General features: G+C 71.9%; 52 protein-coding genes and 1 pseudogene (1 of these 53 cut by a window edge). 30 read left to right on the top strand and 23 right to left on the bottom strand.

Annotation, left to right across the window (positions count from 1 at the left end; genetic code table 11):
- Positions 1-68 precede the first annotated feature (68 nt).
- The 6 genes and pseudogenes from AB0I71_RS20330 to AB0I71_RS20355 form a co-directional block, all read right to left on the bottom strand.
- Positions 69-305, bottom strand: a complete 237-nt coding sequence (locus AB0I71_RS20330; protein WP_357586798.1) for a hypothetical protein — start codon at positions 303-305, stop codon at positions 69-71.
- Positions 302-469, bottom strand: coding sequence for a hypothetical protein (locus tag AB0I71_RS20335; protein ID WP_357586800.1), 168 nt, complete (start codon positions 467-469; stop codon positions 302-304). Before AB0I71_RS20335 ends, AB0I71_RS20330 begins: the two co-directional genes overlap by 4 nt.
- Positions 466-642, bottom strand: a complete 177-nt coding sequence (locus AB0I71_RS20340) for a hypothetical protein (RefSeq protein ID WP_357586802.1) — start codon at positions 640-642, stop codon at positions 466-468. Before AB0I71_RS20340 ends, AB0I71_RS20335 begins: the two co-directional genes overlap by 4 nt.
- A 191-nt stretch (positions 643-833) precedes the next feature.
- The gene (locus AB0I71_RS20345) at positions 834-2,267 is read right to left on the bottom strand and encodes a recombinase family protein (RefSeq protein WP_357586804.1); all 1,434 of its coding nucleotides are present in this window, start codon (positions 2,265-2,267) and stop codon (positions 834-836) included.
- 26 nt (positions 2,268-2,293) lie between these two features.
- Positions 2,294-3,724: pseudogene (locus tag AB0I71_RS20350) on the bottom strand (YifB family Mg chelatase-like AAA ATPase); the annotation flags it as partial.
- A gap of 64 nt (positions 3,725-3,788) precedes the next feature.
- Complete coding sequence (locus AB0I71_RS20355; RefSeq protein ID WP_357586806.1) at positions 3,789-4,151, bottom strand: YraN family protein; 363 nt, start codon at positions 4,149-4,151, stop codon at positions 3,789-3,791.
- Between the two features lie 182 nt (positions 4,152-4,333).
- Between AB0I71_RS20355 and AB0I71_RS20360 the strand changes: the two genes are divergently transcribed.
- From AB0I71_RS20360 to AB0I71_RS20395, 8 genes are all read left to right on the top strand, one after another.
- On the top strand, positions 4,334-5,299 hold the full coding sequence (locus tag AB0I71_RS20360) for a hypothetical protein (RefSeq protein ID WP_357586808.1): 966 nt from the start codon (positions 4,334-4,336) through the stop codon (positions 5,297-5,299).
- A 384-nt stretch (positions 5,300-5,683) separates the two neighbouring features.
- On the top strand, positions 5,684-6,568 hold the full coding sequence (gene rpsB / locus AB0I71_RS20365) for a 30S ribosomal protein S2 (protein ID WP_357586810.1): 885 nt from the start codon (positions 5,684-5,686) through the stop codon (positions 6,566-6,568).
- Between the two features lie 133 nt (positions 6,569-6,701).
- Positions 6,702-7,529: a translation elongation factor Ts gene (gene tsf / locus AB0I71_RS20370; RefSeq protein WP_164445699.1), complete on the top strand. Its 828-nt coding sequence runs from the start codon at positions 6,702-6,704 to the stop codon at positions 7,527-7,529.
- A gap of 153 nt (positions 7,530-7,682) precedes the next feature.
- Complete coding sequence (gene pyrH, locus AB0I71_RS20375) at positions 7,683-8,450, top strand: UMP kinase (RefSeq protein ID WP_093401681.1); 768 nt, start codon at positions 7,683-7,685, stop codon at positions 8,448-8,450.
- Positions 8,451-8,530: 80 nt separating this feature from the next.
- Positions 8,531-9,088, top strand: a complete 558-nt coding sequence (gene frr, locus AB0I71_RS20380) for a ribosome recycling factor (protein ID WP_204021596.1) — start codon at positions 8,531-8,533, stop codon at positions 9,086-9,088.
- A gap of 280 nt (positions 9,089-9,368) precedes the next feature.
- Positions 9,369-10,793: a phosphatidate cytidylyltransferase gene (locus AB0I71_RS20385; protein WP_357586813.1), complete on the top strand. Its 1,425-nt coding sequence runs from the start codon at positions 9,369-9,371 to the stop codon at positions 10,791-10,793.
- Between the two features lie 104 nt (positions 10,794-10,897).
- On the top strand, positions 10,898-12,049 hold the full coding sequence (rlmN, locus tag AB0I71_RS20390; protein ID WP_357586815.1) for a 23S rRNA (adenine(2503)-C(2))-methyltransferase RlmN: 1,152 nt from the start codon (positions 10,898-10,900) through the stop codon (positions 12,047-12,049).
- Positions 12,050-12,080: 31 nt separating this feature from the next.
- A complete protein-coding gene (locus AB0I71_RS20395; protein WP_357586817.1) occupies positions 12,081-13,244 on the top strand; it encodes a DivIVA domain-containing protein in 1,164 nt (387 codons plus the stop codon).
- A 199-nt stretch (positions 13,245-13,443) separates the two neighbouring features.
- Here AB0I71_RS20395 and AB0I71_RS20400 read toward each other — a convergent pair whose 3' ends face one another.
- Entirely contained in the window at positions 13,444-13,665 is a 222-nt protein-coding gene (locus tag AB0I71_RS20400; RefSeq protein ID WP_357586819.1) for a DUF2631 domain-containing protein, read from the bottom strand.
- A 190-nt stretch (positions 13,666-13,855) separates the two neighbouring features.
- On the opposite strand from AB0I71_RS20400, the gene AB0I71_RS20405 reads away from it, so the two are divergent.
- Positions 13,856-15,439 (top strand): Rieske 2Fe-2S domain-containing protein, encoded by a 1,584-nt coding sequence (locus AB0I71_RS20405; protein ID WP_357586821.1) that lies wholly within the window; start codon positions 13,856-13,858, stop codon positions 15,437-15,439.
- A 73-nt stretch (positions 15,440-15,512) separates the two neighbouring features.
- On the opposite strand, the gene AB0I71_RS20410 is transcribed toward AB0I71_RS20405, so the two are convergent.
- Positions 15,513-17,111 carry an NAD(P)/FAD-dependent oxidoreductase gene (locus tag AB0I71_RS20410; protein WP_357586823.1) on the bottom strand — a complete coding sequence of 533 codons (1,599 nt, stop codon included), beginning with the start codon at positions 17,109-17,111 and terminating at the stop codon, positions 15,513-15,515.
- 214 nt (positions 17,112-17,325) lie between these two features.
- On the opposite strand from AB0I71_RS20410, the gene AB0I71_RS20415 reads away from it, so the two are divergent.
- Entirely contained in the window at positions 17,326-18,492 is a 1,167-nt protein-coding gene (locus AB0I71_RS20415) for an alkaline phosphatase PhoX (protein ID WP_357586825.1), read from the top strand.
- A 2-nt stretch (positions 18,493-18,494) separates the two neighbouring features.
- Here AB0I71_RS20415 and AB0I71_RS20420 read toward each other — a convergent pair whose 3' ends face one another.
- Positions 18,495-19,328, bottom strand: a complete 834-nt coding sequence (locus AB0I71_RS20420) for a YhjD/YihY/BrkB family envelope integrity protein (protein WP_357586827.1) — start codon at positions 19,326-19,328, stop codon at positions 18,495-18,497.
- A gap of 113 nt (positions 19,329-19,441) precedes the next feature.
- Between AB0I71_RS20420 and AB0I71_RS20425 the strand changes: the two genes are divergently transcribed.
- Entirely contained in the window at positions 19,442-19,993 is a 552-nt protein-coding gene (locus tag AB0I71_RS20425; RefSeq protein WP_357586829.1) for a GNAT family N-acetyltransferase, read from the top strand.
- Here the strand turns inward: AB0I71_RS20425 and AB0I71_RS20430 are convergent.
- On the bottom strand, positions 19,915-20,607 hold the full coding sequence (locus AB0I71_RS20430) for a tyrosine-protein phosphatase (protein WP_357586831.1): 693 nt from the start codon (positions 20,605-20,607) through the stop codon (positions 19,915-19,917). The genes AB0I71_RS20425 and AB0I71_RS20430 overlap by 79 nt on opposite strands.
- Positions 20,608-20,780: 173 nt before the next feature.
- Here AB0I71_RS20430 and AB0I71_RS20435 point away from each other — a divergent pair, with 173 nt between their 5' ends.
- Together AB0I71_RS20435 and AB0I71_RS20440 are read left to right on the top strand one after the other, a co-directional pair.
- Positions 20,781-21,155, top strand: a complete 375-nt coding sequence (locus AB0I71_RS20435; RefSeq protein WP_357586833.1) for a hypothetical protein — start codon at positions 20,781-20,783, stop codon at positions 21,153-21,155.
- Positions 21,156-21,181: 26 nt separating this feature from the next.
- Positions 21,182-21,835 (top strand): endonuclease V, encoded by a 654-nt coding sequence (locus AB0I71_RS20440; RefSeq protein ID WP_357587046.1) that lies wholly within the window; start codon positions 21,182-21,184, stop codon positions 21,833-21,835.
- A gap of 13 nt (positions 21,836-21,848) precedes the next feature.
- On the opposite strand, the gene AB0I71_RS20445 is transcribed toward AB0I71_RS20440, so the two are convergent.
- Positions 21,849-22,109 carry a hypothetical protein gene (locus tag AB0I71_RS20445; RefSeq protein ID WP_357586835.1) on the bottom strand — a complete coding sequence of 87 codons (261 nt, stop codon included), beginning with the start codon at positions 22,107-22,109 and terminating at the stop codon, positions 21,849-21,851.
- A gap of 216 nt (positions 22,110-22,325) precedes the next feature.
- Here AB0I71_RS20445 and dxr point away from each other — a divergent pair, with 216 nt between their 5' ends.
- Genes dxr through ispG form a run of 3 tightly spaced genes read left to right on the top strand, consistent with a single transcriptional unit; the run spans position 22,326 to position 25,969 of the window.
- Positions 22,326-23,537: a 1-deoxy-D-xylulose-5-phosphate reductoisomerase gene (gene dxr, locus AB0I71_RS20450; RefSeq protein WP_357586837.1), complete on the top strand. Its 1,212-nt coding sequence runs from the start codon at positions 22,326-22,328 to the stop codon at positions 23,535-23,537.
- Positions 23,537-24,787, top strand: a complete 1,251-nt coding sequence (locus AB0I71_RS20455) for a site-2 protease family protein (protein WP_357586839.1) — start codon at positions 23,537-23,539, stop codon at positions 24,785-24,787. Before dxr ends, AB0I71_RS20455 begins: the two co-directional genes overlap by 1 nt.
- A 9-nt stretch (positions 24,788-24,796) precedes the next feature.
- Positions 24,797-25,969, top strand: a complete 1,173-nt coding sequence (gene ispG / locus AB0I71_RS20460) for a flavodoxin-dependent (E)-4-hydroxy-3-methylbut-2-enyl-diphosphate synthase (protein WP_357586841.1) — start codon at positions 24,797-24,799, stop codon at positions 25,967-25,969.
- Positions 25,970-26,070: 101 nt separating this feature from the next.
- On the opposite strand, the gene AB0I71_RS20465 is transcribed toward ispG, so the two are convergent.
- Positions 26,071-26,655 (bottom strand): PadR family transcriptional regulator, encoded by a 585-nt coding sequence (locus tag AB0I71_RS20465; RefSeq protein ID WP_357586843.1) that lies wholly within the window; start codon positions 26,653-26,655, stop codon positions 26,071-26,073.
- Positions 26,656-26,932: 277 nt separating this feature from the next.
- On the opposite strand from AB0I71_RS20465, the gene AB0I71_RS20470 reads away from it, so the two are divergent.
- Together AB0I71_RS20470 and AB0I71_RS20475 are read left to right on the top strand one after the other, a co-directional pair.
- Positions 26,933-27,772 carry a GNAT family N-acetyltransferase gene (locus AB0I71_RS20470; RefSeq protein WP_357586845.1) on the top strand — a complete coding sequence of 280 codons (840 nt, stop codon included), beginning with the start codon at positions 26,933-26,935 and terminating at the stop codon, positions 27,770-27,772.
- A gap of 177 nt (positions 27,773-27,949) precedes the next feature.
- Complete coding sequence (locus AB0I71_RS20475) at positions 27,950-31,666, top strand: ATP-binding cassette domain-containing protein (RefSeq protein WP_357586847.1); 3,717 nt, start codon at positions 27,950-27,952, stop codon at positions 31,664-31,666.
- A 66-nt stretch (positions 31,667-31,732) separates the two neighbouring features.
- Here the strand turns inward: AB0I71_RS20475 and AB0I71_RS20480 are convergent, their stop codons facing one another.
- From AB0I71_RS20480 to AB0I71_RS20490, 3 genes are read right to left on the bottom strand one after another with little or no spacing between them, the layout of a single operon-like run.
- On the bottom strand, positions 31,733-32,800 hold the full coding sequence (locus AB0I71_RS20480) for an NADH:flavin oxidoreductase/NADH oxidase (RefSeq protein WP_357586849.1): 1,068 nt from the start codon (positions 32,798-32,800) through the stop codon (positions 31,733-31,735).
- 28 nt (positions 32,801-32,828) lie between these two features.
- Positions 32,829-33,551 (bottom strand): DUF998 domain-containing protein, encoded by a 723-nt coding sequence (locus AB0I71_RS20485; RefSeq protein ID WP_357586851.1) that lies wholly within the window; start codon positions 33,549-33,551, stop codon positions 32,829-32,831.
- Positions 33,544-34,509 (bottom strand): glutathione S-transferase C-terminal domain-containing protein, encoded by a 966-nt coding sequence (locus AB0I71_RS20490; RefSeq protein ID WP_357586853.1) that lies wholly within the window; start codon positions 34,507-34,509, stop codon positions 33,544-33,546. The genes AB0I71_RS20485 and AB0I71_RS20490 overlap by 8 nt, the downstream gene beginning before the upstream one ends.
- Before the next feature lie 102 nt (positions 34,510-34,611).
- On the opposite strand from AB0I71_RS20490, the gene pcaF reads away from it, so the two are divergent.
- The 8 genes from pcaF to AB0I71_RS20530 all read left to right on the top strand — a co-directional run bounded on the left by pcaF (position 34,612) and on the right by AB0I71_RS20530 (position 47,420).
- Entirely contained in the window at positions 34,612-35,814 is a 1,203-nt protein-coding gene (pcaF, locus tag AB0I71_RS20495; RefSeq protein WP_357586855.1) for a 3-oxoadipyl-CoA thiolase, read from the top strand.
- 117 nt (positions 35,815-35,931) lie between these two features.
- On the top strand, positions 35,932-36,750 hold the full coding sequence (locus AB0I71_RS20500; protein WP_357586857.1) for an SAM-dependent methyltransferase: 819 nt from the start codon (positions 35,932-35,934) through the stop codon (positions 36,748-36,750).
- A gap of 4 nt (positions 36,751-36,754) precedes the next feature.
- The gene (locus AB0I71_RS20505; RefSeq protein ID WP_357586859.1) at positions 36,755-38,917 is read left to right on the top strand and encodes an EAL domain-containing protein; all 2,163 of its coding nucleotides are present in this window, start codon (positions 36,755-36,757) and stop codon (positions 38,915-38,917) included.
- 72 nt (positions 38,918-38,989) lie between these two features.
- Entirely contained in the window at positions 38,990-39,490 is a 501-nt protein-coding gene (locus tag AB0I71_RS20510) for a DUF456 domain-containing protein (protein WP_357586861.1), read from the top strand.
- A gap of 405 nt (positions 39,491-39,895) precedes the next feature.
- A complete protein-coding gene (locus tag AB0I71_RS20515) occupies positions 39,896-41,260 on the top strand; it encodes a glutamine synthetase family protein (RefSeq protein ID WP_357586863.1) in 1,365 nt (454 codons plus the stop codon).
- Between the two features lie 149 nt (positions 41,261-41,409).
- A complete protein-coding gene (locus AB0I71_RS20520; RefSeq protein WP_357586865.1) occupies positions 41,410-42,765 on the top strand; it encodes an aldehyde dehydrogenase family protein in 1,356 nt (451 codons plus the stop codon).
- Positions 42,766-42,767: 2 nt separating this feature from the next.
- Positions 42,768-43,535, top strand: coding sequence for a 3-oxoacyl-ACP reductase (locus AB0I71_RS20525; RefSeq protein ID WP_357586867.1), 768 nt, complete (start codon positions 42,768-42,770; stop codon positions 43,533-43,535).
- A gap of 174 nt (positions 43,536-43,709) precedes the next feature.
- Positions 43,710-47,420, top strand: a complete 3,711-nt coding sequence (locus tag AB0I71_RS20530) for a SpoIIE family protein phosphatase (protein ID WP_357586869.1) — start codon at positions 43,710-43,712, stop codon at positions 47,418-47,420.
- Between the two features lie 52 nt (positions 47,421-47,472).
- Here AB0I71_RS20530 and AB0I71_RS20535 read toward each other — a convergent pair whose 3' ends face one another.
- On the bottom strand, positions 47,473-47,787 hold the full coding sequence (locus AB0I71_RS20535; protein WP_357586871.1) for an STAS domain-containing protein: 315 nt from the start codon (positions 47,785-47,787) through the stop codon (positions 47,473-47,475).
- Positions 47,788-47,881: 94 nt separating this feature from the next.
- On the opposite strand from AB0I71_RS20535, the gene map reads away from it, so the two are divergent.
- Positions 47,882-48,739 carry a type I methionyl aminopeptidase gene (gene map, locus AB0I71_RS20540; protein WP_357586873.1) on the top strand — a complete coding sequence of 286 codons (858 nt, stop codon included), beginning with the start codon at positions 47,882-47,884 and terminating at the stop codon, positions 48,737-48,739.
- On the top strand, positions 48,736-49,452 hold the full coding sequence (locus tag AB0I71_RS20545) for a VIT1/CCC1 transporter family protein (RefSeq protein WP_357586875.1): 717 nt from the start codon (positions 48,736-48,738) through the stop codon (positions 49,450-49,452). Before map ends, AB0I71_RS20545 begins: the two co-directional genes overlap by 4 nt.
- Positions 49,453-49,494: 42 nt before the next feature.
- Here AB0I71_RS20545 and AB0I71_RS20550 read toward each other — a convergent pair whose 3' ends face one another.
- From AB0I71_RS20550 to AB0I71_RS20580, 7 genes are all read right to left on the bottom strand, one after another.
- Positions 49,495-50,214 (bottom strand): nucleotidyltransferase domain-containing protein, encoded by a 720-nt coding sequence (locus tag AB0I71_RS20550; RefSeq protein ID WP_357586876.1) that lies wholly within the window; start codon positions 50,212-50,214, stop codon positions 49,495-49,497.
- Between the two features lie 105 nt (positions 50,215-50,319).
- Positions 50,320-50,796, bottom strand: coding sequence for a nitroreductase family deazaflavin-dependent oxidoreductase (locus tag AB0I71_RS20555; protein WP_357586877.1), 477 nt, complete (start codon positions 50,794-50,796; stop codon positions 50,320-50,322).
- 28 nt (positions 50,797-50,824) lie between these two features.
- Positions 50,825-53,551, bottom strand: a complete 2,727-nt coding sequence (locus AB0I71_RS20560; protein WP_357586880.1) for an ABC transporter permease — start codon at positions 53,549-53,551, stop codon at positions 50,825-50,827.
- On the bottom strand, positions 53,548-54,366 hold the full coding sequence (locus tag AB0I71_RS20565; RefSeq protein WP_357586882.1) for an ABC transporter ATP-binding protein: 819 nt from the start codon (positions 54,364-54,366) through the stop codon (positions 53,548-53,550). The genes AB0I71_RS20560 and AB0I71_RS20565 overlap by 4 nt, the downstream gene beginning before the upstream one ends.
- Positions 54,363-54,944 carry a PadR family transcriptional regulator gene (locus AB0I71_RS20570; protein ID WP_357586884.1) on the bottom strand — a complete coding sequence of 194 codons (582 nt, stop codon included), beginning with the start codon at positions 54,942-54,944 and terminating at the stop codon, positions 54,363-54,365. Before AB0I71_RS20570 ends, AB0I71_RS20565 begins: the two co-directional genes overlap by 4 nt.
- Positions 54,945-55,029: 85 nt before the next feature.
- Positions 55,030-55,461 (bottom strand): ferritin-like domain-containing protein, encoded by a 432-nt coding sequence (locus tag AB0I71_RS20575; protein WP_357586886.1) that lies wholly within the window; start codon positions 55,459-55,461, stop codon positions 55,030-55,032.
- A 156-nt stretch (positions 55,462-55,617) separates the two neighbouring features.
- Positions 55,618-56,121, bottom strand: coding sequence for a hypothetical protein (locus AB0I71_RS20580; protein ID WP_357587048.1), 504 nt, complete (start codon positions 56,119-56,121; stop codon positions 55,618-55,620).
- Between the two features lie 168 nt (positions 56,122-56,289).
- Between AB0I71_RS20580 and rimP the strand changes: the two genes are divergently transcribed.
- Complete coding sequence (rimP, locus tag AB0I71_RS20585) at positions 56,290-56,931, top strand: ribosome maturation factor RimP (protein WP_357586888.1); 642 nt, start codon at positions 56,290-56,292, stop codon at positions 56,929-56,931.
- Positions 56,928-57,049: the 5' portion of a transcription termination factor NusA gene (nusA, locus tag AB0I71_RS20590; RefSeq protein ID WP_357586890.1), read on the top strand. It continues 922 nt past the right edge of the window; only the first 122 of its 1,044 coding nucleotides appear in the window; it begins with the start codon at positions 56,928-56,930; its stop codon lies beyond the right edge, outside the window. The genes rimP and nusA overlap by 4 nt, the downstream gene beginning before the upstream one ends.

Genomic DNA, 57,049 nt, shown 5'->3' on the forward strand with positions numbered 1-57,049 from the left:
TGTGTGCAGTAGGTGGCTAATCCGCCGCCCGCCCTCCCGGCCTTGATCACCGGGAGGGCGGCGGTGTCTCATCCGCCGTCGTCAGACTCGGCGTCGGGTGCGGGTGCGTGCGCGGCGATCAACGCAACCAGCCGGTCGGCGGCCTCGCGGAGGTCGGCCCACGCCGCCCTGTCGGAGTCGTAGGTCAGCCCGGGGCGGCGGGCCGCGATCAGGGCCTCACAGGAACGGGCACCTGCGGCGACCTGGTAGGCGCAGGACCGGAACTCCCGGGAGTCGGCGGTGCCGGTGGACTGCTTCCCGCTCACGCTGCTGCCTGCCGGGTGTCTGGTGCCTGCCCCGCATCAGGGGCGGGCCGCCGCCGGGCGGGGCGCAGCAGGGCAGCAAGGTCGGCCTTCTGCTTCTGTGTCAGCGGCGGCGCTTCGGCGACCAGCCGCCGGATGTGCTCCCGGTACTGCTCGTCGCTGCTCATGCGTCACCGTCGCCAGCGGGCAGCAGCAGGGCAGCCAGCCGCGCCCGCTGTTCGGGCGTCGGTGCCGGAAAGGTGTTGATCAGATCGTGGATGTACCGCTCGGCGGCGGCGGTGCGCAGTTCCCGGCGGGCGTTGGCCCATAGGTCGGGCTTGTCGGGGTGCCGGTACGTCATCGACGCTGCGTATGCCCGCAGCCGCCGCTGTTCAGGTGACAAGGCCACCTAGATCACGCTCCAACTGGTGGTGTTGGCTGCTGCTGCCCCCGCCGCTGTGCCGGGGGCGTCTAGGTGGTCACCTACGAAAGTAGGTGCGACTGCGGGTGTTCTCCAAAGGTTGGGCGGGTGTAAAAAGGTGCCCCCGGCGGTCACCGCCAGGCGATCACCACCGACTCGGGGCGGAACGTGCGGGTACCGCGACCAGGCGGCAGCAGGCGAACCTTCATCAGCGCATCCACGACCGCCCGCTGCCGCTCGGTGTCCAGGGCATCCCATGCGGCGGCAGGATCAGCCGCGCCGACCAGCGGCCCGAGGACGTTGACCCGCCCGGCGTCGGAGAGGGCGGCCTCGACCTCGGCGGCGCGGCGGGTGAGGACGGTGATCTGCGCCCGCGCCTCGTCCTCGGTGAAGGTGCCGTCGGCGACCAGGGACACGATCGATTTGCGGCGGGTGCGCAGGGTGCTCAGCTCGACCCGCAGGGCGTCTACATCGGGCCGGTTGGGATCAACCAGCAGGTCCTCAGCGTCATCGCGGGACAGCCGCGCAATGATCAGGTCGCGGATGTAAACCTCCACCGGCAGGGCTGCGCGGCCTACGTGCCCGTAGGAGGCGCTGCACCTGTACGTCCGCCGTTCCTGCCGCCCGCCGCGCGCAGGTGCCGCCCCGGCATGGACGGGGGCGTCGCAGACGCCGCACAGCGCCAAGCCCGTCAGCAGTGCCCGCCCGCCCCGGGGCGGGTTGGTCCGCCCGACATCGGTCAGCAGATCCTTCGCTGCCCGCCATGTCGACTCGGGAACAAGGGCAGGCCATGCCGCAGCGCCGACAACGCTGGCGAGCCGCGCCTTGCGGGGGTTGCCGCCCGCCGCCTCTAGCGCCTTCTCGGTGACGTGGGCGCGGAGACCCGCGTAGCGGGGGTTCAGCAGTACCGGCCGTACCGTCTGCGCCGTCCACAGTGACGGGCTGCCGTCGCGCCGTGCCTGCGGCGTGCACAGGCCACGCTCGTTCCAATCCCGGGCGATCGAGCCGAGGGATGCGCCGGACAGGAGGGCGGCGTAGGCGTCGCGGATGGCGTCGGCTTCTGCCTCGTTGATCGTCACCCCGTCCTGCGCGTAGCCGAAGGGCCGGCGTCCGCCGATGCGCCGTCCCTGCTCCGCTGCCTGCGCTGCCGCGCGTCGCTGCCGGTCGGCCTTCTGGTCGATCTCGTGCTGCGCGACGCTGCCGAGGATGTCGGCGGTGAGCCTGCCTGCGGGTGTGCCGAGGTCTAGGTCGCTGCCGCGCACGAAGGAGACGACGACCTCCCGCCGCCGCCCGATCTCCAGCAGGCGCAGCCGGTCCCGGGCGTTGCGGGTCAGCCGCGTCATGTCCCATGCGATGACGGCCTGCGCCTGCCCGCCTTCTAGGGCGGCTAGGACGGCCTCGAAGCCGGGGCGGGCTCGCTTCCCGGCGGCGGAGATGTCGTTGTCGGTGTACTCGGCTTCGATGGACCAGCCGCGCTGGCGTGCCAGCCTGCGCGCGTCCTTCCGCTGCCGCTGTACCGCCAGCTCGTCTCCGGTGCGGTCGATGCTCTGTCTGAGGTAGATCACTGCCTTCACATCAGCGAGTATGGCATCCAGCGCAGTCGGATGACCCGATCGAAGCCGCGGGCGGAGAGCGACCCGGAGTCGAGCCGGGACCGCAGTTCGGCGGTGGCCCGGCCGGGCAGCCGCCACGGCGTGCGGCGTAGGACCGGACCGGGTACCTCGGCGTTGAGCCGCCGACCCAGCGGTGCCCAGCGCTCGGCTGCCGCCGCCCGTGCCGCCGCCACCCGCCGGGCGACCACGGCGGAGGACTCGTGACTGGCCGTCTCCATCAGCTCGGCCGCCCGCATCGGCGACAGCCGCACCTGTAGATCGATCCGGTCGAGCAGCGGACCGGAGAGCCGGCCGAGGTAACGACGGCGGGCCAGCGGGGCACACTCACAGCGGTCGTCGCCGGCCGGGTTCGCACACGGGCACGGATTGGCCGCGAGGACCAGTTGGGCACGGGCGGGGTACTCCGCGCTGCCCCGGCTACGCGTCAGCAGCACCCGGCCGTGCTCCAACGGCTGACGCAACGCCTCCAGCGCCGCCTTGCTGAATTCTGGTGCCTCGTCCATGAGCAGCACCCCTCGGTGGGCGAGTGAGATCGCACCGGGGCGGGCGAGCCCTGACCCGCCTCCGACGATTGACGGAACGGTCGCGGTGTGGTGCGGTGCCTGGAACGGTGGCCGCCGGATGAGCCGGCCACCCGGTGGCAGCAGCCCGGCGATCGAGTGCAGCGCGGTGACCTCCAGCGCGGCCTCGTCGTCCAGTTCCGGCAGGATCGACGGCAGGCGTTCGGCGAGCATCGTCTTGCCCGCTCCCGGCGGCCCGATCAGTGCCAGGTGGTGCCCACCGGCAGCGGCGACCTCCAGGGCACGCCGGCCCAGGCCCTGCCCGGCGACCTCGACCAGATCGGGGCCGGGGGTGGCCGGGGGCGGAGCGTCGGCCGGCGGGTCGATCAGCGGGGTGCCGTCGCGGACGAAGGCGACCAGCCGGTGCAGGGTGTCCACCCCGCGTACCAGCAGCCCGGGGACGACCGCTGCCTCGGCGGTGTTACCGGCTGGGACGATCACCCGTCGGACACCGGCCTTCGCCGCTGCGGCGACCATCGGCAGTACGCCCCGGACCGGCCGCACGGTGCCGTCGAGCCCCAACTCCCCGAGGACCGCCACGCCGTCCAGCGGCAGCAGTGGAAGCTCGCCGGAACCACCGAGCAGTGCCACCGCGATCGCCAGGTCGAACGCCGAACCGAACTTGGGTAGGGTGGCCGGCAGCAGGTTGAGGGTGATCCGGCGGTTCGGCCACCGTTGGCCGGAGTTGACCACCGCGGCCCGGACCCGGTCGCGCGCCTCGTGCAGGGCGGTGTCGGGCAAGCCGGAGATCACCACCCCGGGCAGGCCGGCGGCGAGATCCACCTCCACCTCCACCAGATGGCCGGTCACCCCGACCAGACCGACACAGAGCACCCGGGCGTAGCTCATCGCGTCACCTCGCCGCGATGGGGGACCAGCGCACCGAGCCGAGTGACCCGTTCGCCGCGCGTGCTCACCGGAACGCGTCCTTGACGTGCTCGACGTGTGCCCGGCCGGTGCGGGGCAGCAGCACCGAGATGACGTCGAAACGGACCTCGTCGGCAGTGGTGCCGGTGGCGGCCAACCAGGCGGCGGCGAGTCCCCGCAGTCGACGGGTCTTGCGGGGCACCACCGCCTCGGCGGGGGTGCCGAACGTCGTGGTGCGCCGGGTCTTCACCTCGCAGAACGCGAGCACTGGCCCGTCCCAGGCGATGATGTCGATCTCTCCGGTGGGGCAGCGCCAGTTGCGGGCCACCGGGCGTAGTCCCGCCTCGATCAGGTGTCGTACGGCGCAGCGTTCCCCGTACCCGCCGACCGCCTGGTTCCGCTTGGTCATGACCGGCACCCTGCTGCCGTACGGGGACGCGAGGCGACCCCACCGTGGCGACCTGTGGACAGCCGGAAGTGTTGTGGACGACCGGACGATCATGCCCCGGATGTGCTATTAGCGGCGGTTCGTGCGCTGGTCAGGCAGCGGGCCGGATGGCGCACGAACCGCTGGTCGCATACGGTGCCGGCGTGGACGGACGACGCAGTTTCGCCGACGACCAGGAGCCGCGCTGGTCCCCGGGTGATCACGAACGTAGCTACGGCGACCCGCAGTGGCGCCCGGCGGGAGACGGGCGTTACCCCGGCGACGAGGCGCGGGCGGTACCCGAGCAGCGTGGTGACGACGACGACCGGTACGGCTCGCCGCGACGCGCCGCCCTGACGGATCCGCTCGGGGACGTCGCGGCAGAGACCGAGCGCTACCGGGCGTCGCGCTCCCGGCGGGCGGAACCGGCTGAACCGGACGTCTCAGGTGAGTTGCCGGTCGATCGCCCGGGCCGACGTGCCGCCCGCGAGGTGGGCCCGACCAGCGGTGGGGCGCCGTTGTCGACCGATCCGACCCGCGCCGCGCTGGCCGGATACCCGATCGTCGAGGCGAAGCGCGGGCCCGACGGGACCAACCCGCTGGAGCAGCCGACCGGGCCGGTGCCGTCGGTGGCACTCCGGGGGGAACCCCCGGTGGGCGAGTTCCCGCCCGGGCCAGCCGACGCGGTGACCGGTCACCCGGCTGCCGGTCACCCGACTGCGAGTCATCTCGCGCCCGGCTATCCGGCGGGCGGCGTCCAGCCGAGCGGCGTCCCGGTGGGCGGTGTTCAAGCGGGCGGCGTCCAGCCGGGTGTGCCGACCGGGGACGGTGTCTACCGGACGCGACGACCGGTGCTCGCGGTGCTCTTCGCCGCGCTGGTCCTGATCTTCGAACTGCCTGCGGTGCGGGTGCTCCTGCACGGCGCGACCGCAGACCCGGTCTCCGCCGGGGACGTGCTGGCCGGCACGTTCCTGGTCTTCGGGTTGCCGATCTTCGCGGCCGGCCTCTACGGGCTGCGGACGGCCGGGTTCTCGCTGACCGACGGCGCACGGGGGTGGCTACGACCGCCGACCGCGTACCTGACGGTCGGCCTGGCGCTCTTCCTGGTGGCCGCGATCGCCGCCGGCTGACCAGGCCCGCCCCGCGGCGCTGACCAGGTCCCGCCGCCGTCTTGACCGGGCCCGGCGCCGCGGCGCCGACCGGGGTCCCGCCACCGCGTTGAGCGGTCCCGTGCCGCGGCGCTGACCGGGGCATCGCCCTGCGCTCAGCGAGCGCGGCGGCCGGCTGAGCCGGCCTCGCCGCACCCGGGCGTGGATCGGCAGGCAAGGCGCGTACACTTGTCAACCGGCGACCGCCTCGTGCGGTCGACCTCGCGTGCCCTCCTCACGAGTCGTCGTGTGGCGGCGGCCTCCCTGGTCCCGATCCGGTCGGGCCCACCATGGCCGACGACCGGGCACCAGGACGCCCGGCCGCCGGCCGGGCGGGACAACCAGGGACCGCAAGGAGTACGAATCATGGCCGTCGTGACCATGCGTCAGCTGCTGGAAAGTGGTGTTCACTTCGGGCACCAGACCCGGCGCTGGAACCCGAAGATGAAGCGCTTCATCTTCACCGAGCGTAACGGCATCTACATCATCGACCTGCGTCAGACCCTCGACTACATCGAGAAGGCGTACGACTTCGTGCGCAACACGGTGGCCGAGGGCGGCAGCATCCTCTTCGTCGGCACGAAGAAGCAGGCGCAGGAGGCGATCGCCGAGCAGGCGACCCGCGTCGGTCAGCCGTACGTCAACCACCGCTGGCTCGGCGGCATGCTCACCAACTTCCAGACGGTGTACAAGCGGCTGCAGCGGATGAAGGAGCTGGAGGCCCTCGGTGACCTCAGCGGCACCGCCGCCGGCTACACCAAGAAGGAGACCCTGCAGCTCTCCCGCGAGAAGATCAAGCTGACCCGCACCCTGGGTGGCCTGCGGGACATGCAGAAGCTCCCGGCCGCAGTCTGGGTGGTCGACACCAAGAAGGAGCACATCGCCGTCGACGAGGCCCGCAAGCTGGGCATCCCGGTGATCGCCGTGCTCGACACCAACTGCGACCCGGACGAGGTCGACTTCCCGATCCCGGGCAACGACGACGCGATCCGCTCGGCTGAGCTGCTGACCAGGGTCGTCGCCGCAGCCGTGGCCGACGGTCTGATCGCCCGCTCCGGTCGTCGCCGGGGCGGCGACGAGAAGCCGGAGGCGGGTGTCGCCACCGACGAGCCGCTGGCCGAGTGGGAGCGCGAGCTGCTTGAAGAGCCGAAGAAGGCCGACGAGCAGCAGCCGGCCGAGCAGCCCGCAGCCGAGCAGCCGGCCGCCGAGCAGCCCGTCGCCGAGCAGCCGGCCGCCGTCTCCGGTCAGTGACCGTTCCGCCGTCCGGTCACCGTCCGTTCCGCTGACGGTGACCGGCGGCGGGTAGACCGGGCACGAACCTCTCGGAACCGGGTAATCGTCACCGCAGACCATTCCACGCAGTCTCAACACCGAAGAGAGAGCCATGTCCCAGATCACCGCCGCGGACGTCAAGAAGCTCCGCGACCTGACCGGCGCCGGCATGATGGACAGCAAGAAGGCGCTGACCGAGGCCGAGGGCGACTTCGACAAGGCCGTCGAGATCCTGCGCGTCAAGGGCGCCAAGGACGTCGGCAAGCGGGCCGGCCGGACCGCCGCGAACGGTCTGATCGCGCACTCCGGCAAGGCGCTGCTCGAACTCAACTGCGAGACCGACTTCGTCGCCAAGAACGACGCCTTCATCGCGCTGGCGCAGCAGCTCGTCGAGCACGGCGAGCGCGCCGGCGTCAGCAACGCCGCGGAGCTGCTGGCCAGCGAGATCGACGGTCGTCCCGTCGCCGACCTGGTCCAGGAGCAGTCCGCCAAGATCGGCGAGAAGCTGGTGCTCAACCGGTTCGCCAAGCTCGACGGCACCGTGGCGGTCTACCTGCACCGCAAGGCGCAGGACCTGCCCCCGGCGGTCGGCGTCCTGGTGCAGTACGCCGGCAAGACCGACGAGGCGGGCGACGCCGACGCGCGCGGTGCGGCGATGCAGATCGCCGCGATGCGGCCGCAGTACCTCACCCGCGACGAGGTGCCGGCCGAGGTCGTCGAGTCCGAGCGGCGCATCGCCGAGCAGACCGCCCGCGAGGAGAACAAGCCCGAGGCCGCGCTGCCGAAGATCGTCGAGGGCCGGGTCAACTCCTTCTTCAAGGACTTCGTCCTGCTGGAGCAGTCCTCGGTCACCGACAACAAGAAGACGGTGAAGCAGGTGCTGGCCGAGGCCGGCATCGAGGTCACCGGCTTCGTGCGGTTCGAGGTCGGCCAGGCCTGAGCCGGCTCGGGCGCACGCGCCCGTGGGCTGGGAGCAACGACGAGACGAGGGGGCCGCCGGTGTACGCGTTACACACCGCGGCCTCCTCGTCCCATAAGGTCGGCAGCGGCAGGTACGCGCACCTGAGCGCGCCAGTGGGGGAAGGACGGGCGGATGACGCAGGTTGTGAGTGACCGGACGTTGGCGGCGGACGATCCGACGGCACCACCGCCCGGCCGGGCCCGGCGGGTGGTGTTGAAGCTGTCCGGCGAGGTGTTCGGCGGGGGCGCCATCGGCGTCGACCCGGACGTCGTACAGGCAATCGCCCGACAGATCGCCACGGTGGTACGCCGGGGTGTACAGGTCTCCGTGGTGGTCGGCGGCGGCAACTTCTTCCGCGGCGCGGAGTTGCAGAAGCGGGGCATGGACCGGGCCCGGGCGGACTACATGGGCATGCTCGGCACGGTGATGAACTGCCTGGCCCTCCAGGATTTCCTGGAGAAGGAGGGCATCGAGACCCGCGTCCAGAGCGCCATCACGATGGCCCAGGTGGCTGAGCCGTACATCCCGCTGCGTGCGATCCGGCACCTGGAGAAGGGGCGGGTCGTCATCTTCGGTGCCGGCGCGGGCATGCCGTACTTCTCCACCGACACGGTGGCCGCCCAGCGCGCGCTGGAGATCCACGCGGACGTCGTGCTGATGAGCAAGAACGGGGTGGACGGCGTGTACACGGCCGACCCCCGGATCGATCCGACCGCCAGCAAGTTCGACTCGATCACCTTCTCCGAGGTGCTGCGCCGCAACCTCCGGGTCGCCGACGCGGCCGCCTTCAGCCTCTGCATGGAGAACGGCCTGCCGATGCTGGTCTTCGGCGCGCAGGGCGACGACACAATCGTCCGGGCCGTGGGTGGCGACAAGATCGGCACGCTGATCACCACCTGAGCCGACCGCCGACGGTGATCCCGGCGGTCCCGGTGACCCGACAAGCCCACGACGAGCACAAGAAGGAGGCGAGGAGACAGGTGATCGACGACACCCTCCTCGAGGCCGAGGAGAAGATGGAGCGTGCGGTCGAGCACGCCAAGGAGGAGTTCGGCGCCATCCGCACCGGTCGCGCGACTCCGGCCATGTTCTCCAAGATCATCATCGACTACTACGGCAGCCCGACCCCGCTGACGCAGATGGCGTCGGTGGCTGTTCCCGAGCCGCGGATGGCCATCATCAAGCCGTACGACAACTCGCAGATCAATGCCATGGAGAAGGCGATCCGCGACTCGGACCTCGGGGTGAACCCGAACAACGAGGGCAACCAACTGCGCATCCTGCTCCCGCAGATGACCGAGGAGCGCCGCCGCGACATGATCAAGGTGGCCCGGCACAAGGGTGAGGAGGCGAAGGTCGCCATCCGCAACATCCGCCGCAAGGGCAAGGAAGAGCTGGACCGGCTCGTCAAGGACGGCGAGGTCGGCGAGGACGAGGGCCGGCGTGCGGAGAAGGAGCTGGACGACCTGACCCAGCGCTACGTGGCGCACGTCGACGAACTGGTCAAGCACAAGGAGTCCGAACTCCTGGAAGTCTGACGCCGAGGTCACCGCCTGCTTGATCATGAAGTTGCTGCCGTCGCCATCGGCGTGGCGTGGTGACAACTTCATGATCAGCGCGGCGGGAGCGGACACCGGTACGTCCTGTCGGGCGGGCGGGTGCAGTAGGCTCGGCACGATTCCCGGTGACCCGACGGTGAACGGTGGGGATCGGCCAGCCGACAGGCCGGCACATCAGACGGAGCGCCTCGCGCGGGTAGGGGATGGTAGTGGCTGTGCGTCAAGTGGTGGATCTCGTACCCCTGCCCCCTGGTGCGTGATGTCCCACCTCGACCCCTACGGTGGCGCCGAGGCCCGTGACTGGGACAGCCCGGACCGACCCACCTCGCTGCCCTGGCCGGACCCGGACGTCGAACCCGGTCCGTGGGGCCGCGGCCCGCAGCCCGGTGCCGAGATGTACGCCAACCCGCGCACCCGCCCCGGCCCGCAGTCCGATCACCCCTACGCCCACCGGCCCGACGACCGGGGTGGTCCGGTCGACCCCGGGTTCGGCGACCCGTACGACACTGACCCGGACCGACGCGGTCGGTACGTCGGCGACCGGCCCGCCCAGGAAGGCCGGAACGGGCGCGGGCCCACCGGCTGGGACCAGCGCACCGGAGCTCGCGACCTGGACCACGGCGACGCACCCACCGCGCAGATCGCGCCGGTGCGTGTCGGCGACGGCCGGGACCATGACGACGCCCCCACCACCCAGATGACGCCGGTGCGTGCCGGCGTCGGTCGGGACCACGACGACGCGCCCACCACTCAGCTCGCGGCCGTGCCGGCCGGGGACGCGGACCCTGAAGCGCAGGACGAGCCGGGCCGGCGCCACCGCGGCCGGCGTCGGGCCGGTGCCGGTCGGCCGGCCACCCAGCAGGGCGCGAGCCGGGCCGGCCGGAACCTGCCGGCGGCCATCTCGGTCGGGGTCGGCCTGGGCGCGGCGGTCCTGCTGCCCCTGTTCCTGTACACCCCGGCGTTCCTGCTGGTGCTCGCCGCCGCGTTCGGCGTCGGCATCTGGGAGATGTCCCGCGCGGTGCGCCGCGGCGGTGCCGAGGTGCCGCTGGTGCCGCTGGTCGCCGGCGGGGTACTCACCGTCACCCTGGCCTGGTTCGCCGGGCTGGACGCGCTCCTGCTCGGCCTCCTGGTCACCGTCGCGGGCACGTTGGTCTGGCGGCTCGGCGACGGTACGGCCAACCTCCGGCGGGACATGACCGCGGTGACCCTGATCGCGGTGTACGTGCCGTTCCTCGGTGGCTTCGCCGCCCTGCTCGCGTCGTCCCCCGGTGACGGGCCGCTGCGGGTGCTGGTGACCCTTGTCGCGGTGGTGCTCTCCGACACCGGCGGGTACGCGGCCGGTGCCAACTTCGGCAAGCATCCGATGGCCCCGGCGATCAGCCCGAAGAAGTCCTGGGAGGGCTTCGCCGGTTCGGTCGGCGCTGCGGGGCTGGGCAGTGCCGTGCTGCTCTGGGCGCTGTTCGACGTGGCCCCCTGGTGGGGTGCCGTGTTCGGGGTGGCGGTCTCGGGCGCCGCGGTCCTCGGCGATCTCGCCGAATCGATGATCAAACGGGATCTCGGCGTGAAGGACATGAGCAATCTGCTGCCCGGCCACGGCGGCCTGATGGACCGGCTCGACTCGGTCCTGTTCGCGGTGCCGACGGCGTACCTGTTGCTCGTGGTGTTCGTTCCGGCGGTGAACTGAGGCATGGCCCACGCCGGCGGGACCGGGGCGCGGACGAGGCGGGGGCGGATCCGTCACCTCCGCAGAGGTGCGTTCCGGGCCGAGCGTGCCAGACTGGACGTGCCATGACGAGTCTTCCCCTGATCCCGGTCGACCCGGACGCGCCCGGAGCGCGTCGGGCGGCAATGCCACCGCAACATCTCGCCGATCTCGACCTGGCCGGCCGAAAGGACCTGGTCACGAAGCTGGGCGAGTCCGCGTTCCGCGCTCGGCAGATCTCCACCCACTACTTCGGCCGGCTGGTGCGCGACCCCGCGCAGATGACCGACCTGCCGGCGTCGTCCCGCGAGCGCCTCGCCGACCAGCTGCTGCCCCGGCTGCTCACCCCGGTACGCGAGCTGGCCTGCGACGACGGGGCCACCCGTAAGGCGCTGTGGCGGTTGCACGACGGGGCGCTGGTGGAGAGCGTGCTGATGGGCTACCCGGACCGGGTCACCGTCTGCATCTCCAGCCAGGCCGGATGCGGCATGGCCTGCCCGTTCTGCGCGACCGGCCAGGCCGGCCTGACCCGTAACCTCTCCACCGCCGAGATCGTCGACCAGGCGGTCTACCTGGCGGGCGTGGCCGCCGCCGGCAAGGTCGCGGGGTCACCGCCGAGGCTGTCGCACGTGGTCTTCATGGGCATGGGCGAGCCGCTGGCGAACTACAACAGGGTGATCGCCGCGATCCGCCGCCTGGTCGCGCCGGCGCCCGAGGGTCTTGGCCTGTCGCAGCGGCACATCACCGTTTCCACAGTCGGGCTGGTGCCGGCCATCCACCGACTGGCCAGCGAAGACCTCTCCGTGACTCTTGCGTTGTCGCTGCATGCCCCCGATGATGAGCTGCGCGACGAACTCGTGCCGGTCAACCAGCGCTGGAAGGTGTCCGAGGTGCTGGACGCAGCCTGGGCCTACGCGGCCCGCACGGGCCGTCGTGTGTCGATCGAGTACGCGATGATCAAGGACGTGAACGACCAGCCGTGGCGAGCTGACCTGCTCGGCCGGCTGCTGGCCGGCAAGCTGGCCCACGTGAACCTGATCCCGCTCAACCCGACTCCGGGCAGCCGCTGGGACGCGAGCCCGAAGCCGGTCGAGCGGGAGTTCGTCCGGCGGTTGCGCGACGCCGGGGTGTCCACCACGGTGCGGGACACCCGAGGTCGCGAGATCGACGGAGCATGTGGGCAGCTGGCCGCCGCGGAGGACAGTGGCACCGACCCGGCCGGGGAGATGACGGCGTGACCGGGCGTGGCGAACGAGACCAGGAGACATAGTGGCGAGTCAGGGTCAGCGTTTCCGGCGTAAGGCGCTCCGCCGGGGATACAAGGTTGACGAGGTGGACGCCTTCCTGGACCGGGTCGAGGCGACACTCGCCGGCCAGCCGGTCGGAGCGCCGGTGGCCTCGCAGGAGGTCCATGACGTCGTCTTCCGGGTTCGCTTCAACGGCTACGACGAGTGGCAGGTCGACCTGCACCTCGACCGGGTCGAGCGGCAGTTGGCGGAGCTGGAGGAGCGCGGCGGCGTGGCCGGCCGCGGCGATGGCCGGATGGGCCCGCTGGAGCGGATGGGTCCCGGCATGCGTGAGGACCGTGGCATGTCCCCGGTCCCGCAGCCGCCGATGCCGCCGCGGGCGATGCCGGCTCAGGCCGGGCCGCCCTACGGCCGCTACGACGAGCCGACCGGCGCCTTCGCCGGCGGGTACGACAACGCCCCCCGAGGGGGTTATGACGGCCCGCGGGGTGCCGCTGCCCCGATGGGTCCGGGTGCCCCGATGGGCCCTCCCGGCGGCATGGGTCACGGTGGGCCCCCGCCGCGTGGTCTGCCCGCGGGTCCCGGCGGCTACGGCCCGCCGGACGGTCCCGGCGGTTACGGTCCGCCGGACGGTCCCGGCGGTTACGGTCCCCCGGACGGTCCCGGCGGTTACGGTCCCCCGGATGGCCCCGGCGGCTACGGTCCGCCCGACGAGCAGCGCTTCGACGGGTTCGAGGCGGGCCGGCACGGCCGTACCGACATGACCGCCGAGATCCGGTTGCCGGACCGGGATCCGCGTCGTGGCCCGGCGGGACCCCCCGGGATGCCGCAGCAGGCGCTCGGCGGGCTGCCGATGGGTGGTCCCCCCGCGATGGCTGGCCCGCCGGCGATGGCCGGGCCGGCGATGGGTGGGCCGCCGATGGCCGGTCCGCCCGGCAGCGACCTCTACCGGGTGGACCAGATCCGGCGCAGCTTCCAGGTCCGCCGCTTCGGCAGTGGGTACGACCCTGACCAGGTGGACCGGTTCTTCGAGACGCTGCTCGGCGGGATGGCCGGACGCAACCAGATGCCGGTGAACCCGAAGGACCTGGACACGCTGCGCTTCGGCCTGGTGCAGGGCGGCTACTTCGAGGCCGAGGTCGACGCCGCGCTGAAGAACGTGCAGGACATCCTCTTCGGCCGCTGACGATTCGGCCCGCTGCCAGACATCCACGCGCGAGGGCCCGCCTCCCGAGACCGGGGGCGGGCCCTCGCGCGTCGTCGCGCAGGTCGGTGCGGCGGTGGGGCCGACAGGCCGTCGCCCGAGGCCCGGTCCGTCAGGAACCCGGGCCGCCGCGGTCGACCGATGCGTCAGGAGCGCAGGCCGCCGCGGGTTGACCGGTCCGTCAGGAGCGCAGGCCGTTGCGGCGCAGCACCGAGTCACCGATCACGATGAGCAGCAGGAGCGCGGCCAGACCGATCAGCCAGAGGTTCTCGACCCTGCCCTCGTGGTTGCCGCAGAGCATGGCCAGCAGCGCGAACGCGGTGAGCACCGCGCCGATCCGCCCGGCCTTGCGGTGCCCGGGCTTGTGCTGGTCTGGCGACGTTACCGGCTCGCTTCCTGCCACTGTCGGTCCTTCCTCGCGAACGGATCTCCGGCTAGTCTGGCACGTCCCCCGCGAGGGTTTCCGGCCAGGGCCGATGGGCCCCGCTCAGGTGGGTGGAAGGGCACTACCGGCGTCGCGGGGCGAGGACCAGACTGCCTCCGGTAGCGTTCTGGGGCGTACACCTTGATTGTCTCTTTGAGGGGGAACTGCGGTGCGAGTGACCGGTACGGGGCACGCGAGCATGCGGATCGACACGGCCGCGGGCAGCATCCTGTGCGACCCGTGGGTCAATCCGGCCTACTTCGCCTCCTGGTTCCCGTTCCCCGACAACTCCCGGCTCGACTGGGAGGCGCTCGGTGACGTCGACTACCTGTACGTCTCCCACCTGCACCGGGACCACTTCGACGCGGCTCACCTCAAGCGGTACGTGTCGAAGAAGGCCACTGTGCTGCTGCCCGAGTTCCCCACCTCGGAGATGGAGGACGAGTTCCGGGAGCTGGGCTTCACGAAGTTCCTGAAGACCCGCAACGAGGAGGTCGTCGAGCTGGACGGCGGGCTCAAGGTCATGATCCAGGCGCTGACCAGCCCGACCGACGGTCCGATCGGTGACTCCTCGCTCTGGGTGGAGTACGACGGTGTCCGGCTGCTCAACCAGAACGACGCCCGACCGACCGACCTGAGCACCTTCGCCGAGCTGGGCCACGTGCACGCGCACCTGCTCCAGTTCTCCGGTGCGATCTGGTACCCGATGGTCTACGAACTGCCGAACGCGGCGAAGACCGCCTTCGGCAAGCAGAAGCGGGACCGGCAGTTCGACCGCACCTGGCGCTACATCGACGACCTCAAGGCCGACCACGTGTTCCCGATCGCCGGTCCGCCGTGCTTCCTGGACGACGAGCTGTGGCAGTTCAACGACATCTTCGGCGACGAGGGGAACATCTTCCCCGACCAGTCGGTCTTCCTGGCCGAGTACGCCAAGGTCGGTGGCACCAACGGCATCGTGCTGCTGCCCGGCAGCGTCACCGAGGTCACCACCACCGGTGCGACGACGACGCACCCGGTGCCGGTGGAGGAGTTCTTCGCGAACAAGGTCGCTCACCTGGAGGAGATGCGCGAGCGTAAGCGGCCGATCATCGAGGCGGAGAAGGCTTCCTGGCGGCACCCCGAGGTGGACGTGCTCAAGGAGCTGAAGCGGCGGATCGAGCCGCTGCTGGACGAGTCGATCTACCTGGCCAAGGGGGTCGGCGGTCCGGTCCGCTTCGACCTGGTCGGCTACGACGGGGAGAGCATCGAGTCGATCGTGGTCGACTTCCCCTGCAAGCAGGTGCGGCCGTACGCCGACGAGAAGGTGCGCTACCGGTTCCGTACGGAGCGGGCGCTTGTGGAGCATCTGCTGCACATCGGCGAGGTGGACTGGGTCAACTCGCTCTTCCTGTCCTGCCGCTTCTCGGCCGCCCGGATCGGGCAGTACAACGAATTCGTCTACGCCTTCTTCAAGTGCCTCTCCACCGAGCGCCTCCAGTACGCCGAGGGCTGGTACGACGAGCACGAACGGGCGGTGGACGCGGAGGACATCACCCTCGGCGACTGGGTGGTGCAGCGGCGCTGCCCGCACCTGAAGGCGGACCTGAGCCGGTTCGGCATCGTCGACGGCGACCAGCTCACCTGTCAGCTGCACGGCTGGCGATTCGACCTGCCCAGCGGGCGGTGCCTGACCAGCGTCGGCCACAAGGTCCGCGCGCACCGGGTCGGCGAAGAGGTGGCGGTCCCGGAGGTCGCCCCACCGGCGAGCTGAGCCCAGCCGGGCCGACGTCCCGGCGCTCGCTGAGGCCGTGGCCCGGCCGCGAAGCCGGGACCTCAACTCACGGCTACCGGCCGAGGTCGGCGAGGATGCGCTGGGCGGCGTTGTGGCCGGCGGCACCGATGACGCTGCCGGCCGGGTGGCAGCCGGCGCTGCCGGCGTACACCCCGGCCACGCCGGTGGCGTACGGCATCCGGTCGGCGAACGAGACGGTGTTGTCGACGTGGTGGATGTGCCCACCGGTGATGCCGAAGTGCGCTTCGATGCCGGGCGGCGGCAGTGGCACCGCGTCGGCGATCAGGTCGCCGGTGCCGGGGGCGTAGCGCTCGCAGATCCCGACCAGCTTGTCGACGTAACCGGGCAACGCCGCGTCCCAGGTGGTGCCGGCCAACTCGTACGGCACGGACTGGACGAACAGCGCAGACGAGTGGTGCCCGGCCGGGTCGGCCAGCGACGGGTCGACTGTGGTGTGCAGGTACCACTCGATTGTCGGCTCCTCCGGCAACCGCCCGGCCCGCACGTCGGCCCACATCGCGCGCAGCGCCGCCATCGGTGACTCGCCCGTGCCGCCGCTCAGCGACGCCGAGCCGGGCAGCAGGTGGATGGTCGAGCCGAACGGGCTCGGCGCACCCTCGGGCAGGCAGGAGAAGCGGGGCAGGTCACGCAGCGCCAGGTTCAGCTTGAGGGTGCTGCCGGTGCGCCGGACGGCCGCCATCCGTCCGCTGAGCGTGGTCGGCAGCGCGCCGTCGGGCAGCAGCTCCATCAGCCGGTACGGGTCGCAGGCACCGAGCACCACCTCGGCGCCGATCTGGCGGCCGTCGGCGAGCACCACGCCGCTGGCGGCGCCGCCGTCGAGGGTGATCGCGGTGACCGGCGCGCCGGTGACGATCCGGGCGCCGGAGGCACGGGCCGCGTCGGCGAAGATCCGCGACACGGTACCCATGCCACCCTCGGCGATCATCCACGTGCCACCCGAACCGGGCAGCCGGCACATGTTGTGGACCAGGAAGTTGTGCCCGGTGCCGGGGTCGTCGGGGCCGGCGTTGAGCCCGGACAGGCCGTCGGTGACCGCGTACATGCTGATCAGCAGCTCGGAGCGGAAGTCGAAGCGGGCCAGGTAGTCGGCGACGGAGCCGCGTACCAGGTCGACGAAGACCTGGCGCAGTTCCGGGCGGACGTACCGCTCGGCGGTTTCCTCGACGCTGAGCGGCTCGGCCAGCCAGGCAGGGGCGAGGTCTTCGCGCAGCGCCGCCAGTTCCGCCTGCAACGCCTCGTCGGCGGCGGCGTCGGCGGGGGAGAAGAACTCGGCGAGCTGCGTCCGGGTGGCCGCCGTGTCGGTGCCGAAGAGCAGGTACGGCGACCCGACCCCGCCGGGGGTGGGCAGGAAGTAGTGCGGGTCGCGGCGCAGCACCGGGATCCGGACGTCGAGCGCGGCCAGCAGTTCCGGCGGCATCAGCCCGAGCAGGTACGACCCGGTGGAGTGGCGCAGCTCGGGCACCTTCGGGAACGGGTTCTCGGTCCGCGTCGCCCCGCCGATCACCTCGGCGGCCTCCACCACCAGCACGTCCAGCCCCGCCCGGGCCAACAGGATCGCCGACACCAACCCGTTGTGCCCCGACCCGACGACCACCACGTCGGCCCGCCCCGGTACCTCACCACCCGTCATCCCCGCACCCTAACCCGTGCTCCTCCCATCTCAGCCTGTTGACCATGAGGTTAGCGGCATTCTTGATCTCCAGAACTGCCGCTAACCTCATGATCAACAGAGTTGGCGGGTGGGGAGGGTTTGGTTGGTGTTCATGGGGGAGCGGGTTTTGTCGATGGGGTGGCGGGCTTAGCGTCGGTGGGGCCGGCCCCCGCCACCCCATCGGAGGTTTTCCATGGATCGTCGTACCGTGTTGCGCGCCACAGTCGTCGGCGGTGCCGCCGCGTTCTCCGGCAGCCTCTGGGCCGGTGCCGCCCTGGCCGCGCCCGCCCAACCCGGCCCCAGCCCGTACGGGGACCTGCTCGCCGCCGACGCCAACGGCATCCACCTGCCCGCCGGCTTCACCAGCCGGGTCATCGCCCGCTCGGGCCAGCGGGTCGCCGGCACCTCGTACGTCTGGCACTGGGCACCGGACGGTGGCGCCTGCTTCCCGGCCGGCGACGGCTGGATCTACGTCTCCAACTCGGAGGTGCCGCTGATCGGTGGGGCCTCCGCGGTGCGTTTCCGCGCGGACGGTTCGATCGCCACCGCGTACCGCATCCTCGGCGGCACCAACGTCAACTGTGCCGGCGGTGCCACCCCGTGGGGCACCTGGCTGTCCTGCGAGGAGGTGCCGCTGGGGCGGGTCTTCGAGACCTGGCCGGACGGCAGCCGCAGCGCCGAGGAGCGGACCCGGATGGGCCGGTTCACCCACGAGGCGGCAGCCTGCGATCCGGAGCGCCGGGTGATCTACCTGACCGAGGACGAGAGTGACGGCTGCTTCTACCGCTTCCTCCCCGACACCTGGGGTGATCTGCGTACCGGCCAGTTGCAGGTGCTGTGCGCCCCGGCCAACGCCACCGCCGGCCCGGTGACCTGGCAGAACGTCCCGGACCGCGACGGCTTCCCGATCCCGACCCGGTTCCAGGTCGGCGCCGCCAAGCACTTCGACGGTGGCGAGGGCTGCTGGTACGACCGCGGCACCTGCTGGTTCACCACGAAGGGCGACAACCGGGCGTGGGCGTACGACGCCGTCAACCAGCGCATCGACCTGGCGTACGACGACTCGCTGGTGCCGGCGGGCACCGCGCCGCTGACCGGTGTCGACAACATCACCGGTACCGCGGGCGGGGATCTCTACGTGGCCGAGGACGGCGGCAACATGGAGATCTGCGTGATCACCCCCGCCGGCGTGGTGGCCCCGTTCCTGCGAATCAACGGCCAGTCCTCGTCGGAGATCACCGGTCCCGCGTTCACCCCCGACGGCTCCCGCCTCTACTTCTCCTCCCAGCGCGGCACCAGCGGCAACTCAACCGGCTCGGGCGGCATCACGTACGAGGTCACCGGCCCCTTCCGTCGCTGACCTCAGCTCTGCTGTCGGCGGATGCGCCAGGCGGACAGGGCCAGGGTGGCGGAGTAGCCGGCCAGCACGATCACGTGGAACACGTAGAGCCAGAGCAGGATCGCCACGGCGGCGCCCACCTCGTCCAGCCCGCCGAAGGGCAGGCCCAGGTCGAGCGGCAACGAGGCGAAGAGCACGAAACCGTGCAGGAAGCCGGAGAGGTTCGCGGCGGTGAAGGACCCCATCGCCAGCGTGGCGAGCCAGTCCGGCGAGGCCGGTCCGACCACCCGGAACACCCACATCAGCACCGGCGTGAGCACCAACCACACCGCCAGGAACGACAGCACCACGCCCAGCGCCCCGGCCCAGCCGCCGCGCCGGACCAGCCCGGTGGTGGTCGGTAGGGCCAGCAGGATCGACAGCAGCAGCGCCGGGGCCGGTGCCAGCAGCGGCAGCAGCAGCAGTCGGCCCCGCCAGCCGACCAGGTGCTCGTCGGAACGGGGCGCGGCGACCGAGACGAACGCCCGGCGCAGTCCCTCGCCGTACAGCGACGCCGGCAGCAGCGCGGCCAGCGCCAGCCACGGTGTCAGGCCGACCCCGGCCTCGACAAGCGCGGCCACCGCGTGCGGCGCGCCGATCGCGTCCGGCAGCGCCTCCACGGCGTACCCGGTGAGTCGCCGTACCTGGGCCGCCCCCACCAGCAGTGAGGTGAGCCAGATCGCCAGCAGGGCCACCGGCACCACGGCGATCGCCCCGTAGAACGTGATCGAGGCGGCGTGCAGCGACAGATCCCGACCACGTACCGGGCGGAAAGCCCCCCGGGTGATCCGCCGCGTCCGATCCCACGCTCCGCCCATCGCGCTCCATTTCCCCGTCCCCTGTCCCGGCAACCGTTTCTGTTACCGCCGCCGCACGGGCCGATCCTGCTGGAGCCGGTGGGCGGTGACTGGTCGGACTACGATCGCCGGCCATGAGCGTCGCGACGACTGACCGGCTGCTGCTGCGTGACTGGACCGACGCGCCTGCCGATCTGGCCCGCATCTACGACATCTACTCCCGCCACGAGGTGATGCGGTGGCTGGGCGGGGGAACGGGCCGGCTCACCGAGCCCGGCCAGGCCGCCGAGCGGCTGACATCCTGGCGGGACCGGTACGCCCGGTACGCCGGCCGGTACGGCCTCTGGGCGATCGAGGTCCGGGACACCGGCGCGGTGGCGGGCAGCGTCCTGCTCAAGCCGCTACCGGGTGCCGACGGCCATACCCCGACCAGCGACATCGAGGTGGGCTGGCACCTGCACCCCGACTCGTGGGGCCACGGCTACGCCACCGAGGCGGCTCGCGCGGTGCTGGCCCGTGAGTTCACCACCGACACCCGGCAGGTGTACGCGGTGGTGACGCCCGGCAACGAACGTTCGATGGCGGTGTGCCGGCGACTCGGCATGGCTCACCTGGGTCGCCGTACCGACTGGTACGGCGGTACCGAGGTGGAGACGTTCGTCCGGACCGCACCGGCCTCCCGCTGACGTCCGACGCCCGGCTGGACCAGCCGTTCCCGGACCGCGGTGAGCTGGGCCGGCTCGACGCCCGCGCCGATCAGGTAGGGCACCGCGCCGCCGTGGCGACCCTCCAGGTATGTCAGCGTGTTGCGCATCGGCGTCGTGGTGCAGCCCTCCGTCCGGGCGTAGTCGTCGGCGATGTCGTCGAAGCCGACCCCGGCCACCCGTAGCAGCAGTGCGACAAGCACACCGGTGCGGTCCCGTCCGGCGTGGCAGTGCACCAGGACGGCCCCGGTCGGCGCCTCCGCGACCGCCCGGACCGCAGCAGCGATCCGCGACCGGTTGTGGTCGAGCATCGGCCCGTAGCTGTCGTCCGGCGGCTCGTAGTCGAGCACCTCGTTGAGCAGGGGCACATGCCGATAGACCGGGGAGCCGGCGAACGGGCTCGGCCGCTCGGCGCACTCCCGTGCCCAGCGCAGGTCGACGACCCGGCTGACCCCCGCGTCGCGGAGAACCGACGGGTCGAGCCCGTCATGGCGACCCGAACGCAGCAGCGCGCCGTGTCGGATGCGACCACCGTCGACAGTCGCCAGACCTCCCAGGTCACGGCCGTTTCGACAGCCAGGCCAGTCCAGGATCACACCCGGCCTCCTCGACACGGTTGCTGAACCACTCCCATCCCAGCGCCCCTCGACGGCCGGGTCAACACGAGAGGCCAAAGCTGTCGTTGGTCGGCGCTGTCGAGCTGAGCGCGGGGACGGATCGCGGCCGCTACCGCCATCCCTGCCGGCCATCGGTCGTAGGCTCACGCCTCATGACGACCGACCAGCCCCTGTCCGACGATGAACTGGCGGTGATCGAGGAACTGTCCGCGGCGGCGACCCCCGGGCCGTGGTTCGTGCGAGTGCTGGATGACGAGCATGCGATGAGCCTGGTGGCGGTGAGTGTGGTGGCGGACGACGGTCGCGGCGCGAGATGGCCCGACTTCGACGCCCGGGAGATCGTCGCCGCGACCCTGGTGCAGCAGCCCCGCTATGTCGACGCGGGTGACGAACGCTGGGACGAGAACGCCGCGTTCATCGCGATGGCACGGGATGCCGTACCGCGTCTGGCGACCGAGGTGAGGCGGCTGCGGGCGTGCCTCACCGATGAAGAATCGGCCGGTGGTGGGCTGGCGGGGACGGCGTGACGCCGTCGGCCTTCGACGGCGAGTCGGTGCCGGGCGCGGAATTCGTGGCGGAGGCGGAGCGGATCCAGCAGGCGTTGCGGCAACGCCTCGTCCTGGACGACAGCCTGGGCGCCGCGCCGACGCTGGTGGCCGGTGTGGACGTGTCGTACGACAAGGTGTCGCCTCGGATCACCGCCGCCGCCGTCGTCGTCGACCTGACGACCGGCGTGGAGGTGGAGTCGGTGGTGGTGCCCGGCGAGGTGAGCTTCCCGTACCTGCCCGGACTGCTGGCCTTCCGGGAGGTGCCGATCCTGCTGGTGGCGCTGGACCGGCTCGGTCATCGACCTGACATGGTGGTCTGTGACGGGTACGGCGTCGCGCATCCTCGACGGTTCGGCTTGGCCTGCCACCTCGGCGTGGTGACCGGCCTGCCGACCTTCGGAGTGGCCAAGACCCCCTTCGTCGGCTCCTTCGACGAGCCGGGCGTACGGCGGGGCGACTGGTCGGCCCTACGCGACGATGACGAGGTGCTGGGCCGGGTGCTGCGTACCCAGACCGGCGTCAAGCCGGTGTTCGTGTCGGTCGGTCACCGCACCAGCCTCGACCGGGCGACCACGCTGACGCTCGACCTGAGCCCGCGTTACCGCCTGCCGGAGGTGATCCGTCGGGCCGACTTCCTCTCCCGCGAAGCGCTGCGTTGACCGCAACCGACGATCACCCGAGCCATACATCGGGTACGCACGGGCCGGGGTGGGCGTTGGGGCGAGGGCAGCGTCCGGGGCCGTCGAGTGGGGCGTCGCACCAGATCCGGGTACGCAGGCGTTGGTGGTCCTCTTCGCTGAGGGTGGTTTCGCCGAAGTCGACGACCGTCAGGTGACCGAGGGAGTCGCGCAGGGCCACGGCGAGTTCGGTGGCGTCGTCGAGGCTGTTCAGGGTGGTGGATAGGTGGATGACCCAGCGGGGTGGGCACCACATTCGTGATGAACCGGCCCTTCGACTTCTCGGTCGACCCGGCAGACCTGCTCGACGACGAGGCACCGCAGGATGCTGACTCGACGGAAGGCCCGGTCCCACCGGAGGCGGACCGGGAAGGGAAGTAGCTTCCCACCCTTCCGAGAGGCCCTTCCGCTAGCTCAGGCGCAACAAGGTGCCCTTCCGGGCGCCGGAGGACGGTGGGGAAGAATGGACGGCGTGACCTCCCCCCGTGATCTTGTGCTGCTGGGTTGTACCGGGTCGATCGGTACCCAGGCCATCGACATCGTGCGGCGTAACCCGGACCGGTTCCGGGTGGTGGCGCTCGGTGCCGGTGGCGGCAACATCGGGCTGCTCGCCGCCCAGGCCCTCGAACTCGGCGTCGACGCGGTAGGGGTGGCGAAGGCGTCCGCCGCGCAGGATCTTCAGTTGGCGTTCTACGCCGAGGCGAGCCGCCGGGGCTGGGCCACCGGGGAATTCAAGCTTCCCAAGATCGTGGCCGGGCCGGAGGCGATGACCGAGCTGGCGCAGTGGCCGTGCGACGTCGTACTCAACGGGGTGGTGGGGTCGCTCGGGCTGGCGCCGACCCTGGCGGCGCTGCGCGCCGGTCGTACGCTCGCGCTTGCCAACAAGGAGTCGCTGGTGGCCGGCGGCTCGCTGGTCAAGGCCGCGGTGACCCGGCCGGAGCAGATCGTCCCGGTGGACTCGGAGCACTCGGCGCTCGCGCAGTGCCTGCGCGGCGGCAACCGGGGCGAGGTACGCCGGCTGGTCGTCACCGCGAGCGGCGGGCCGTTCCGGGGGCGGCGGCGCGACGAGTTGACAGCCGTCACGCCGGAGCAGGCCCTCGCCCACCCGACCTGGAACATGGGACCGGTCGTCACGATCAACTCCGCCACCATGGTCAACAAGGCGCTTGAGGTGATCGAGGCGCACGAACTGTTCGACGTGCCGTACGCCGACATCACCGTGATGGTGCACCCCCAGTCGGTGATCCACTCGATGGTGGAGTTCGTCGACGGGTCGACCCTGGCGCAGGCCAGCCCGCCGGACATGCGGCTGCCGATCGCCCTCGGGTTGGGCTGGCCGGACCGGGTGGCCGAGGCCGCCGCCGCGGTCGACTGGACCGCGTCGCACACCTGGGAGTTCGCGCCACTGGACGACGAGGCGTTCCCGGCGGTGGCGCTGGCCAAGGCCGCCGGGGAGGCCGGGCGTTGCCGACCCGCGATCTACAACGCGGCGAACGAGGAGTGCGTGGCGGCGTTCGTCGACGGCCGGCTGCCGTTCCTCGGCATCGTCGACACGCTACAGCGCGTGCTGGAGGAGGCTCCCGACTTCGGTGAACCGGGTACCGTCGGGGACGTACTCGAAGCCGAGTCGTGGGCGCGCGCACACGCGCAGGAGATCATCGCTGCTGCGGTGGAAGGAGCTTGATGTCGTTCGCGTTCGGGGTGGTGCTGTTCGCCCTCGGCATTCTCATCTCGGTGAGCCTGCACGAGGCCGGGCACATGCTCACCGCCAAGGCCTTCGGCATGAAGGTCACCCGCTACTTCGTCGGCTTCGGCCCCACCATCTTCTCGTTCAAACGGGGCGAGACCGAGTACGGCCTCAAGGGCATCCCGCTCGGTGGCTTCTGCAAGATCGTCGGCATGACGCCACAGGACGACGACGTCGAGCCCGGTGACGAGAAGCGGGCCATGTGGCGCTACCCGGTGTGGAAGCGCACCATCGTGATGTCCGCCGGGTCGGTGACCCACTTCGGGTTGGCGATCTTCGCCGCCTGGCTGGCCGCGATGACCTTCGGCCTGCCCAACCCCGACTTCCCGCGTAACGAGGAGCAGATCCGCGCCGAGCCCGCGGTGATCGCCATCCAGGACTGCGTCCTGCCGGACACCACCTACCGGGAGTGCGCCACCGGCGACGCGCCGAGCCCCGCCGCCACCGGCGGGTTGCAGAACGGCGACCGGATCACCTCGATCAACGGCACCCCGATCAACAATTACGGCGACCTGCTCACCACCCTGCGGGCAACCACCCCGGGCAGCGCCGCCACCATCGGGTACGAGCGCAACGGCCAGGCCGGCACCGCCGAGACCACGCTCGCCACCACCAAGCGCCCGCCGATCGACAACCCGAACGGCCCGGTCACCGAGGTCTCCGCGCTGGGCGTGGGCCTGGTCCTCTCCACCCCGGGCCTGGTCAGCTACGGCCCGGTTGAGGCGGTCGGCGCGACAAGCACCTTCATCGGCGACATGGCGGTGGCCACCGCCCAGGCGTTGCAGCGGCTGCCGGAGAAGATCCCCGCCCTGTGGCGTGCCATCACCGGCGGCGAGCGGGACATCGACACCCCGATCAGCGTGGTCGGGGCCAGCGTCCTCGGCGGTGAGGCGGTGGCCAACAACGCCTGGGAAATCTTCATCATGCTGTTCATCTCGCTGAACTTCTTCATCGGGGTGTTCAACCTGCTGCCGCTGCTGCCACTGGACGGCGGGCACATCGCCATCGCCTGGTTCGAACGGGCCCGGTCCTGGCTGTACGCCCGGCTGCGCCGGCCCGACCCGGGACGCGTCGACTACTTCAAGCTGATGCCCTTCACGTACGTGGTGATCCTGATCGGTGGTGTGTTCACCCTGCTCACCATCACCGCGGACGTGGTCAACCCGATCACCCTCTTCCCAAAGTGAGTGCCTGAAGTGACCGCTGTCAGTCTCGGTATGCCGCCCGTACCGCCGCCGCCGCTCGCGCCCCGCCGGGCCAGCCGCCAGATCATGGTCGGGTCCGTGCCGGTCGGCGGCGGGGCACCGGTGTCGGTCCAGTCGATGACCACCACGTTGACCGCCGACATCAACGCCACCCTTCAGCAGATCGCGGAGTTGACGGCCTCCGGTTGTCAGATCGTCCGGGTGGCCGTACCCAGCCAGGACGATGTGGAGGCGCTGCCGGCGATCGCGAAGAAGTCGCAGATCCCGGTGATCGCGGACATCCACTTCCAGCCGAAGTACGTCTTCGCCGCGATCGACGCCGGTTGCGCGGCGGTCCGGGTCAACCCGGGCAACATCCGCCAGTTCGACGACAAGGTCAAGGAGATCGCGGCAGCGGCCTCCGCCGCCGGTACGCCGATCCGGATCGGCGTCAACGCCGGCTCGCTGGACAAGCGGCTGTTGGCCAAGTACGGCAGGGCGACGGCGGAGGCGCTTGTCGAGTCGGCGTTGTGGGAGTGCTCGCTGTTCGAGGAGCACGGCTTCCGGGACATCAAGATCTCGGTGAAGCACAACGACCCGGTGGTGATGATCCGGGCTTACCGCCAGCTCGCCGAGCAGTGCGACTACCCGCTGCACCTGGGGGTGACCGAGGCGGGCCCGGCGTTCCAGGGCACCATCAAGTCGGCGGTCGCCTTCGGGGCGCTGCTGGCCGAGGGAATCGGGGACACCATCCGGGTGTCGCTGTCCGCGCCGCCGGTCGAAGAGATCAAGGTCGGCAACCAGATCCTGGAATCGCTCGGGCTGCGCGAGCGCGGCCTGGAGATCGTCTCCTGCCCGTCCTGCGGTCGGGCCCAGGTGGACGTCTACAAGCTGGCCGAGGAGGTCACCGCCGGCCTGGAAGGGCTACCGGTGCCGCTGCGGGTCGCCGTGATGGGCTGCGTGGTCAACGGCCCCGGTGAGGCCCGCGAGGCCGACCTGGGCGTCGCCTCCGGCAACGGCAAGGGGCAGATCTTCGTCAAGGGTCAGGTCATCAAGACCGTGCCCGAGGGGCAGATCGTGGAGACCCTCATCGAGGAGGCGCTGCGGCTCGCCGACGAGATGGGTGCCGAGCTGCCCGAGGAACTGCGCGACCTGCTGCCCGGCGCCACCGTCACGGTGCACTGACCGTCGACGGGTGCCCGAGCCACTGCGCGGGCATCAGAGACCGCTGGCATGAGGGCGGCCACCCCGGTAGCCGGGCTGGCCGCCCTCCGTCCGTGCGGGGATCACTCGGATTCGGCGAGGATCGCGTACAGCTTGCGGCGGGTCTCGTCGAGCACCTGGGCGGCCCGTTCCCGCTGGTCGTCGGTGCCCGTCATCATCACCTGGCGGAGCGCCTGCATCGCCTGCATGCCGGCGTTGCGGATGTCGTGCCAGCTGTTGATGGTGTCCTCGGCGACCTCCGCCCAGGGCGGCGTCTGGGCCGCCTGGTCGGCCTCGGCGCGGCCCTGCTCGGTGAGGGTGAACCGCTTGCGGCCACCGCCGGTCTCGTCGGTGGCGACGATGACGCCCTCGTCCTCCAGCAACTGGAGGGTCGGGTAGATCGAGCCGGGGCTCGGCCGCCAACTCCCGCCGGTGCGGGAGTCGATCTCCTGGATCATCTCGTAGCCGTGCATCGGCCGCTCGGTGAGCAGGGCCAGCACGGCGTTGCGGACGTTCGGCCGGCGTCCCCGGCCCCGTCCGCGACCGCCCCGCCCGTGCCCGAACCCGTGCCCGCCCGGCGGAAACGGCGGCCCCGGCGGGAAGGGCGGGAAACCGAACCCCCGCATCCGACCCTCGTGCAGCCCGTGCCCACGTCGATGGAACTTCATCACAATGACTCCTTCACAAAACTATCACCGACACATCAACGATATATCGCCAACACATCCCCAACAACCCCAACCACCCCCGGCCTCCCGCCACCGCCCTGTTGATCAAGAGGTTTTGGTCGGGGAGGGTGCTCGAACCGACGAAAACTTCTTGATCAACGCCGGAGGTGGCGGGAGGCCGGGGGTGGTTGGGGTGGTGGGTGGGTCTGTCTGGTTGGGTTGGGTGGTGGTTACCGTCCGCCAACAGAAGGTGAACGGATCTGGCAGGCTGTTAACCGTGCTGACGGCGCCGGTGCGGCAACTCGGGGAATCGGAACGGCGCGCGGTCGAGCGATTGCTCGACCTCGACCCGTTCGCGAGCGCGCAGGTCGCGGAGCGGGTCGCCGCGCGCGGGCTGGCGTGGTGGCGGGCCGAGGGCCGGGTCCTGGGGTACGGCTCCCGCCGTCACCTCGAATCGGTCTGTTGGCTCGGCGGAAACCTCACCCCGGTGCTGGCCGGCCCGCAGGCCATCGCCGCCTTCGCCGACCTGCTCGCCGGCGAGGAACGGCTCTGCTCCTCGATCGTCGGGCGAGCCGACGCCGTCCTGCAACTGTGGGACCGCCTCTCCGACACCTGGGGACCGGCCCGCGACGTACGCCCCAACCAGCCCTTGCTGGTCACTGACGCGCTGCCCCCGGTCCCGGTCGACCCGGAGGTACGCCGGGTGCGTAGCGGCGAACTCGACAGGCTCTTCCCGGCCGCCGTGGCGATGTACACCGAGGAGGTCGGCGTCTCACCGCTGACCGACGACGGTGGGCGCGGGTACCGGCGCCGGGTCACCGACATGATCCGCTCCGGTCGGGCGTACGCCCGCTTCGTCGACGACCGGGTGGTCTTCAAGGCCGAACTGGCGGTCGTCACCCGGCGCACCGCGCAGATCCAGGGGGTGTGGGTGGCACCCGAGTGGCGCGGGCGGGGAATCGCCACAGCCGCCATGGCGGCGGTGGTCCGCGACGCACTGACCCGGGTCGCCCCGACAGTCAGCCTCTACGTCAACGACTTCAACCTGCCTGCCCGGCGGGTCTACGAGCGCTGCGGCTTCCGCCCGGTCGGCACCCTGGCGACCGTGCTGTTCTGAGTCGCGCGCGGGCTGCCCAACCGACGGTCGGCACCTCGCTGTGCCGCAACCTGCGCAGGTCAGCAGTGCTCGGTCGGTGGTTTCGTCAGCCTCTCCGCCGCTCGCGAAAATGCGTTGAGCCAGGCGGCCGGGCGAAGCAGGCTGAAAACTCCGCCACCAGACCGGAGGAACTGACCCATGCGCCTGCTCCGTGATCTGTGGGTCACCTCCTCGCGTCGGATGACCCTGGTGGTCGTCCTGATCCTGCTCGGCGGCATCGGCCAGGCGGCCACCGCCGCCCTCGCCGGACCGGTGCTGCTGCATCGCTCCGTCGGGTTCTTCGTGCTGCTGTCGGTGGCCCTGGTCGCGGCGGTCTTCAGTGACCTGGTGGTCAGCCTGGTGATGGCCGGGGTGACCGCGGACTGGTCCGCTGACCTGCGTCGCCGACTGTGCCGGGTGGCCCTGGGGCAGCCGGTGCCCGCGCTGGAGACGACCCCGGTGGGGGAGATGCTCGACCGGATCGACGGCGACGTGTACGACGTCGCCTCGGGGGTGCGCGGCCCCGGCGTACGGCTGGCCCAGGCGCTGGCCGTCGGCCTGCTGTCCACGCTCGTCGCGCTCACCGTCTGGTGGCCGGCCGGGATCGGCATGCTGCTGCTCTGCGTCCTGCTCGCGTTCACGCTGCGCCGTCCCGCGGCCCGGATCGCCCCGGCCCGGATGTACGAGGAAGCGGCCTGGTCGGACCTCGCGGCGGTGATGGAGGAGTCGATCCACGGCCAGGACGACGTACGCACCAGCCTGGCCCGGCCGTACGTGCTGCGGCTGTACGCCCGCCGGGCGGCCGAGGTGCTGCGCCGTGGCCTCCGGGTGTGGCAGATGTCGGCGCAGGTGAACACCGTCGCGGCCGGGGTGACCCGGGCCGGGGTGGCGCTTGTCGTGCTCGGCGGCGTGTGGGCGCTGACCACCGGCCGGGTCGACGCCGCCCGGATGACCGCGATCTGGCTGCTCGCACTCTCCCTCGGCATGACCGTCGAACACGTCAGCCGGATGGTGCCGGAGGTGCAGTACGCACTCGGCGCGTGGGGGCGGGTCCAACTGCTCTCGGCCGCACCGCAGGAACCCGGCGGCGGTGCCGCCCCCAGCGACGGCGACCTGGTCATCCGCGGCCTGACCTACCGCTACCCGAGCACCGGGCCGGACGCCGATCGCGCTCCCGCCCTGCGCGACATCGACCTGACCTTCGTACGGGGCCGCTCGTACGCCCTGGTCGGCCGGACCGGGTCGGGTAAGTCCACGCTGGCCAAGGTGCTCACCCGTGCGGTCGACGTGCCACCGGGGACGGTCCGGCTCGGCGGGCGCGACGTGCTCGACCTCGATGTGGAGCAGCTGCGCCAGTGGATCGCAGTGGTGCCGCAGCGTACCGAGATCCTCGCCGGCACCCTCGCCGAGAACGTGGCGCTGTTCGACCCCGAACTGCTCGACGCCGCCGCCCGGGCCCTCGACGAACTGGGACTGGCCAACTGGATCGCCGAACTGCCGGCCGGCCTGGACACCCGCCTCGGCGAGGGCGGCCACGTGCTCTCGGCCGGTCAGGAACAGCTCGTCGCCTTCGCCCGGATCCTGGTCCGTGATCCGCACGTGGTGATCCTCGACGAGGCCACCGCCCGACTCGACCCGGTCACCGAGACCCGGGTGCAGCAGGCAACCGAACGCCTGCTGCGCGACCGGATCGGCATCGTCATCGCCCACCGGTTGTCGTCGGTGAGCCGCTGCGACGAGGTGGTGGTGCTGGCCGACGGCGTGGTGGTCGAGGCCGCCCCGCTGGCCGAGTCGCGTCGCTTCGCCGAACTCCTCGCCGCCGGCCACGCGGGCGGTGTCTCCGACGACGCCGGCCTCGACCTGCTGGCCGGGGCGGACTGGAAGCGGGCGGAACCGGTACTGGTCGGGGCCCACCCGACGGAGGCGACCATCGCAGCCGACGCGGGCGATCCGACGGGTCTGGTCGTCGAAGGCATCCGCGCCCCCGGCCCGGCGGACGGCACCGGGTCGCTGGCCGACGCCGCCCGGACGGACCCACCGACCGGGGTCGCCGTCGCTGATCCCGCGCCAGTGGTCGGACCCGAGCCGGTCGAGCCGGCGGAGGGCCGGGAGACCGGTGGACACGAGGTGGGCGGACGTGACCTCGGGCGGTCGACGATCGACGTGCCGGCCGGCGGTACGGATGATCAGCGACAGGCGTCCCGGGCCCGGACCCTGCGGGAGATCGTCCGGCTCTGCCTCAACGACCCCCGGTACGGCGCGGCGGCGGTAGGCATCTTCGCCGTACTGGCCATCCTCGGCCTGGACGGTCCGGTGCTCGCCTGGCTCTGGGCCGACGTGGTCGACGGCACCGGTGACCCCTGGCTACCCGCACTGGGCATCGCGGCCGGGCTGATCCTCGCCATCCCGGCGCACTACTGGACGCACCTGTGGTTCCCGGCCTGGTGGGTACGGCAGATGCTGCGGATCAGTGCGCGCCTGGTGTACGGCCAGACCGGCCCGCGTCGGGTCAGCCGGCACACCCCAGCCGAGGTGGTCGCTCAGGGCGGTGACACCGAGCGGGTGGTCCAACTCGCCGACAACGTGCTCGACCAGACCGTCGGTCTGATCCTGCTGGTCGCCATGACCCTGATCACCGACAGCGTGGTGCCGGGACTGTTCTTCCTCGGCACGATGGTGCTCTCCGGGCTGGCTGCCACGGCGTTCGGACCGAGGCTGGAGCGGGCGGCGCGGGACACCGTCGCGGCGCGGGCGGCCTTCGCCACCGCGCTGGTCTCCACGCTGTCGGCGGCCCGCACGGTGAAGCTGGCCGGCGCCACCCGGCCGGTGCTGACCCACCTCGCCAACCTGGACACCGTACGCAGCGAACGGCAGCGCCGGGAGATCGCCGTGCAGGTCTGGGCGCGTTCCACGCCGGCGGTGGCCAGCGGGCTGTTTCCGATCGGCGTGTGGGCGTTGTTCCTGGCCGGTGGGATCTCTACCGGGGCGGCGCTGGTCGCGGTCGCCACGCTTGGCGCGGCACGCTGGTTCGCCTGGACCACCGCGTCGTTGATCTCACAGGTGCCGTCGGCGCGGGTGTGGACCCGGCGGACTGCGGAGATGACCGGGATCGAGGCGTACTCGGCGCGGGTGCCGGGCGTCGACCTGACCGCCGGCACCGCTCCCGCCCCGACGGTGCCACCGCGCACCCCACTGCGGCGGCTGGAGCTTGTCGGCTTCGGCGTCCGGCACACCGACGGCACCACAGCCGTACGCGACGTGGACCTGACCGTGGAACGCGGCCACCTGGTCCTCGTGGTCGGACCGGTCGGCTCGGGCAAGTCGTCGCTGCTGCGGGCCCTCGCGGGCATCGCCCCGCACACCGGCCTGCTGGCCTGGAACGGTGAGGCGGTGACCGAACCGGAGGTGTTCCTGCGCCCCAACCAGGTCGGTTACGTCGGGCAGTTGCCCCGGGTGCTCTCCGGCACGATCGCCGACAACATCACCCTCGGGCATCAGGTGGACGCCGCGCACGCGGTCAGCACCGCCCAGCTGGAGCACGACCTGGCCGCCACCGGTAGCGGGCTCGGCCTGCTCATCGGGCACAAGGGCACCCGGTTGTCCGGTGGACAGCTGCAACGGCTGGCGCTGGCCCGGGCGCTGGCTCCGCGTACCGAACTGCTGGTGGCCGACGACGTTTCCTCCGCGCTGGACGTCACCACCGAACTGGCACTGTGGCAGGCGTTGCGGGACCGCGGTGTCACGGTGGTCGGCTCCACCTCGAAGCGGGCCGCGCTGGTGCGGGCCGACCACGTGGTGGTGCTCATCGCCGGTACGGTGGCCGCCCAGGGCCCGTGGCGCGACCTGGACCGACGCTGGGGTCATCTGGCCGGCTGAAAGCGTGTCGGAGATCCGCACGGGTCCGGCTGCCCTCGGCCGTCACCGGGCAGCCGGACCCGCCGATCAGGCCGCCCGCAGGTACGGGTCCGGCCAGTTGGGCGCGGCGCCCAACTTGGCGGCCGCCTGGTGCGGCCAGTACGGATTGCGCAGCAGTTCCCGGCCGAGCAGCACCATGTCGGCCTCGCCGTCGGCGATGATCGCCTCGGCCTGCTCCGGTTCGACGATCAGGCCGACCGCGCCGGTCGGCACCTGCGCCTCGCGGCGGACCTGAGCGGCCAGCGGCACCTGGTAGCCGCGCCCGACCGGGACCTTGGCGGATGGCGACGCCCCGCCGGAAGAGCAGTCGATCAGGTCCACCCCGGCGGCGGCGAGTTCGGCGGCGAGGGCCACGCTGTCCTCGACCGTCCAGCCGCCCGGCACCCAGTCGGTGGCCGAAATCCGGGCCAGTACCGGCAGGTCCTCACCGACAGCGGCGCGCACCGCCCGAGCCACCTCCAGCGTCAGCCGCATCCGCCCGGCCCGGTCACCGCCCCAGCCGTCGGCCCGATGGTTGGTCAGCGGGGAGAGGAACTCGTGCAGCAGGTAGCCGTGTGCAGCGTGGATCTCCACGGCGGCGAAGCCGGCCGCCACCGCCCGCGTGGCGGACTCGGCAAATGCCGCGACGACATCGGCGATCCCGGTGTCATCCAGGGCCGACGGCACCCGGTACTCCGGCACGAACGGTTCGCCGGTCGGCCCGACCGGCGTCCAGCCGCCCTCGGCGTCCGGCACCCCACCCTGGCGCGGCTCCCACGGCCGGTACGTCGACGCCTTGAACCCGGCATGCGCGAGCTGCACCACGGGCACCGCGCCGTGCGCGGCCACGAGCCTGGTCACCGGCCGCCAGGCGTCGATGTGGCGGCCGGACCACAACCCGGTGTCCTGTGGACTGATCCGGCCCTCCGGCAGCACGGCGGTCGCCTCGGTCATCACCAGGCCCGCGCCACCGATCGCCCGGGTGCCGAGATGCACCAGGTGCCAGTCGGTGGGCAGGCCGTCGGGACCGGCGCTGTACTGGCACATCGGTGCCAGCGCGATCCGGTTGGGCAGGGTGACCGTCCGCAGCGTCAGCGGCGTGAACAACGAACTCATTGCGCCATCCTCTCCCGGGTGCGCGACCTCAGCGCCGACGGCGAGCTGTGGGCTCGCGCACGGTCGGCGTCCGGTGGTCCTGCACCGCCACCGCCGTGGGGTTGCGTACCGCCAACGCTGCGGCGGTGGCCAGGGCCCAGCCGACGACAACCGTCAGCAGCAGCCGCTCCAGCACCCCGACCAGCGGACTCCGGCCAACCAGCAGCATCGCCAGACCGACCGCTCCCGCGAGTGGCAGCGACACCGCTGCCGCGACGACGCCCGTGCGCCGCAGCCGGCGGCGCGCCACCGGCGAGAAGGCGACCGCCAGCATCGCGAAGACCACCGCCGCCGTCGCGGCGACACTGGCCGCACCGTGCACCAGATCCGCCACGGTGGCCCGTTCGAACGGCGGCAGTGGGCAGCCCGCGCTGCACGTCACCGCTCCGGACAGGACCGTGCACAGACTCGCTACCACGAGTAGCGTCACGGCGACCCGGAGTGCCGTGTCGCCGCAGTGCGGCGCACCGACCCGTAGCGCGACGGCGAGCAGCAGCAGCGCCCCGGCCAGGGCGAACACTCCGATCCGGTACGTCCAGGCATAGTCGCTGTCGACGACACCGGCCTCACTCACGTACCCGGTCAGGCCCGGTCCTGGGCCGGCGACCACGGCGAGTGTCACCGCAGCCGTGCCAGCCAGGGCGCAGAGCGCGGCGACCAGCGCGGCGCCGCGCCGCACCGACCGTCGGACCGTTGCCGGCGGCTCAGCCACGCCCGTGCGGCGTCGTCCAGCCGTCCAGGTCCGGCCCGAGCGGGACGATGCCTGTCGGATTGATCTCGTGATGGGTGGCGTAGTAGTGCCGCTTGATGTGGTCGAAGTCGACGGTCTCCCCGAAACCGGGGGTCTGGAACAGGTCCCGGGCGTACGCCCACAGCACCGGCATCTCGGTGAGTTTCTGCCGGTTGCACTTGAAGTGTCCGTGATAGGCCACGTCGAAGCGGACAAGCGTGGTGAACAGGCGTACGTCCGCCTCGCTGATCGAGTCGCCCATCAGGTAACGCCGACCGGCCAGCCGCTCCGACAGCGCGTCGAGCCGGGTGAACAGCGCCGCGAACGCCTCGTCGTACGCCTGCTGGGAGGTGGCGAAACCGCATCGGTAGACGCCGTTGTTGACGTCCCGGTGGATCTCGGCCATCAGCGCGTCCATCTCCGGGCGCAGCTCGACGGGGTAGAGGTCCGGCGCGTCGGGAGCGTGCAGCCGCCGCCACTCGGTGGACAGGTCGAGGGTCAGTTGCGGGTAGTCGTTTGTGACCACCCGGCCGGTAAGGGTGTCGACAAGCGCCGGCACGGTGACCCGGCCGGTGTAGTCCGGATCGGTGGCCAGATACGCCTCGGAGAGGAAACCGATGCCCAGCACCGGATCGAAACCGTCCTGGTCCAGGGCGAACCGCCAACCGCGATCGTCCCGGATCGGGTCGACAGTGCCCAGCGAGATGGCGTCGGTCAGCCCGAGCAGGTTACGCACGATCAGCGCGCGGTGCGCCCACGGGCAGGCCCGGCACCAGATCAGCCGGTAGCGGCCCGGCTCCAGCGGCCAGCGGTCCTGCTCGTCCGGCCCACCACCCGGTGGCGCGGTCGAGTGCGGGGTCACCCGGCCGGTGAACCGGTTGGGTTGGCGGACGAACGCGCCGCCGCCGCTGGTTTCCGCGCTGAACTGGGCCCGTGCCATGCCCCCAACCTATCGGCAGCCACCGGGGATATCCTGGCCGTCGGTGAGCCCGTGGACCAGTGGACGCACCGTTCCGCCCTTCCCACCCCCGAAGGACTCGCGATGACCGTGGCATACCTGGTGGCTGGTGTCCGTACCCCGATCGGCCGGTACGCCGGCGCACTGGCCGGCGTACGCCCCGACGATCTGGCCGCCCACGTGATCCGCGAGTTGGTCGCGAGGCATCCGTCGGTGGACTGGACGCGTACCGACGACGTGGTGCTCGGCTGCGCCAACCAGGCCGGCGAGGACAACCGCAACGTGGCCCGGATGGCGGCGTTGCTGGGCGGGCTGCCCGAGCAGGTGCCCGGCAGCACCGTCAACCGGCTCTGCGGCTCCGGCCTTGACGCGTTGGCCACCGCCGCCCGGTCGATCGTCGCCGGCGAGGCGGACCTGGTCGTCGCGGGTGGGGTGGAGAGCATGAGTCGGGCGCCGTTCGTCATGCCGAAGGCGGCCACCGCGTTCTCCCGCTCCGCTGAGGTGTACGACACCACTATCGGTTGGCGGCTGGTGAACCCGTTGATGGAGCGTGGCTGGGGCATCGACTCGATGCCCGAGACGGCGGAGAACGTGGCCGCCGAGTACGGCGTGGACCGGGCGGCGCAGGACGAGTTCGCGTACCGCTCGCAGTTGCGGGCCGCCAAGGCCCAGGCCGACGGCCGGCTGGCCGAGGAGATCGTGCCGGTGACCGTGCCCGCCGGTCGGCGGGAGACCCGGCTGGTCGAGGTCGACGAGCATCCCCGACAGACCTCGCTGGAGAAGCTGGCCGCGCTGCCCACTCCGTTCCGCGACGGCGGCACGGTGACCGCCGGTAACTCCTCGGGCGTCAACGACGGTGCGGTGGCCCTGCTGGTCGCCTCGGAGGCGGCCGTCGCGGCGTACGGCCTCACTCCGCTGGCCCGGGTCGCCGGCACGGCGGCGGCCGGCGTGGCTCCCCGGGTGATGGGTATCGGTCCGGTCCCGGCGACCCGGCGGCTGCTCGACCGGCGCGGGTTGGCGCTCGCCGACGTCGACGTGATCGAGCTGAACGAGGCCTTCGCCGCCCAGTCCGTGGCGGTGTTGCGCGAGCTCGGCCTGCCCGAGGACGCGGAGCACGTCAATCCCAACGGTGGTGCCATCGCGCTGGGCCACCCGCTCGGTGCCAGTGGTGCCCGGCTCGCGCTCACCGCCGCGCTGGAACTGCGCCGCCGTGGCGGGCGGCGGGCGCTGGCCACCATGTGCATCGGTGTGGGGCAGGGCATCGCGCTGCTGCTGGAGGCCGCCTGACCCGCCGGCACCGGCCGGAGATCAGGAAAAGAGCGTTGTGGATCTCCCCCCACGCGACGGACCCGCCTAGAGTGGGCAGCATCACACGATCCACGGCGACGACGTGAGGTGCAACCAGTGCAGAAGCCGGACGGACTTCCCGCCGAGATCGACCTCTCCCGGCCCAGCGCGGCACGGGTCTACGACTACTTTCTCGGCGGCGCCCACAACTTCGAGATCGACAGGCAGTTGGCCGAGCAGATCGCGGCCATGACGCCGAACCTGCCGGCGACCATGCGGGCCGGGCGGGAGTTTCTCCGCCGGGCCGTGCGCCTCCTGCTCGACGCCGGCATCGACCAGTTCCTGGACATCGGCTCCGGCATCCCGACCGTCGGCAACGTGCACGAGGTCGCCCAGGCCGCGAACCCGAAGGCCCGGGTGGTCTACGTCGACATCGACCCGGTGGCGGTGGCACACAGCCGCGAGTTGCTCGCCGGCAACGAGTTGACCGGCGTCATCCACGCCGACCTGCGCGATCCGGAGCGGATCCTGTCCGAGGCCCGCGCGCTGGACCTGCTCGACTTCGGCCGGCCGCTGGGCATCCTGCTCGCCGGGGTGGTGCACTTCGTCCCGGACACCGACCGTCCCGGCGAGATCCTGGCCACCCTGCGCGCGGCCGCCGCCCCTGGCAGCCATCTGGTGATCTCGCATTCGACCTTCGAGGACCAGCCGCAGGAGATGTTGGACGCGCAGCGGCTGTCGGCGCGTACCGCCACCGAGATAACGCTCCGCTCGCGGGCCGAGATCACCGGGTTCTTCGGTGACTGGACCATTGCGGAGCCGGGGGTGGTGCACATGGAGCTGTGGCGTCCCGACTCGTCGTCCGAGACGGCCGCCGACGGGCAGCGCTTCGGCGCCTTCGGTGGTGTCGCCCGGAACGACCGGCCCGCCGGCTGATCCGATGGCCGGCACGGGTGCCTTCGGCGGCAACACCGTCGACCCGGCGGGCGCCCAGCGGTACGCCGCCGACTGGGCGCGGGCCGTACACCGGCTCGGTTTCGTGCCGCTGAGCGCGGCCGAGACCGAGCAACTGCTGCTCGGGCACACCATCCGGTTGGCGGAGGTGCTGCTCTCCGCCGAGCCGCCGGCCGCAGCTGCGGCGGAGATCGGGCGGTCCCTGGTCGACGCGCACCTCGCCGGCCCCGGGGTGATCGAGTGGTCGGTGCGTACGCTCAGCGAGCGGTTCCCGACCGAAGTGCTCGCCGACCCGGCCGGGCGGCCGGGGCTCGGCGAGCGGATCGCGGCCGTGCAGGGCGCGCTGGCGGCCGGCTTCGCCCGCGCGCTGCGGGAGCGGACCTTCGTCCAGCAGGAGGGGATCGCCCGCGCCATGTGGCAGGCACGGGACGACGCCGAGCAGGCGCTGCGCGACAGTGAGGCCCGGTTCCGGGCGGTCTTCGACGGCGCCGCCATCGGCATCGGTATCGCCGGAGTCGACGGGACGATCATCGACGTCAACCACGCCTTCGCCGACATGCTCGGCTACCCGGTCGAGGAACTGCGACAGACAAACGTGGCGTCACTGTTCCACGCCGACGACGCGGCCGGCATGTGGGAGCTGTACCAGGAGCTGATCGAGGGCAAGCACGACGCGGTGCGGGTCGAGAAGCGCTACTACCGCAAGGACGGCAGCGCGGTCTGGACGGACCTGGCCGTCTCGCTGATCCGCCACGACGACGGCCGGCCGCGGTTCACCGTGGCCGTGGTCGAGGACATCACCGAACGGTACGAACTCCAGCAGCGGTTGCGCTTCCAGGCGCTGCACGACCCGCTCACCGGCCTGCCCAACCGGACGCTGTTCTTCGACACGCTGGCCGGCCTGGTGGAGCAACCCGACTCGCCGGGCCGGGTCGGTGTCTGCTTCCTCGACCTCGACGGGTTCAAGGCGATAAACGACAGTCTCGGGCACGCCCTCGGTGACCGGCTGCTCGTGATGATCGCCCGACGGCTCGCCGACTGCGTGGCCGAACAGGGCTATCTGGTCGCCCGGATGGGCGGCGACGAGTTCGTCATCCTGGTCGACGGGGTCGCCGCCGTCGAGGACGTCATCGCCGTGGCCGAGTCGGCCCTGGCCGCCGTCTCCGCACCGGTGTGCGTCGGCGACCAGCAGCTCGCGGTCTCGGCGAGCATCGGCATCGTCGACTCGGCGGTCGCCGGCCCCAGCGTCGCGGAGCTGATGAAGGCCGCCGACGCCACGCTCTACTGGGCGAAGGCGGAGGGCCGTGACCGGTGGGCGGTCTACGACCCCGAACGTAGCGCCCGGGACATCGCCCGGTCGGCGCTGGCCGCCGGGCTGCCGGCGGCCCTGGACCGGGGCGAGTTCGTGCTGCACTACCAGCCGATCGTGTCCCTGCTCGACGGCCGCATGCTGGCCGTCGAGGCGCTCGTCCGCTGGCAGCACCCGCAACTGGGACTCATCGGCCCGGACCGGTTCATCGGGCTCGCCGAGGAAACCGGCCTGATCATCCGGCTCGGTGAGTGGGTGCTGCGCCAGGCGTGCCGTGACGCCCAGCGGTGGCACACCGATTTTCCCGACGCCAGGCTGGTGGTGAGCGTCAACCTGGCCGCGCGTCAGGCCGACCGGCCGGCGATCGTGGACACGGTGGCCGACGCGCTGGCCAGCAGCGGGCTGCCGGCGGAGCTGCTGCAACTGGAGCTGACCGAGAGCGCGGTGATGGGCTCCGCGGGGGAGCCGTTGCGGACGTTGCATCGGCTCGCGGCGCTCGGCGTACGGCTGGCCGTGGACGACTTCGGCACCGGGTACTCGAACCTGGCGTACCTGCGCCGGCTGCCGATCACCTGCCTGAAGCTGGCAGGCCCGTTCGTCGAGGGGATCCGGGGCACCGAGCCGGTCGCCGCCGACCACCGTGACGAACGCATCGTCGACGCGCTGGTGCGGCTGGCCCACGCGTTGGAACTGTGGGTCACCGCGGAGGCGGTGGAGACCGAGGCGCAGGCGGAGCGGTTGCGGGCGCTGCGTTGCGACACCGCGCAGGGGCGGCTGTTCGGTCCGCCAGGCCCGGCGGAGACGGTGGTGGCCCGGCTGCGTGGCGACAAGTCGTCATGATCAGACTGTGCTGATCCGGGGTATGGACGCGGTGGGCGGATCAGGGCCCGAACGAGCACATGGGGAGTCGACGTGGGGCTGACGGAGACCGGAACGGTGGTGTCGGTCGTCGCCGCGCTGGCGATTCTGGCCGGGCTGGCCGGGGTGGTGGTGCCCGGTCTGCCGGCGCTGCCGTTGTGCTGGGGCGGCGTACTGGTGTGGACGTTGTTCGGCGGCGCCGGAGCCGGCCGGTGGCTGGTGCTCGCCGCCGCGACGCTCGTCGCCGTCGGTGGCACCGTCGTCAAGTACGCCTGGCCCGGCCGTAACCTGAAGCGGGCCGGGGTGCCCACCACCTCGCTGCTGGCCGGCGCGGTGCTCGGCATTGTCGGCTTCTTCGTCATCCCGGTGGTGGGGCTGGTCATCGGCTTCGTCGGCGGCATCTTCGCGATGGAGCGGCTACGGCTCGGCGACACCCGGCTGGCCTGGCCGGCGACGAAGCGGGCGGTCGCCGCCGCCGGGCTGTCGATGCTTGTGGAGTTCCTCTCCGGTCTGGTGATCGGTGCCCTCTGGGTGGCCGGCCTGGTGATGGCCTGACCGATCTCGCGCTGACGTGACCGAAGCGGCGCGGGGCGGAGTCGGGGTAGGGCGCGACGCCGTACCCGAGAGAGAGGTGACGCTTTCCCGCGCCGCCGCGGCGGCCGGGCCGTTCCGAGGGCCCGGTGGTCGGCCCGTCGCGATCGGGCCTGGTCACAAGCTCAAGGATGGGGTACGCCCCACCCGCCCGGCAACGCAATTGCGCCGAACCACCGGGGCAGCCGGTGACCGGGAGCCGGCCGGTCCTACTGCACCATCGCCGGTGTCCGCGTGGTGGCGGTGCGCGGCTGGCGAACCTTCGTCGGTCCCTGACGGTTTGCCGGGGGAGTGGATGGGGGTACGGGCGGAGCGTCTTATTGACGGTGATCGGCTCGGCCGGTAGACCTTGGTGATGGAGGCTGGCGGATGAGGAAACCACCGCTCACGCTCGAACAGTTGCGGGTCGCCGTCGCCGAGGGCGAGATCGACACGGTGGTGCTGGCCCTTGTCGACATGCAGGGCCGGTTGCAGGGCAAACGGTTCCACGCCCCGTACTTCCTCGACCAGGTCGTCGCGCACGGCAGCGAGGGGTGCAACTATCTGCTCGCCGTCGACGTCGACATGAACACGGTCGACGGGTACGCCATGTCGAGCTGGGAACGCGGCTACGGCGACTTCGCGATGAAGCCGGACTTCGACACCCTGCGCCGGGTGCCGTGGCAGCCCGGCACCGCCCTGCTCCTGGCCGACCTGGAGTGGCTGGACGGCGCTGGTCCGGTGATCGCCTCGCCGCGGCAGATCCTGCGCCGGCAGTTGGACCGGCTGGCCGCGCACGGGCTGACCGCGTACGCCGGCACCGAGCTGGAGTTCGTGCTGTTCCGTGACTCGTACGAGCAGGCGTGGCGGCGCGGCTACCGGGAGCTGACCCCGGCCAACCAGTACAACGTGGACTATTCCCTGCTCGGTACCGCCCGGGTGGAGCCACTGCTGCGGCGGATCCGTACCGAGATGGCCGGCGCGGGACTGGTTCCGGAGAGCGCGAAGGGGGAGTGCAACCTCGGCCAGCACGAGATCGCCTTCCGTTACGACGAGGCGGTGGCCTGCGCCGACCACCATGTGATCTACAAGAACGGGGCGAAGGAGATCGCCGCCCAGGAGGGCATGTCGATCACCTTCATGGCGAAGCCGAACGAGCGGGAGGGCAACTCCTGCCACATCCACTTCTCGCTGCGCGACGCCTCCGGCGGCTCGGCGATGCTGGGTGACGGGCCGGCGCACCTGAGCCCGACCGGGCAGCGGGTGCTCGCCGGGTTGCTCGCCACCATGCGGGAGCTGAGTCTGCTCTTCGCGCCGAACATCAACTCCTACAAGCGCTACCAGCCGGGCTCGTTCGCCCCTACCGCACTGCGGTGGGGCACGGACAACCGCACCTGCGCGCTGCGGGTGGTGGGGCACGGTCAGGGGATGCGGGTGGAGAACCGGGTACCGGGCGCCGACGTCAACCCGTACCTGGCCATCGCGGCCCTGGTGGCGGGCGCGCTGCACGGCATCGAGAACGAGTTGGAACTCGGCCAGGAGTGCGCCGGCAACGCGTACGACGACGCGAGCGCCGAACGCGTCCCCGGCACCCTCCGCGACGCCCTCACCCTCTGGGAAGGCTCGGCGGTGGCCCGCGACGCCTTCGGCGAGGAGGTGGTCGCCCACTACGCCAACATGGCCCGCGTGGAGTTGGCCGCCTTCGACGCCGCCGTCACCGACTGGGAACTGACCCGTGGCTTCGAACGCCTCTGACCCCCACCCCCACCCCCACCCCCACCCCAGCCCGGCCCCGGCCCGGCCCACCGCGATCATGCAGTTGTGGCGCCCGAAGACGGCAGTAAGCGGCTTTTCTCCCGTGCCACAACTGCATGATCGGCGAAGAGTGGGTGGGGTGAGGGTGGATGGGTGAGGTACGGGATCCGACGCGCGGCACGGTGTTGCGGGAGGTTGGGGAGAGCTCCGTCGGGGACGTGGATGCGGCGGTTGGGCGGGCGGCGCGGGCGTTCGAGCGGTGGCGGGGGGTCAGCGCGGGGGATCGCGGGCGGTTGTTGCGGCGCTTCGCGGCGGTGGTGGACGAGCACCTGGAGGAGTTGGCGCGGCTGGAGGTCGCCAACGCGGGGCACACCATCGGCAACGCGCGGTGGGAGGCGGGCAACGTCCGGGACGTGCTCGACTACTACGCGGGTGCGCCGGAGCGACTCACCGGGCGGCAGATCCCGGTGCCGGGCGGGCTGGACGTCACCTTCCACGAACCGCTCGGTGTGGTCGGGGTGATCGTGCCGTGGAACTTCCCCATGCCCATCGCCGCCTGGGGCTTCGCTCCCGCGCTCGCCGCCGGCAACACGGTGGTGCTCAAGCCCGCCGAGTTGACTCCGTTGACCGCGTTGCGGCTGGCCGAGCTGGCGGACCAGGCGGGTCTGCCCGAGGGGGTTTTCACAGTGCTGCCCGGGCGGGGCGAGGTGGTGGGTGAACGGTTCGTCAGCCACCCCGCCGTACGCAAGATCTGCTTCACCGGCTCCACGGAGGTCGGCACCCGGATCATGGCCGGCTGCGCGAGGCAGGTGAAGCGGCTGACCCTGGAGTTGGGTGGCAAGTCGGCGAACCTGATCTTCGCCGACGCCGACCTGGAACGGGCCGCCGCCAGCGCGCCGTACGCCGTCTTCGACAACGCCGGCCAGGACTGCTGCGCCCGGTCCCGGCTCCTGGTGCAGCGCGGGGTGTACGACCGCTTCCTCGAACTGCTCGAACCGGCGGTGCGCGCCTTCCGGGTGGGTGACCCGGCCGACGAGAGCGCCGAGATGGGACCGCTGATCTCGGCCGGACAGCGGGACCGGGTCGCCGGGTACGTCGACGGTTCGCGGGTGGCGTTCGCCGGCTCACGGCCCGACGGCGCCGGCTACTGGTACCCACCGACAGTGCTGCTCGCCGACTCACCTGGTGACCGCCACTGGCGGGAGGAGATCTTCGGTCCGGTCGTCTCGGTGCTCCCGTTCGACGACGAGGCCGACGCCGTCCGGTTGGCCAACGACACCGAGTACGGCCTCTCCGGCTCGATCTGGACCCGCGACGTGGGTCGGGCGCTGCGGGTGGCCCGGGCCGTGGAAGCCGGCAACCTGAGCGTCAACTCCCACTCCTCGGTGCGGTACTGGACGCCGTTCGGCGGGATGAAGCGCTCCGGTCTGGGCCGGGAGCTGGGTCCGGACGCCCTGCACGCGTTCACCGACGTCAAGAACGTCTTCGTCAGCACCGAGGAGTGAACATGCAGGGACGGTTGCAGGACCGGGTGGCCGTGGTGACCGGGGCGGCCAGCGGCATCGGACTGGCCACCGTGCGTCGGTTCGCCGCCGAGGGGGCCCGGGTGGTCTGCGTCGACGTCGACACCGAGGCCGGTCAGCGGGCCGCCGACGAGGTGGGCGGCAGCTTCGTCGCGGCCGACGTGGCCGACGAGGCGGCGGTACGCGACCTCTTCGACGGGGTGGTCGAGCGGTACGGGCGGGTGGACGTCGCGTTCAACAACGCCGGCATCTCCCCGCCGGACGACGACTCCATCCTGGAGACCGGGCTGGACGCCTGGGAGCGGGTGCTGCGGGTCAACACCACGAGCGTCTACCTCTGCTGTAAGCACGTCATCCCGCACATGCGCCGGCAGGGCCGCGGTTCGATCATCAACACCGCTTCCTTCGTGGCGTTGATGGGCGCGGCGACGTCCCAGATCGCGTACACCGCGAGCAAGGGCGGGGTGCTGGCGCTCACCCGGGAACTGGGCGTGCAGTTCGCCCGGGAGGGCATCCGGGTCAACGCCCTCTGCCCGGGCCCGGTGGCCACGCCGTTGCTGCGTGAGCTGTTCGCGGCCGACCCGGAACGCGCGGCCCGCCGGCTGGTGCACGTGCCGATGGGTCGGTTCGGCGAACCGACCGAGATCGCCGCCGCGGTGGCCTTCCTGGCAAGCGACGACGCCTCCTTCATGACCGCCGCCCAGTTCGTGGTCGACGGCGGCATCACCGGTGCGTACGTCACCCCTCTGTGATCTCGGCAACACCACGCGTGGGCGGCCCCGGTCGGTGCGGTGGCCACCGGCGCTCACCTGGAGCTGAACAGCGTCCGATCGGTCGTATGCGTTACGTTGCTGATCCGTCTGGGTAGAAGGCGGGTCAGGGCATTTGATGATCGGGAGCGGTGCGGACACGGCCGGGGAGGCTGCATGAACTCGGCCCAGGGGGGCGTGGACGGTGGTCAGCCGTCCGCGGCGGAAAGTGGAACGTCTCCGCTGCTCGCGGCGGCATTCGCGGGTGGCGGTGAGATGGGTGCCATGCTGCGCGACCGCGACTGGTCGGCCAACCCGCTCGGTCCACCGGAGCGCTGGCCGACCTCGCTGGGCAACGCCCTCAGCACGATGCTCGCCTCCAAGGCGCAGATCGCCATGTTCTGGGGGGACGACCTGCGCTCCTTCTACAACGACGCCTACCGGCCGACCATCGGCGACAAGCATCCCGCCGTGCTGGGCGAGCCCGCCCGGGAGCACTGGGCGGAGACCTGGGACGTGCTGGGGCCGCTGCTGACTGGTGTGCTGCGCGGCGGCGAGTCGTACCAGGCCCGGGACCATCACTTTCTGCTCAACCGGCACGGCTTTGTGGAGGACGTCTACTTCGACGTCTCGTACGATCCGATCCGCGACGTCGACGGAGCGATCAGCGGGGTGCTCTGCATCTGCAGCGAGACCACCGGGCGGGTCCTCAGCGAACGCCGGTTGCGCGCGCTTGCCGAACTCGGCTCGGAACTGGCCGATCCGGTCGGCAGCCAGGAACTCGGCCAGGTCGCCGCGGCGGTGCTTGACCGGCACCGGGCCGACGTGCCGTTCGGGCTGCTCTACCTGCGGGACAGCGAAGGGTACCTACGCCTGACCGGGGTCAGCGGCGCCGGGACCAGGGCGGTCGATCCGTCCGCCCGGCTGGTGGAGGTGGCCGCGACCGGCGTCGGTGCGGTGGTGGCCACCGCCGACCTGCTCGGCCAGGTGCCGGCCGATGCCGCCGACGAGGCGGTGGTGCTGCCGATCAGCGCGACGAACGAGCCGGTCGGGGTGCTGGTACTGGGAGCGGCCCGGCGGCTGCCGCTCACCGAGGACTACCGCACGTTCTTCGAACTGGTCGCGGCGCAGATCTCCCGGGCGGTCGGGAAGCAGCGGGCGTACGAGCAGGAACGGGCCCGGGCGGCTGAGCTGGCCGCGCTGGACCTGGCCAAGACCAACTTCTTCGCCAACGTGAGCCACGAGTTCCGCACCCCGCTGACCCTGGTGCTCGGCCCGTTGGAGGACCTGCTCGCCGACCCGGCGCTCAGCGAGGACCACACGCAGCGGCTGACCGTGATGCACCGCAACGCGTTGCGGCTGCTGAAGTTGGTCAACACGGTGCTCGACTTCTCCCGGCTGGAGTCCGGGCGGCTGGTGGCGCACTACGAGCCCACCGACCTGGCCGACTACACCTCCCGGGTGGCGAGCACGTTCCGCTCCGCCAGCGAGCGCGCCGGAGTGCGGCTGGTGGTGGACTGTCCGCCGTTGCCGGAGCCGGTCTTCGTCGATCCGGACATGTGGGAGAAGATCGTCCTCAACCTGGTCTCCAACGCCCTGAAGTTCACCTTCGAAGGAGAGATCAGCATCCGGGTCCGTGAGGTCGACGGTGCCGCCCGACTGGAGGTCTCCGACACGGGTGTGGGCATCGACGAGCGGGAACTGCCGCACGTGTTCGAGCGGTTCCACCGGGTGCCGGGGGTACGCTCCCGCAGCCACGAGGGCACCGGGATCGGCCTGGCCCTGGTCCGGGAACTGGCCGAGATGCACGGCGGGCAGGTCAGCGCCACCAGTCAGATCGACGTCGGCAGCACCTTCGTGGTCACCATCCCGTTCGGTGCCGGGCACCTGCCGGCCGAACGGGTGGCCGACGCCGACAACTCCGAGCGCGAGCCGCGGCAGGCACCGCTCTTCGTCGCCGAGACCGCGCAGTGGACCGCCGGCCCGGTCGCGGCCGCCACCCGCCCGGTGCCGGCCGACGCCTCGACCGTGCCGGACGCCGACGTCGCTGCGCAGTGGGTGCCCCGGCCCCTCACCGTCGCGACCGCCGGCCGCGTACTTGTCGTCGACGACAATCCTGATCTGCGCGAACACGTCAGCCGGTTGCTCGTGCCCACCTGGGAGGTGAGTACCGCCGCCGACGGGTTGGAGGCGCTGCGGCTCGCCACCGAGGAGCTGTTCGACCTGGTGCTGACCGACGTGATGATGCCGCGCCTGGACGGTCTGGGTCTGGTGGCCGCGCTGCGAGCGGATCCACGTACCCGGTACGTGCCGATCGTGCTGCTCTCCGCCCGCGCCGGTTCGGCCGAAGAGGTGGCCGGGCTGTCGGTGGGTGCCGACGACTACCTCACCAAACCTTTCTCGGGGCAGGAACTGATCGCCCGGGTCCGCGCCAACATGGCCCTCGGCCAGCTGCGTAACCAGATCATTCGGCGGCTGCGGGCGCTCGCGGACGCGGCGGTCGCGGTCAATACCGCCCGCTCCACCGCCGACGTGCTCCAGGTCGCCGCGCGCCACGCGTTGAGTCTCGCCGAGGCTGTCCGGGTGGTGGTCTCCGCCGGCGGGGCGCGCTACGAGGCCGATGCCGGTGGAGCGAGCAGCGTCGAGCCGTCCTTCGTGCTGCCGCTGACCGGCGTGGCCGACCAGCCGCTCGGTGAGCTGCGGGTGTGGCACCCGGCCGCCGAGAGCGCCGACGCCGACGAGGCCGCGTTGACGCAGCTCGCCCGCCTGGTCGGGGTACGCATGGAAAACGCCCAGCTGTACGAGGCCGAGCACCGCATCGCCACCACCCTGCAGCACAGCCTGCTGCCACGCACCCTGCCCCAGTTGCCCGGTGCCGTGGTGGCCAGCCGCTACCTGCCGGGCAGCGCGGACGTCGAGGTGGGCGGCGACTGGTACGACGTGGTGGCCCGGGACGACGACGAACTCGTGCTGGTCATCGGAGACGTGGTCGGCAAGGGGGTACCGGCGGCGGCGGCCATGGGCCAGCTGCGTAACGCGCTGCGCGCCTACGTGCTGGAGGGCTTCGACCCCGGCGAGTCGTTGACCCGGTTGAACCGGCTGGTGGGGTCGACCGAGTCACGTTCGTTCGCGACGGTCTTCTGCCTGTGGTTCAGTCCTCGGACGGGTCGGCTGCGCTACGCCAGCGCCGGGCACCCGTCGCCCCTGGTGATCCGGGGAGACGACGTGGCGTTCCTGCACAGCCGGGCGCTCGGGCCGCCGGTCGGTGCCATCGCGGGCACCGAGTACGAGACCGTCTCCGGCGAACTGCGGGCCGGCGACCGGCTGCTGCTCTACACCGACGGTCTGATCGAGGACCGGCAGGTCGGTATCGACGAATCGCTGGCCCTGCTGCGCGCCGACGCGGCCGGGTCGGGCGAGCACGTGGCCGACCTGATCGACGCGGTGGTGGCGCGGGTCGCCGGCCGGCCCCGACGGGACGACGTCGCGGTACTGGCCCTGGAGGCGGTCGAACTCAACCGGTTCGAGCTGCGGTTGCCCGCCGATCCGACCCGGCTGAGCGTGCTGCGCAAGCGGCTGGAGGACTTCCTCGTCGCCCACCGGGTGGGCGAGACCGACCTGTTCGATCTGACCGTGGCGGTGTCCGAGGCGGCGGCGAACGCCATCGAGCATCCGGTCGACCCGGTGGAGCCGGTGGTCGACGTCGAGGTCCGGGTGGAGGACCGCACGGTGGTGGCGACGGTGTGCGACAGCGGGCGGTGGCGGGAATCGACCGGGTCGGGTTTCCGGGGGCGCGGGCTGTCGCTGATCCGGGCACTCGGGGATCTCTCGGTCGAACACACCCCGGAGGGGACACGGGTCACCCTGCGCCGGGAGTTGAGCGCGTAGCCGGGCGCCGGTCGGGCGGTTCCGGCCGGCTGGTCGGAGCGGTGGGATCGGATCAGGCCGGATGCAGCCAGGGCTGACTGCCCAGGCCGGCGATCTCCAGTACCCGACTGACCTGTCGGGACGGCAGTACCGTCAACGCGTCCGGGTAACGGCTGGCGAGCCGGACCACCGCGTGGATGGCCGCCGAGTCGAAGAAGGTCACCGCACGCAGGTCGAGTGTCACCCGGGCGGCCGGCTCGCGCAGCACGGTCTGGAGCATCGTGTCGGCGGTGGCCATGTCGACCTCGCCGGTGACCACCACGCTCAGGTGATCACCATCGGTCTCCGCGCTGGCGGAGAAGATGGGAGGTGCGCCCCCTTGATCCACGGAGACACCTTGACACAGTGCTTGTGGCAGGGCAACAACCGCTCGGGGCGGCCGGTGGTGGGGGTCACTAAGCGGGCGGCGATAGGCTTGGGTCATGACCGTCCGTGCGCCGCTGACCCCCGGCACGCTCTCCCCGTGGCGGCCGGTGCCCGCCCACATCGCCCGACCGGAGTACGTCGGCAAGAAGGCCCCCCGGCCGTGGCAGGGGTCGCACGTGCAGCCGCCGGAGACCATCGAGAAGATGCGGCTGGCGGGTCGGATCGCCGCCCAGGCGGTGCAGTTGGCGGGGGAGCACTGCAAGCCCGGTGTGACCACTGACGAGATCGACCGGGTGGTGCACGACTTCCTGATCGACAACGGGGCCTACCCGTCGACCCTGGGTTACCGGGGCTTCCCGAAGTCCTGCTGCACCAGCCTCAACGAGGTGATCTGCCACGGCATCCCCGACTCGACAGCGCTCGTCGACGGCGACATCATCAACGTCGACGTCACCGCGTACATCGGTGGGGTGCACGGCGACACGGACGCGACGTTCTGCGTCGGCGAGGTCGCCGAGGAGAACCGGCTGCTGGTCGAGCGGACCCACGAGGCGATGATGCGGGGGATCCGGGCGGTCGCCCCGGGCCGGCAGATCAACGTGATCGGCCGGGTCATCGAGTCGTACGCGAAGCGTTTCGGCTACGGCGTGGTCCGCGACTTCACCGGTCACGGCATCGGCGAGGCCTTCCACAGCGGGCTCTACGTACCGCACTACGACAGCCCGCGCCCCACCGACGTGATGGAGCCGGGAATGACCTTCACCATCGAGCCGATGATCACTCTCGGCACCTACCAGTACGACCTCTGGGACGACGGCTGGACGGTGGTCACCAAGGATCGGAAGTGGACCGCCCAGTTCGAGCACACCGTCCTGGTGACCGAGGACGGCCACGAGATCCTGACGCTGCCGTGACCGAAACCCCGGCGGCGCTGCGCGAGCACCACCACGCCGACGTGTCCGGCGGCTGGCTGCGCCCGGCCGTGTTCGGGGCGATGGACGGCCTGGTCACCAACATCGCCCTGATCGCCGGTGTGGGCGGCGGTGGGGTGTCGCCCCACACCATCGTGCTCACCGGCACCGCCGGCCTGGTCGCCGGCGCCATCTCGATGGCGCTCGGTGAGTACACGAGCGTGCGCTCCGCCAACGAGCAGATCGCCGCCGAGGTGGCCAAGGAACGACGGGAACTGGAGCGCCACCCGGAGGCCGAGGCCCGGGAGCTTGCCGACATGTGGGTCGCGCGAGGGCTGCCGGAGGACCTCGCCATCCAGGTCGCCGAGGCGGTACGAGACAACCCGGAGCAGGCCCTGCGCATGCACGTGCAGGAGGAGTTGGGTGTCAACCCGGACGAACAGCCCGACCCGTGGAAGGCGGCGCTCTCGTCGTTCCTCTGCTTCTCCGTCGGCGCGTTGGTGCCGCTGCTGCCGTACCTGTTCGGGGCCACCAGCCTGGTGCTGGCCCTGGCGATCGGCGGGATCGGGCTCTTCGTCGCCGGTGCGGTCGTCTCCCGCTTCACCAACCGCAGGTGGTGGTCCGGAGGGCTGCGTCAACTGCTGCTCGGCGCCGCCGCCGCGGTGGCGACATACCTGATCGGCATGCTGATCGGGGTGCAGGGCGGCCTCGGCTGAGCGGTACGGAAACCCGCCCTGGGTTTCCCGGGAGCCGCTGGGTCAGCCGTCGAGCAGGTCGTCGATGGTGCCGTCGACGGGGCGGCCACGGGCGGTGAGTTCCGCCGACTGGCGGGCCAGGACGGCACCCACCTCGGTCATGTCCGCCCCGGCCAGCCCGGTCCGGCGCACCGCGTCGCCGGGGTCCCGGAAGTAGGTGCGGCTGAGCAGTCCGCTGACCGTGGCGGCGCCGAGGCGGGCCTCACCGAGCATCAGCAGGGCCTGGTCCGTCTCGTACCACTCGGCGAGCCGGGCGGCCCGGGCGTGCGCGGCGCTGCCCCGGTACCAGGCCCTGCGGGCCGCCGAGGTGAACTCGGCCGGGCGGGCCCGGGCCAGGCGGCCGAGGTGCTCGTCACGCAGGGTGGGCAGCCATCCGGTCGGGTCGTGCAGGGCGCGCGTGGTCACGTAGCGGTCGGCGGTCAGCGGCCACCGGCTGGTCAACTGCCGGGCCTGACGCAGGCGCTCCTCGGCGGCGACGACTGTCAGGTCGACAAGCACGCCGTCCACCCGGCGGGTCGCCGGTGGCGGCCCGGTGCCGGGCCGGTAGGTGGCGACCAGCAGCCCGACCTCACCGTCGCCACCGCCGTCGTCGTCGCCGTGGGCCAACGGACCGTGGACCGCGACCGCGAGCACATCGGCCGGGAACCGCCGTCGGATGGCTGCGGCGACCCGTTCGGCCACGTCCCACCGGGGATCGTCCCGGTGTTCCTGGACACCGTCCACGCCGACCACCCCGCGATCGCGCCACCCACACCGTCGCCGACAGCGACGTCCCGGTCACGCACACCCTAAGCCCTGTGACGGACCATGGCGATCAGGCGTGTCGGATCATGTGTGTGCCTCGTCGGGCACCAGGCGGAAGATCCGGATCTCCCGGCCACCGGCCCGTTCCACGTACGTCTCGTAGGCCGGCCACTCGTCGACGAGCAGCCGCCAGAGGCGGTCGCGTTCGGCGCCGGTGGCCACCGCGGCGCGTACCGGGATCCGGCTTCCCTTGACGTCCACCTCGGCCCTCGGCTCGGCGAGCAGGTTCAGCGACCACGCCGGCTGATGGGCCTGACCCCAGTTCGAACCGACCACCACGTACCCGTCACCGTCGGGCACGTAGAGCAGTGGATTGCTGCGCGGCAGACCGGACCTGCGGCCGGTCGTGGTGATCACAAGGGACGGTACGAGCCCGAGGGCCACCACCCGACCCCGGGTCAGTCGACCGACGGCCCGGTCGACGGGTACCAGCAGTCGGATGGTGGCGCCGAACCAGCGGTGCCGACCGACCCGGCGGGTGAGGCTTCCCAGAACGGACATCCGCACAGTCTGGGGTGCCGGGTGCCAGTCAGTCCAGACGGCGTTCCACAGGTAGCCGGGAACGGGTGAACAGTGCCGCGCCGAGCATCGCCACAATTGGTACCGCGACCAGCACGCCGAGGGTGAGCCAGGGCATCACCAACGGGTAGGGCGGTTCGATCGGCCAGCGGTCGGCGTAACGCTGGTTGGTGAAGGCCAGCACGATCAGGGCCGAGGCAAGCCCGGCGACGATGCCCAGCGTGGAGCCGAGCACCGCGATCAGGCCAGCCTGGCAGAGCGACAGCAGGCGGCGTACGCCCGGGCCCGCACCGACCGCGGCGAGGGTGGACAGGTCGCCCCGCCCCTCAGCGGCGGCCAGGCCGGTGGCGATGCCGGCGGCACCGACGGTGACCGCTGCGGAAACCGCCGCCAGCAACAGCAGCAGCGGGCGGGTGTCGTCGTGGTCCCGGTTCTGCTCCACCGCGATGCCCCCGGAGCCGAGCGGGCGGAGCGCGACGTCGAGTTCGTCCTGTCGCTGCTCATCCGGTGGTTGCTGGACGTGCAACGCCCAGCCGATCTGCCGGGTGACGAGCCCGAGCTGGTCGGCGGCGGCGGGGGAGAGCAGCAGCCAGTGCTCACCGAGCCCGGTGTGCAGCGCGTGCCCGGGCACCGTGGCGATGTCCGCCGGCCGCGTCTCGCTGCCGTGTTCGACCCGGAGATCCAGCTGGCCGTCGCGCACGAAACGGGCGTCGGTGATCACGGCGCCACCGGAGCGCAGCGTGGCGGTGGCGGCGTCGGCGTCGGCCGGTGCGACGCCGGTGAGCAGCCGCAACGTCGTGCCGTCGTCCACAGCGATCCGAAGGTACGGGCCGCTGGGGCTGTCGTCGATGCGCTGGCAGCGGGGGTCGGCGCGGGCCCGCAGCTGGTCGGCGGCACTGAGCGGCTCGTACGGCTGCCAGGGGCAGGCCCGCTCGGGTGGCATGGTCGCGGTGACCGTGCAGGCGTAGAAGTCAGGCTGACAGCCGGCTGTCGCCAGCGGGGCGATCGTGCCGGCGTCGAGCAGTTCCCGAGCCGGGCCGCTGATCTCGTCGAAGGTCGGCGGGCTGTCCGACGCGGGATCGCCGCCGGTGGTCACCAGCACCGTGTGGTCCGGAAGCCGGGCCTGATTCTGCTTGTCGCTGCGGGCGTCGTCGCTGGCCAGGAAGAGACCGAGGGCGACACTGCCGGCGACCGCAGCCATCACGGCGGAGATGGCCGGCGCGGCCGAGGCACGGTTGCGGCTGGCGTCGCGTACCGCGATCCGGGGTGCCAGCGGGAGGAACCGACCGAGCCGGGCCAGCAGTCCCACCAGGGTCGGGGTGGCGAACACCAGCCCCAGTTCGCCCATGACCAGTCCGGCGAGGATGACCGACTGCGAGGTGACGACCGCACCGATCGCGGCCACGACGGTGCCGCCGGCGGCCAGCGCGATGCCGATGGTGAGCCACCGGCGCCGGTGCACGGGCGGGGTACGTCGTCCGGCGAGCCCGGCCACCACGTCCTGCCGGGCGGCCGTCCACGCCGGTGCCAGTGCGGCCAGGACCCCGGCCAGCACCGCGACCAACGCGATCACCACGAGGGCCGTGGGCCAGACGCGGTAGCCACCGAACCGCTGCTGGAAGATGAACTGTTCGACAAGCGGCCGGCCGGCGAAGGCGGCGGCCACGCCGAGCGCGATCCCGGTCACCGCACCGACTCCGCCCAGCACCACCCCGTCGGCGAGCACCACGCGACGCAGGTGGGCGGCGTCGCCACCGGCGACCGCCACCAGGGCCAGGTCCCGCCGCCGACGGCGTACTCCCACGGCGAACGCCGGCCCGACCAGCAGCACCACTTCGAGCAGGCCGAGCCCGCCGACAAGGACGCCGGTGCTGACCTCCTCCAGGGTCATCCCGCTGCTCGGCGGCTCGACATGCTGGATCACCACCCCGGGTGGCGCGGATGTCCGGGCGCTGACCACGACGCCGTTGCGGTTGAGATGCCGGAAGGTGTCGTCGGTGAGCGGGCCGGGCAGGTCGGCCAGGAACACCTCCTCGGGGTCGGTCTGCGTGGGGGCCCCGGCGGGATGCAGGATGACCATCGGGGCCAGGTGTTCGGGGAGTTCGGCCACGCCGACGACCGTCCAGGTACGGGTGCCGTCCCGGGCGGGGACCCGGTCCCCGATGTCGACGCCGAGGCTGCGCCGGGCGGCCAGGTTCACCGCGATCTCGTCGGCGGTGGCCGGCGCCCGGCCCTGGTGGATCCGGGCGGCGCCCTGCCCGAGGGGGTCGGTCAGATCGATCACGGTGGCGGTGATGTCGTCGCTGATCCGGTCGCCCTGCCAGGCGCTGAACGGCACCCAGCGGCGTACCGCCAGCACCCGGCTGCCCTCGGGCAGCAGCGCGGCGACCTGGTCCGCGGTGACCGGTGCGGTGCGCGGCTGCTCCCTGCCTTCGGAGATCCAACCGCTGCCGTCGGCGTTCTGCTCGACCGGGCCGCGGCTCACCACCTTCAGTTCCGCGTCGGCGCTGCCGAGCCGGCGGTCCAGCTCCTCGCTCGGGGTCAGCCGGGCCATGTCCACGCTGACCGCGATGAAGCTCAACGCCAGCACCGGCAGGATGATCATCGCGAGCACCAGGGTGGTACGCCCGCGGGCCCGCCTCGCCTCACGCCGGGCGATGCGCAGCGCGGCCCGCCACGAGCCGATCGTCTCGGCCAGTCGTGCGCCGCTGGTCAGCCGGGATTGCCGAGCGCTCACCGGCCGCTGCCGCTGAGCAGGGCCTCCACGCCGGCGAGCGGGGCGGTCGAGTCGACCGCCACGCCGTCGCGCAGGAAGACGACCCGGTCGGCCCAGGCGGCGTGCCGTGCCTCGTGGGTCACCAGCACCCCGGCGGCTCCGGCGTCGACCCGGCGGCGCAGCAGCCGCAGCACCGCCTCGCCGGTCTGCGAGTCCAGCGCCCCGGTCGGTTCGTCGGCCAGCACGAGCCGCCGCTGCCCGACCAACGCCCGGGCGATGGCGACGCGCTGCTGCTGGCCACCGGAGAGCTGGTCCGGGAACCGGTCACCCAGCTCGGTCAGCCCCACCTCGGTAAGTGCGGCGAGCGCCAGCCGACGGGCCGCTCGTACCCCGGAGCCGTCCAGTTCGAGGGGGAGGGCGACGTTCTCCACCGCGGTCAGGCTGCCGATGAGGTTCAGGTTCTGGAAGATGTAGCCGATCCGGCGGCGGCGCAGCCGAGCCAGCCCGCGCCGATCCAGGGCGTGCAGCGGCTGCCCTTCGACGTGCACCTCACCGGCGGTCGGGCTGTCCAGTCCGCCGGCCAGGGTGAGCAGGGTGGACTTGCCGGAACCGGAGGGGCCCATCACGGCGACCAGTTCGCCGGGGCGCACGGCCAGGCTCACCCCGCGCAGGGCGTGTACCGCGGCCGGGCCGCTGCCGTGCGTGCGATGTACGTCACGCAGGTCCAGCACGGCGTCGTCGTCCGGACCGGGGACTGCGGCGTCGGAGGTCGCGGCGGCGTCGGACGCGGCTCGCGGATCAGGGGCGGCCGGCATTCGCCCACCGGCGGTGGTCACCGTCGTGCCTCCTCACCACTGTGGCCCACCGCCTCGGAGAGGGGCGCTGGGCCGGCGGCCGGGGGGCGGTGCCGTACCAGGCTGGTCTCGCAGTGGTCGAGCCAGCGCACCTCGGCCTCGGCCTGGAACACCATGGCGTCCAGGACCAGCCGCCACGGCAGATCCTCCGGGCTGTCGCTGGAGTACTTCAACCGGGTCAACTCCTGCAACGTGCGCATGGTGGCGGTCCGTTGCGTCTGCACCACCGCGCGGACGTCCACGCCGGGGGTGGTCAACGCCAGCGCCAGCTTGATCGCCAGCTCGTCCCGGGGGCGGTCGGTACGGCTGATCGGGGTGGCGAACCACAGGGCCAGGTCCGCCCGCCCGGCGTCGGTGATCTCGTACGGACGCTGGCCGGCCTCGCTCTCCGGCAGCGACCTCACCAGACCGTCCCGCTCCAGCCGGGACAGCGTGGTGTAGACCTGCCCGATGTTCAGCGGCCAGGTGGAGCCGGTCGACTCCTCGAAGGCGGCCCTGAGCTGGTAGCCGTACATCTGCCCGCGTTCGAGCAGGGCGAGCAGGCCGTGGCGGATGGACATGGACCGGAGTATGCATACCTGGTATGCCGACCGCAACCGACGCGGGAGTGAGCTCGCCTACGCCAGACGAGTCGGTCGGCCCGGCTCAGGCGGGGCGGCCCGGGAACGGCACGGTCAACGGGGTGATGCCGGCGCTGCGGCGCCAGCGGGTCGCCCGCACCGCGTACTCCACCAGGGCGGCCAGGGCGCGATCCCGGTCGGCGCCGGTGCTGACCGGCAGCGCCGCCCGCCAGAAGGCCGCGGTGCGTTCCTCCACCTGCACGGCGAGCCGCAGTGCGCTGGCCCGGTCGGTCACCGGGAAGGGCAGCGCGTATCCGGCCCGATCCGGCGGGACCGTGCCACCGCCGGTGCTCAACTGCATCACCAGGGCGTCCCGGCGGGCCCGGTGTGCGGCTTCCGCGGCCACCGCGGCCTTGCGTTCGGCGTCGCTGAGCCGTACCCCGATGGGGCCGTAGGCCCAGATCGCCGCGTACTCGGCGGTCAGCGCGCCGGCCAGCGCCTCGGACGCTTCACTCATGACGCCACTCCGCTTCGCTGCGTGCCGTCATGAGGCACGGCCGCACTGAGTCTGATGATTCGCTCGCCACGCTCGCTCATGACGCCACTCCGCTTCGCTGCGTGCGGTCATGAGGCACGGCCGCACTGGGCCTGATGATTCGCTCGCCACGCTCGCTCATCGCAACGCCTCCAGGTGGGTGGCGCGTGCGGCGGCGACCGAGCCGAGCAGCGCGGCGCGCTCGGCGGGTGCCGCGGCGCAGGCCCGGATCGCCGACTCCCGGCCGGCGCGCTCGGACTGCCGTAGCGCGGCCAGCGCGGCGGTGCCGTCGACAGGCGGCGGGCCGGACGGGGTGGCCGTGGGCGTGGCGGAGGCGGTCGCGACGCCTGTCAGCCGGGCCAGTTCCGCGGCGTGCGCCTCGTGTGACTCGGCGAGTGGAAGCAACCTGTCGGCCAGGTCGGGATGCGCGGTGGCGGCGGACCGCAGCCCCGCGGCCAGCCGCAGCGACTCGTCCAGCAGCGGAGCGAGCGGATCGGGCTGCGGCGGTTGCTCGTCGCGGTCGAGCAGGCCACAACCGGTCAGCGGGGCGGCGGCACCGCCGAGCGCCAGCAGTGCGCCGGCCCGCAGTACCGCGCGTCGGGAAAGCTCGGACGATTCGTCCTGCCGAGTCGTTCTGCCCATCGCCACCGGACAAGTCAACACCATCCCCGTGACGCGTGTCCGGCGGTGGCGTCGGTGCGCCGCTCGGGCCGTCGTCCCGGCGGCGCGTTACGCTCTGCGCAGCCACCGGCGCGTCCGCACCGGTGGCGTGCCGGCATGGCGTCGGCGAGCAGCGGAAGGGTTCTTCGGATGACGCAGCGTGGCCGTGCCACCAGGACGACGGGGCGACCCCGCGGTGGCCAGGCTGCACGCGCGGGTCAGGCCCCCCGCGGTGACCTCGCCGCCCGTCGCGAACGGCTGCGCTCGGTGATCGCGCCGGTGGTGCAGGAAGCCGGCTACGACCTGGAGGACCTCACCGTCTCCCGAGCCGGCCGCCGGCACGTGGTGCGCGTGATCGTCGACGCCGATGGCGGCATCAACCTGGACGCGGTGGCCGACGTGTCGCGTGCCGTCTCCACCGCGCTGGACGCGGCGGAGGAGAGCGGCGGCGACATCGTCGCGGGGGAATACCAGCTCGAGGTCAGTTCGCCGGGCGTGGACCGCCCGTTGACGCTGCCCCGGCACTGGCGTCGCAACGTGGGGCGCCTGGTCCGGGTGACCGTTCGCGGTGCGACGCCGTCCGGTCAGCCCGGGGGCGACCGGCAGATCACCGGCCGGGTGGTCGACGCCGACGCCGAGCGGGTGGTGCTGGAAACCGATGCGGACCGCGCGGAGTGGGCCTACGGCGACCTCGGGCCGGGTCGGGTGCAGGTCGAGTTCACCCGCCTCGACGAACTGGCCGAATCAGAAGACGTCGACGACGATGACGATGTGGAGGACGAGGAGAGGTGAACATCGACCTCGCGGCGCTGCGCGCACTGGAGCGCGAGCGGGAGATCCCGTTCGACACGATCCTCGCGGCGATCGAGACCGCGCTGCTGACCGCGTACCGGCACACCGAGGGCGCCGA

Origin of the sequence: Micromonospora sp. NPDC049891, from assembly GCF_040660295.1 — a bacterium.
GTDB lineage: Bacteria > Actinomycetota > Actinomycetes > Mycobacteriales > Micromonosporaceae > Micromonospora.

Excerpts from the sequence above, each read along its gene's own strand:
- AB0I71_RS20335 (WP_357586800.1), bottom strand. The coding sequence starts at position 469 with ATGAGCAGCGACGAGCAGTACCGGGAGCACATCCGGCGGCTGGTCGCC.
- AB0I71_RS20340 (WP_357586802.1), bottom strand. The coding sequence starts at position 642 with ATGACGTACCGGCACCCCGACAAGCCCGACCTATGGGCCAACGCCCGC.
- AB0I71_RS20355 (WP_357586806.1), bottom strand. The coding sequence starts at position 4,151 with ATGACCAAGCGGAACCAGGCGGTCGGCGGGTACGGGGAACGCTGCGCC.
- rpsB (WP_357586810.1), top strand. The coding sequence starts at position 5,684 with ATGGCCGTCGTGACCATGCGTCAGCTGCTGGAAAGTGGTGTTCACTTC.
- tsf (WP_164445699.1), top strand. The coding sequence starts at position 6,702 with ATGTCCCAGATCACCGCCGCGGACGTCAAGAAGCTCCGCGACCTGACC.
- pyrH (WP_093401681.1), top strand. The coding sequence starts at position 7,683 with ATGACGCAGGTTGTGAGTGACCGGACGTTGGCGGCGGACGATCCGACG.
- AB0I71_RS20385 (WP_357586813.1), top strand. The coding sequence starts at position 9,369 with ATGTCCCACCTCGACCCCTACGGTGGCGCCGAGGCCCGTGACTGGGAC.
- rlmN (WP_357586815.1), top strand. The coding sequence starts at position 10,898 with ATGACGAGTCTTCCCCTGATCCCGGTCGACCCGGACGCGCCCGGAGCG.
- AB0I71_RS20410 (WP_357586823.1), bottom strand. The coding sequence starts at position 17,111 with ATGACGGGTGGTGAGGTACCGGGGCGGGCCGACGTGGTGGTCGTCGGG.
- AB0I71_RS20415 (WP_357586825.1), top strand. The coding sequence starts at position 17,326 with ATGGATCGTCGTACCGTGTTGCGCGCCACAGTCGTCGGCGGTGCCGCC.
- AB0I71_RS20420 (WP_357586827.1), bottom strand. The coding sequence starts at position 19,328 with ATGGGCGGAGCGTGGGATCGGACGCGGCGGATCACCCGGGGGGCTTTC.
- AB0I71_RS20425 (WP_357586829.1), top strand. The coding sequence starts at position 19,442 with ATGAGCGTCGCGACGACTGACCGGCTGCTGCTGCGTGACTGGACCGAC.
- AB0I71_RS20435 (WP_357586833.1), top strand. The coding sequence starts at position 20,781 with ATGACGACCGACCAGCCCCTGTCCGACGATGAACTGGCGGTGATCGAG.
- AB0I71_RS20445 (WP_357586835.1), bottom strand. The coding sequence starts at position 22,109 with ATGTGGTGCCCACCCCGCTGGGTCATCCACCTATCCACCACCCTGAAC.
- AB0I71_RS20455 (WP_357586839.1), top strand. The coding sequence starts at position 23,537 with ATGTCGTTCGCGTTCGGGGTGGTGCTGTTCGCCCTCGGCATTCTCATC.
- AB0I71_RS20465 (WP_357586843.1), bottom strand. The coding sequence starts at position 26,655 with ATGAAGTTCCATCGACGTGGGCACGGGCTGCACGAGGGTCGGATGCGG.
- AB0I71_RS20475 (WP_357586847.1), top strand. The coding sequence starts at position 27,950 with ATGCGCCTGCTCCGTGATCTGTGGGTCACCTCCTCGCGTCGGATGACC.
- AB0I71_RS20480 (WP_357586849.1), bottom strand. The coding sequence starts at position 32,800 with ATGAGTTCGTTGTTCACGCCGCTGACGCTGCGGACGGTCACCCTGCCC.
- AB0I71_RS20490 (WP_357586853.1), bottom strand. The coding sequence starts at position 34,509 with ATGGCACGGGCCCAGTTCAGCGCGGAAACCAGCGGCGGCGGCGCGTTC.
- pcaF (WP_357586855.1), top strand. The coding sequence starts at position 34,612 with ATGACCGTGGCATACCTGGTGGCTGGTGTCCGTACCCCGATCGGCCGG.
- AB0I71_RS20505 (WP_357586859.1), top strand. The coding sequence starts at position 36,755 with ATGGCCGGCACGGGTGCCTTCGGCGGCAACACCGTCGACCCGGCGGGC.
- AB0I71_RS20515 (WP_357586863.1), top strand. The coding sequence starts at position 39,896 with ATGAGGAAACCACCGCTCACGCTCGAACAGTTGCGGGTCGCCGTCGCC.
- AB0I71_RS20520 (WP_357586865.1), top strand. The coding sequence starts at position 41,410 with ATGGGTGAGGTACGGGATCCGACGCGCGGCACGGTGTTGCGGGAGGTT.
- AB0I71_RS20525 (WP_357586867.1), top strand. The coding sequence starts at position 42,768 with ATGCAGGGACGGTTGCAGGACCGGGTGGCCGTGGTGACCGGGGCGGCC.
- AB0I71_RS20530 (WP_357586869.1), top strand. The coding sequence starts at position 43,710 with ATGAACTCGGCCCAGGGGGGCGTGGACGGTGGTCAGCCGTCCGCGGCG.
- map (WP_357586873.1), top strand. The coding sequence starts at position 47,882 with ATGACCGTCCGTGCGCCGCTGACCCCCGGCACGCTCTCCCCGTGGCGG.
- AB0I71_RS20555 (WP_357586877.1), bottom strand. The coding sequence starts at position 50,796 with ATGTCCGTTCTGGGAAGCCTCACCCGCCGGGTCGGTCGGCACCGCTGG.
- AB0I71_RS20570 (WP_357586884.1), bottom strand. The coding sequence starts at position 54,944 with ATGTCCATCCGCCACGGCCTGCTCGCCCTGCTCGAACGCGGGCAGATG.
- AB0I71_RS20575 (WP_357586886.1), bottom strand. The coding sequence starts at position 55,461 with ATGAGTGAAGCGTCCGAGGCGCTGGCCGGCGCGCTGACCGCCGAGTAC.
- AB0I71_RS20580 (WP_357587048.1), bottom strand. The coding sequence starts at position 56,121 with ATGGGCAGAACGACTCGGCAGGACGAATCGTCCGAGCTTTCCCGACGC.
- rimP (WP_357586888.1), top strand. The coding sequence starts at position 56,290 with ATGACGCAGCGTGGCCGTGCCACCAGGACGACGGGGCGACCCCGCGGT.